The sequence below is a fragment of the Rhodococcus ruitaii genome, from assembly GCF_055230935.1.
The window spans coordinates 230,687-286,510 of the sequence record NZ_JBUYWC010000004.1; the positions used below are offsets into that span (position 1 = coordinate 230,687).

58 protein-coding genes and 4 pseudogenes (2 of these 62 only partly in view) are annotated in these 55,824 nt (G+C 65.5%); 38 read left to right on the forward strand and 24 right to left on the reverse strand.

Annotation, left to right across the window (positions count from 1 at the left end; genetic code table 11):
* Both dnaB and ACZI8W_RS06880 read left to right on the forward strand, forming a co-directional pair.
* On the forward strand, window positions 1-2,209 hold the 3' portion of the coding sequence (dnaB, locus tag ACZI8W_RS06875) for a replicative DNA helicase (protein ID WP_463367742.1). Its footprint begins 989 nt before the window's first position; 2,209 of the gene's 3,198 nt are visible here — the last part of the coding sequence; its start codon lies off the left edge, out of view; the stop codon is at window positions 2,207-2,209.
* 124 nt (window positions 2,210-2,333) lie between these two features.
* Window positions 2,334-2,945 carry an AAA family ATPase gene (locus ACZI8W_RS06880; protein WP_463367743.1) on the forward strand — a complete coding sequence of 204 codons (612 nt, stop codon included), beginning with the start codon at window positions 2,334-2,336 and terminating at the stop codon, window positions 2,943-2,945.
* 38 nt (window positions 2,946-2,983) lie between these two features.
* Here the strand turns inward: ACZI8W_RS06880 and ACZI8W_RS06885 are convergent, their stop codons facing one another.
* Window positions 2,984-3,178, reverse strand: coding sequence for a ferredoxin (locus tag ACZI8W_RS06885; protein WP_463367744.1), 195 nt, complete (start codon window positions 3,176-3,178; stop codon window positions 2,984-2,986).
* A gap of 77 nt (window positions 3,179-3,255) precedes the next feature.
* Window positions 3,256-4,524 (reverse strand): cytochrome P450, encoded by a 1,269-nt coding sequence (locus tag ACZI8W_RS06890; protein ID WP_463367745.1) that lies wholly within the window; start codon window positions 4,522-4,524, stop codon window positions 3,256-3,258.
* A 252-nt stretch (window positions 4,525-4,776) separates the two neighbouring features.
* Between ACZI8W_RS06890 and ACZI8W_RS06895 the strand changes: the two genes are divergently transcribed.
* The 3 genes from ACZI8W_RS06895 to ACZI8W_RS06905 all read left to right on the forward strand — a co-directional run bounded on the left by ACZI8W_RS06895 (window position 4,777) and on the right by ACZI8W_RS06905 (window position 8,172).
* Window positions 4,777-5,469 (forward strand): TetR/AcrR family transcriptional regulator C-terminal domain-containing protein, encoded by a 693-nt coding sequence (locus ACZI8W_RS06895; RefSeq protein WP_463367746.1) that lies wholly within the window; start codon window positions 4,777-4,779, stop codon window positions 5,467-5,469.
* A gap of 4 nt (window positions 5,470-5,473) precedes the next feature.
* On the forward strand, window positions 5,474-6,112 hold the full coding sequence (locus ACZI8W_RS06900; RefSeq protein ID WP_463367747.1) for a hypothetical protein: 639 nt from the start codon (window positions 5,474-5,476) through the stop codon (window positions 6,110-6,112).
* Window positions 6,113-6,996: 884 nt separating this feature from the next.
* On the forward strand, window positions 6,997-8,172 hold the full coding sequence (locus ACZI8W_RS06905) for a macrolide family glycosyltransferase (protein WP_463367748.1): 1,176 nt from the start codon (window positions 6,997-6,999) through the stop codon (window positions 8,170-8,172).
* A 13-nt stretch (window positions 8,173-8,185) separates the two neighbouring features.
* Here ACZI8W_RS06905 and ACZI8W_RS06910 read toward each other — a convergent pair whose 3' ends face one another.
* Window positions 8,186-8,596 carry an SRPBCC family protein gene (locus tag ACZI8W_RS06910; protein WP_463367749.1) on the reverse strand — a complete coding sequence of 137 codons (411 nt, stop codon included), beginning with the start codon at window positions 8,594-8,596 and terminating at the stop codon, window positions 8,186-8,188.
* Between the two features lie 325 nt (window positions 8,597-8,921).
* Between ACZI8W_RS06910 and ACZI8W_RS06915 the strand changes: the two are divergent.
* The 4 genes and pseudogenes from ACZI8W_RS06915 to ACZI8W_RS06930 form a co-directional block, all read left to right on the forward strand.
* A pseudogene (locus ACZI8W_RS06915) lies at window positions 8,922-9,361 on the forward strand (transposase); the annotation flags it as partial.
* A 237-nt stretch (window positions 9,362-9,598) separates the two neighbouring features.
* Complete coding sequence (locus ACZI8W_RS06920; protein WP_463367750.1) at window positions 9,599-9,814, forward strand: hypothetical protein; 216 nt, start codon at window positions 9,599-9,601, stop codon at window positions 9,812-9,814.
* A 76-nt stretch (window positions 9,815-9,890) separates the two neighbouring features.
* Window positions 9,891-10,220, forward strand: coding sequence for a ribbon-helix-helix domain-containing protein (locus tag ACZI8W_RS06925; protein ID WP_463367751.1), 330 nt, complete (start codon window positions 9,891-9,893; stop codon window positions 10,218-10,220).
* Between the two features lie 48 nt (window positions 10,221-10,268).
* Window positions 10,269-10,532, forward strand: coding sequence for a hypothetical protein (locus tag ACZI8W_RS06930; RefSeq protein WP_463367752.1), 264 nt, complete (start codon window positions 10,269-10,271; stop codon window positions 10,530-10,532).
* Window positions 10,533-10,583: 51 nt separating this feature from the next.
* Here ACZI8W_RS06930 and ACZI8W_RS06935 read toward each other — a convergent pair whose 3' ends face one another.
* The 4 genes from ACZI8W_RS06935 to ACZI8W_RS06950 form a co-directional block, all read right to left on the reverse strand.
* The gene (locus ACZI8W_RS06935) at window positions 10,584-11,024 is read right to left on the reverse strand and encodes a GNAT family N-acetyltransferase (RefSeq protein WP_463367753.1); all 441 of its coding nucleotides are present in this window, start codon (window positions 11,022-11,024) and stop codon (window positions 10,584-10,586) included.
* A 351-nt stretch (window positions 11,025-11,375) separates the two neighbouring features.
* Complete coding sequence (locus ACZI8W_RS06940) at window positions 11,376-12,698, reverse strand: DUF7373 family lipoprotein (RefSeq protein WP_463367754.1); 1,323 nt, start codon at window positions 12,696-12,698, stop codon at window positions 11,376-11,378.
* A gap of 368 nt (window positions 12,699-13,066) precedes the next feature.
* Window positions 13,067-14,356: a DUF7373 family lipoprotein gene (locus ACZI8W_RS06945; protein WP_463367755.1), complete on the reverse strand. Its 1,290-nt coding sequence runs from the start codon at window positions 14,354-14,356 to the stop codon at window positions 13,067-13,069.
* 184 nt (window positions 14,357-14,540) lie between these two features.
* Window positions 14,541-14,723 carry a hypothetical protein gene (locus tag ACZI8W_RS06950; RefSeq protein WP_463367756.1) on the reverse strand — a complete coding sequence of 61 codons (183 nt, stop codon included), beginning with the start codon at window positions 14,721-14,723 and terminating at the stop codon, window positions 14,541-14,543.
* Window positions 14,724-14,844: 121 nt separating this feature from the next.
* On the opposite strand from ACZI8W_RS06950, the pseudogene ACZI8W_RS06955 reads away from it, so the two are divergent.
* Both ACZI8W_RS06955 and ACZI8W_RS06960 read left to right on the forward strand, forming a co-directional pair.
* Window positions 14,845-15,189 (forward strand): annotated as a pseudogene (locus ACZI8W_RS06955) (MucR family transcriptional regulator); the annotation flags it as partial.
* 29 nt (window positions 15,190-15,218) lie between these two features.
* Window positions 15,219-15,602, forward strand: a complete 384-nt coding sequence (locus ACZI8W_RS06960) for a hypothetical protein (protein ID WP_463367947.1) — start codon at window positions 15,219-15,221, stop codon at window positions 15,600-15,602.
* 211 nt (window positions 15,603-15,813) lie between these two features.
* On the opposite strand, the gene ACZI8W_RS06965 is transcribed toward ACZI8W_RS06960, so the two are convergent.
* Entirely contained in the window at window positions 15,814-16,518 is a 705-nt protein-coding gene (locus tag ACZI8W_RS06965; RefSeq protein WP_463367757.1) for a DUF3800 domain-containing protein, read from the reverse strand.
* An 867-nt stretch (window positions 16,519-17,385) separates the two neighbouring features.
* Here ACZI8W_RS06965 and ACZI8W_RS06970 point away from each other — a divergent pair.
* From ACZI8W_RS06970 to ACZI8W_RS06985, 4 genes are all read left to right on the forward strand, one after another.
* Window positions 17,386-18,318, forward strand: a complete 933-nt coding sequence (locus tag ACZI8W_RS06970) for a hypothetical protein (protein ID WP_463367758.1) — start codon at window positions 17,386-17,388, stop codon at window positions 18,316-18,318.
* 68 nt (window positions 18,319-18,386) lie between these two features.
* The gene (locus tag ACZI8W_RS06975; protein WP_463367759.1) at window positions 18,387-18,620 is read left to right on the forward strand and encodes a hypothetical protein; all 234 of its coding nucleotides are present in this window, start codon (window positions 18,387-18,389) and stop codon (window positions 18,618-18,620) included.
* Between the two features lie 271 nt (window positions 18,621-18,891).
* Window positions 18,892-19,230, forward strand: a complete 339-nt coding sequence (locus tag ACZI8W_RS06980) for a hypothetical protein (RefSeq protein ID WP_463367760.1) — start codon at window positions 18,892-18,894, stop codon at window positions 19,228-19,230.
* Window positions 19,231-19,736: 506 nt separating this feature from the next.
* Window positions 19,737-20,411: a ScbR family autoregulator-binding transcription factor gene (locus ACZI8W_RS06985; protein ID WP_463367761.1), complete on the forward strand. Its 675-nt coding sequence runs from the start codon at window positions 19,737-19,739 to the stop codon at window positions 20,409-20,411.
* A gap of 126 nt (window positions 20,412-20,537) precedes the next feature.
* Here ACZI8W_RS06985 and ACZI8W_RS06990 read toward each other — a convergent pair whose 3' ends face one another.
* Window positions 20,538-20,825, reverse strand: coding sequence for an LGFP repeat-containing protein (locus tag ACZI8W_RS06990; RefSeq protein ID WP_463367762.1), 288 nt, complete (start codon window positions 20,823-20,825; stop codon window positions 20,538-20,540).
* Window positions 20,826-21,090: 265 nt separating this feature from the next.
* Window positions 21,091-21,447 (reverse strand): hypothetical protein, encoded by a 357-nt coding sequence (locus tag ACZI8W_RS06995; RefSeq protein ID WP_463367763.1) that lies wholly within the window; start codon window positions 21,445-21,447, stop codon window positions 21,091-21,093.
* A gap of 103 nt (window positions 21,448-21,550) precedes the next feature.
* Between ACZI8W_RS06995 and ACZI8W_RS07000 the strand changes: the two genes are divergently transcribed.
* Complete coding sequence (locus ACZI8W_RS07000) at window positions 21,551-22,942, forward strand: LGFP repeat-containing protein (protein WP_463367764.1); 1,392 nt, start codon at window positions 21,551-21,553, stop codon at window positions 22,940-22,942.
* Between the two features lie 6 nt (window positions 22,943-22,948).
* Here the strand turns inward: ACZI8W_RS07000 and ACZI8W_RS07005 are convergent, their stop codons facing one another.
* Window positions 22,949-23,413, reverse strand: a complete 465-nt coding sequence (locus ACZI8W_RS07005) for a hypothetical protein (protein WP_463367765.1) — start codon at window positions 23,411-23,413, stop codon at window positions 22,949-22,951.
* 484 nt (window positions 23,414-23,897) lie between these two features.
* Window positions 23,898-24,488, reverse strand: coding sequence for a hypothetical protein (locus ACZI8W_RS07010; protein ID WP_463367766.1), 591 nt, complete (start codon window positions 24,486-24,488; stop codon window positions 23,898-23,900).
* A gap of 378 nt (window positions 24,489-24,866) precedes the next feature.
* Here ACZI8W_RS07010 and ACZI8W_RS07015 point away from each other — a divergent pair, with 378 nt between their 5' ends.
* The 3 genes from ACZI8W_RS07015 (at window position 24,867) to ACZI8W_RS07025 (ending at window position 25,860) form a co-directional block, all read left to right on the forward strand.
* Window positions 24,867-25,169, forward strand: a complete 303-nt coding sequence (locus tag ACZI8W_RS07015; protein WP_463367767.1) for a hypothetical protein — start codon at window positions 24,867-24,869, stop codon at window positions 25,167-25,169.
* A 61-nt stretch (window positions 25,170-25,230) separates the two neighbouring features.
* On the forward strand, window positions 25,231-25,506 hold the full coding sequence (locus ACZI8W_RS07020) for an SIP domain-containing protein (RefSeq protein ID WP_463367768.1): 276 nt from the start codon (window positions 25,231-25,233) through the stop codon (window positions 25,504-25,506).
* Window positions 25,507-25,572: 66 nt separating this feature from the next.
* A complete protein-coding gene (locus tag ACZI8W_RS07025; RefSeq protein WP_463367769.1) occupies window positions 25,573-25,860 on the forward strand; it encodes a hypothetical protein in 288 nt (95 codons plus the stop codon).
* Between the two features lie 41 nt (window positions 25,861-25,901).
* On the opposite strand, the pseudogene ACZI8W_RS07030 reads toward ACZI8W_RS07025, so the two are convergent.
* From ACZI8W_RS07030 to ACZI8W_RS07040, 3 genes and pseudogenes are all read right to left on the reverse strand, one after another.
* Window positions 25,902-25,988, reverse strand: a pseudogene (locus tag ACZI8W_RS07030) (MBL fold metallo-hydrolase); the annotation flags it as partial.
* Between the two features lie 30 nt (window positions 25,989-26,018).
* On the reverse strand, window positions 26,019-26,621 hold the full coding sequence (locus ACZI8W_RS07035; RefSeq protein ID WP_463367770.1) for a response regulator transcription factor: 603 nt from the start codon (window positions 26,619-26,621) through the stop codon (window positions 26,019-26,021).
* Entirely contained in the window at window positions 26,618-27,751 is a 1,134-nt protein-coding gene (locus ACZI8W_RS07040) for a sensor histidine kinase (RefSeq protein ID WP_463367771.1), read from the reverse strand. The genes ACZI8W_RS07035 and ACZI8W_RS07040 overlap by 4 nt, the downstream gene beginning before the upstream one ends.
* A gap of 184 nt (window positions 27,752-27,935) precedes the next feature.
* Between ACZI8W_RS07040 and ACZI8W_RS07045 the strand changes: the two genes are divergently transcribed.
* Entirely contained in the window at window positions 27,936-28,829 is an 894-nt protein-coding gene (locus ACZI8W_RS07045; protein WP_463367772.1) for an ABC transporter ATP-binding protein, read from the forward strand.
* Between the two features lie 40 nt (window positions 28,830-28,869).
* Window positions 28,870-29,592 carry an ABC transporter permease gene (locus ACZI8W_RS07050; protein WP_463367773.1) on the forward strand — a complete coding sequence of 241 codons (723 nt, stop codon included), beginning with the start codon at window positions 28,870-28,872 and terminating at the stop codon, window positions 29,590-29,592.
* 38 nt (window positions 29,593-29,630) lie between these two features.
* Here the strand turns inward: ACZI8W_RS07050 and ACZI8W_RS07055 are convergent, their stop codons facing one another.
* The 3 genes from ACZI8W_RS07055 to ACZI8W_RS07065 form a co-directional block, all read right to left on the reverse strand.
* Window positions 29,631-30,059: a hypothetical protein gene (locus tag ACZI8W_RS07055; RefSeq protein ID WP_463367774.1), complete on the reverse strand. Its 429-nt coding sequence runs from the start codon at window positions 30,057-30,059 to the stop codon at window positions 29,631-29,633.
* 9 nt (window positions 30,060-30,068) lie between these two features.
* Complete coding sequence (locus ACZI8W_RS07060) at window positions 30,069-30,680, reverse strand: PRC-barrel domain-containing protein (RefSeq protein ID WP_463367775.1); 612 nt, start codon at window positions 30,678-30,680, stop codon at window positions 30,069-30,071.
* Between the two features lie 354 nt (window positions 30,681-31,034).
* Window positions 31,035-31,673, reverse strand: coding sequence for a copper chaperone PCu(A)C domain-containing protein (locus ACZI8W_RS07065; protein WP_463367776.1), 639 nt, complete (start codon window positions 31,671-31,673; stop codon window positions 31,035-31,037).
* A gap of 330 nt (window positions 31,674-32,003) precedes the next feature.
* Here ACZI8W_RS07065 and ACZI8W_RS07070 point away from each other — a divergent pair, with 330 nt between their 5' ends.
* The 3 genes from ACZI8W_RS07070 (at window position 32,004) to ACZI8W_RS07080 (ending at window position 33,431) form a co-directional block, all read left to right on the forward strand.
* Window positions 32,004-32,276, forward strand: a complete 273-nt coding sequence (locus ACZI8W_RS07070; protein WP_463367777.1) for a PASTA domain-containing protein — start codon at window positions 32,004-32,006, stop codon at window positions 32,274-32,276.
* Between the two features lie 200 nt (window positions 32,277-32,476).
* A complete protein-coding gene (locus ACZI8W_RS07075; protein ID WP_463367778.1) occupies window positions 32,477-32,851 on the forward strand; it encodes a DUF1049 domain-containing protein in 375 nt (124 codons plus the stop codon).
* A gap of 220 nt (window positions 32,852-33,071) precedes the next feature.
* On the forward strand, window positions 33,072-33,431 hold the full coding sequence (locus ACZI8W_RS07080) for an SDR family NAD(P)-dependent oxidoreductase (RefSeq protein WP_463367779.1): 360 nt from the start codon (window positions 33,072-33,074) through the stop codon (window positions 33,429-33,431).
* 97 nt (window positions 33,432-33,528) lie between these two features.
* Here ACZI8W_RS07080 and ACZI8W_RS07085 read toward each other — a convergent pair whose 3' ends face one another.
* The 3 genes from ACZI8W_RS07085 to ACZI8W_RS07095 are packed head-to-tail and all read right to left on the reverse strand — an operon-like array spanning window position 33,529 to window position 35,272.
* Window positions 33,529-33,678, reverse strand: coding sequence for a hypothetical protein (locus ACZI8W_RS07085; RefSeq protein WP_463367780.1), 150 nt, complete (start codon window positions 33,676-33,678; stop codon window positions 33,529-33,531).
* Complete coding sequence (locus ACZI8W_RS07090) at window positions 33,675-34,307, reverse strand: 5'/3'-nucleotidase SurE (RefSeq protein WP_463367781.1); 633 nt, start codon at window positions 34,305-34,307, stop codon at window positions 33,675-33,677. Before ACZI8W_RS07090 ends, ACZI8W_RS07085 begins: the two co-directional genes overlap by 4 nt.
* Window positions 34,304-35,272: a 1-phosphofructokinase family hexose kinase gene (locus tag ACZI8W_RS07095; protein ID WP_463367782.1), complete on the reverse strand. Its 969-nt coding sequence runs from the start codon at window positions 35,270-35,272 to the stop codon at window positions 34,304-34,306. Before ACZI8W_RS07095 ends, ACZI8W_RS07090 begins: the two co-directional genes overlap by 4 nt.
* A 516-nt stretch (window positions 35,273-35,788) precedes the next feature.
* On the opposite strand from ACZI8W_RS07095, the pseudogene ACZI8W_RS07100 reads away from it, so the two are divergent.
* From ACZI8W_RS07100 to crcB, 13 genes and pseudogenes are all read left to right on the forward strand, one after another.
* Window positions 35,789-37,103: pseudogene (locus ACZI8W_RS07100) on the forward strand (alpha-hydroxy-acid oxidizing protein).
* Window positions 37,104-37,118: 15 nt separating this feature from the next.
* Window positions 37,119-38,114: a 2-dehydropantoate 2-reductase gene (locus ACZI8W_RS07105; RefSeq protein WP_463367783.1), complete on the forward strand. Its 996-nt coding sequence runs from the start codon at window positions 37,119-37,121 to the stop codon at window positions 38,112-38,114.
* A 559-nt stretch (window positions 38,115-38,673) separates the two neighbouring features.
* Window positions 38,674-39,702 carry a hypothetical protein gene (locus ACZI8W_RS07110; RefSeq protein WP_463367784.1) on the forward strand — a complete coding sequence of 343 codons (1,029 nt, stop codon included), beginning with the start codon at window positions 38,674-38,676 and terminating at the stop codon, window positions 39,700-39,702.
* A complete protein-coding gene (locus tag ACZI8W_RS07115; RefSeq protein ID WP_463367785.1) occupies window positions 39,699-40,445 on the forward strand; it encodes a hypothetical protein in 747 nt (248 codons plus the stop codon). The genes ACZI8W_RS07110 and ACZI8W_RS07115 overlap by 4 nt, the downstream gene beginning before the upstream one ends.
* A gap of 10 nt (window positions 40,446-40,455) precedes the next feature.
* Window positions 40,456-40,953: a hypothetical protein gene (locus ACZI8W_RS07120; protein WP_463367786.1), complete on the forward strand. Its 498-nt coding sequence runs from the start codon at window positions 40,456-40,458 to the stop codon at window positions 40,951-40,953.
* A 46-nt stretch (window positions 40,954-40,999) separates the two neighbouring features.
* Complete coding sequence (locus tag ACZI8W_RS07125; protein ID WP_463367787.1) at window positions 41,000-42,739, forward strand: asparagine synthetase B family protein; 1,740 nt, start codon at window positions 41,000-41,002, stop codon at window positions 42,737-42,739.
* Window positions 42,740-42,780: 41 nt separating this feature from the next.
* Complete coding sequence (locus tag ACZI8W_RS07130) at window positions 42,781-43,536, forward strand: hypothetical protein (protein ID WP_463367788.1); 756 nt, start codon at window positions 42,781-42,783, stop codon at window positions 43,534-43,536.
* Between the two features lie 52 nt (window positions 43,537-43,588).
* Window positions 43,589-46,846, forward strand: coding sequence for an arabinosyltransferase domain-containing protein (locus tag ACZI8W_RS07135; protein WP_463367789.1), 3,258 nt, complete (start codon window positions 43,589-43,591; stop codon window positions 46,844-46,846).
* Between the two features lie 57 nt (window positions 46,847-46,903).
* Complete coding sequence (locus ACZI8W_RS07140) at window positions 46,904-48,202, forward strand: glutaminase (RefSeq protein ID WP_463367790.1); 1,299 nt, start codon at window positions 46,904-46,906, stop codon at window positions 48,200-48,202.
* 358 nt (window positions 48,203-48,560) lie between these two features.
* Entirely contained in the window at window positions 48,561-49,418 is an 858-nt protein-coding gene (locus ACZI8W_RS07145; protein ID WP_463367791.1) for an alpha/beta fold hydrolase, read from the forward strand.
* Between the two features lie 200 nt (window positions 49,419-49,618).
* Complete coding sequence (locus tag ACZI8W_RS07150; RefSeq protein WP_463367792.1) at window positions 49,619-49,801, forward strand: hypothetical protein; 183 nt, start codon at window positions 49,619-49,621, stop codon at window positions 49,799-49,801.
* A gap of 41 nt (window positions 49,802-49,842) precedes the next feature.
* Window positions 49,843-50,280, forward strand: coding sequence for a fluoride efflux transporter FluC (locus tag ACZI8W_RS07155; protein WP_463367793.1), 438 nt, complete (start codon window positions 49,843-49,845; stop codon window positions 50,278-50,280).
* A complete protein-coding gene (gene crcB, locus ACZI8W_RS07160) occupies window positions 50,280-50,648 on the forward strand; it encodes a fluoride efflux transporter CrcB (protein WP_463367938.1) in 369 nt (122 codons plus the stop codon). Before ACZI8W_RS07155 ends, crcB begins: the two co-directional genes overlap by 1 nt.
* Before the next feature lie 381 nt (window positions 50,649-51,029).
* Here crcB and ACZI8W_RS07165 read toward each other — a convergent pair whose 3' ends face one another.
* Window positions 51,030-53,225 carry a sensor histidine kinase gene (locus ACZI8W_RS07165; protein WP_463367794.1) on the reverse strand — a complete coding sequence of 732 codons (2,196 nt, stop codon included), beginning with the start codon at window positions 53,223-53,225 and terminating at the stop codon, window positions 51,030-51,032.
* 261 nt (window positions 53,226-53,486) lie between these two features.
* Between ACZI8W_RS07165 and ACZI8W_RS07170 the strand changes: the two genes are divergently transcribed.
* Complete coding sequence (locus tag ACZI8W_RS07170) at window positions 53,487-54,440, forward strand: LysR family transcriptional regulator (protein WP_463367795.1); 954 nt, start codon at window positions 53,487-53,489, stop codon at window positions 54,438-54,440.
* A gap of 51 nt (window positions 54,441-54,491) precedes the next feature.
* On the opposite strand, the gene ACZI8W_RS07175 is transcribed toward ACZI8W_RS07170, so the two are convergent.
* Both ACZI8W_RS07175 and ACZI8W_RS07180 read right to left on the reverse strand, forming a co-directional pair.
* Complete coding sequence (locus ACZI8W_RS07175) at window positions 54,492-55,181, reverse strand: SRPBCC family protein (RefSeq protein ID WP_463367796.1); 690 nt, start codon at window positions 55,179-55,181, stop codon at window positions 54,492-54,494.
* Between the two features lie 33 nt (window positions 55,182-55,214).
* On the reverse strand, window positions 55,215-55,824 hold the 3' portion of the coding sequence (locus ACZI8W_RS07180; protein WP_463367797.1) for an FAD binding domain-containing protein. The gene runs 245 nt beyond the window's last position; only the last 610 of its 855 coding nucleotides appear in the window; its start codon lies off the right edge, out of view; the stop codon is at window positions 55,215-55,217.

A 55,824-nucleotide genomic window follows, 5' to 3' on the forward strand; every position in this document is an offset into this window, starting at 1 on the left:
CGTCAACACCGCTCCCCTTCGGACGCCCGCCGCCGACTTGCCCGTTCCGCCGTTCACCCTCGGTGCCTGGCTGGGCGGCCCGTCCGCCGATCCGCACGTCCACATGCGTGTCGAGGGCGAGGGTGGGTGCACCGAGGCACTGATCGCGTTCGGTGCGCACATCCCTGCTGCGTATCTGCGCGCATCGCAGGAGCAGCGCCGCGATCTACTGGCCGGGCTCCTCGACGCCGGCGGCACCATCGACAGCGACGGCACCATCCGATTCGCTTCGGACTGCGCACGCCTCGTCGGCGACGTCGCCGAGCTGATCGCCGGTCTGGGGCACACCTTCACCGTCGACGGGGGCGAGGTCGCGTTCGAGACCGACGACGACGTCTTCGTCCTTCCCAGCAAGGCCCTGCTGCACAAAGAACGCCGAGTACCGGTACCGGCCGAGCGACACGTCGTTGCCGTGCGGCCGGTGGCGTCGGTGCCGGTGCGTTGCGTCGAGGTCGACGGCGAACACATGTACCTTGCGGGTCGCGCGATGGTACCCACCCACAACTCGACGCTCAGCATGGACTTCATGCGTTCGTGCTCGATCAAGCACGGCATGGGCTCTGTCATCTTCTCCCTGGAGATGGGACGCACCGAGATCGTCATGCGACTGCTCTCTGCGGAAGCGAAGATCAAGCTCGGCGACATGCGGTCCGGTCGCATGACCGACGACGATTGGACCCGGCTCGCGCGTCGCATGAGCGAGATCAGCGAAGCACCGCTGTACATCGACGACTCATCCAACCTGACAATGATGGAGATTCGCGCAAAAGCGCGGCGCCTCAAGCAGAAACACGATATTCGGCTCATCGTCATCGACTACCTGCAGCTCATGACATCCGGTAAGAAGGTCGAGTCGCGTCAGCAGGAAGTCTCCGAGTTCTCGCGAAGCCTCAAGCTTCTCGCGAAGGAACTCGAAGTTCCCGTCATCGCGGTCTGTCAGCTCAACCGTGGTCCCGAGCAGCGAACCGACAAGAAGCCGCAGGTGGCCGATCTCCGTGAGTCGGGGTGCCTGCCTGCGTCCACCCGGATCCTGCGTGCGGATTCCGGCGCGGAGGTCACACTGGCCGAGCTGCTCGAGACCGGTGAGCAGCCGCTCGTGTGGTCGCTGGACGAGCGGATGCGGATGGTCGCGCGACCGATGACGAAGGTCTTCCCCAGCGGGCGTAAGGAAGTGTTCCGGCTGCGACTCGCATCCGGGCGCCAGGTGGACGCGACGGCGAACCATCCGTTCCTCACCGTCGACGGTTGGATGCCCCTGGGCGAGTTGATGGTCGGCGGCCGTGTCGCGGTGCCGCGTGCCCTGCCTGCACCGGTCGGCATGGTCACCTCGACCGACGATGAGCTGATCGAACTCGCCCTCAGGGCCGTCGCAGATGCCGCCGTGCCGTCGCGCGCGTTCGCATTTCCTAAGGATCAGGTCGCTGCGCTGCTCTGCCACGTGTGGGAAGACAGCGGCCTCCTCGCCTGGGACATGGACGCGCAACAGGCGATGATCCGGTACTCGACGGCCGACCGGCGCTTCGTCGACGATCTGGCCGTCCTGTTGCTGCGGATCGGTGTGTTCGCGCAGATCACCGAAACCGCATCGGGTTACGACCTGCGCGTGACCGACCCGGACGGGCAGGCGGTGTTCCTGCACGACGTCGGTGCCCACGGCACGGCGGCGCAGTGGGTGCTGACGCAGCTCGGGCCCACGCTCACGCGGCGCGGCGCCGACGGTGTGACCCCCGAACTCGAGGCGTCGCTCGGACGCCTCCTCGCGGTCGAGCGGTTCACGCCGAGCGAGCTCGTCGGCGCAGCGGCGCCACGCTCCAACCTGGGCAAGGTGGCCGGTGTGCTCGACGAAGCCGATATAGAGATGGTCGCCACGAACAACGTGTACTGGGACGAGATCGTCTCCATCACCAGCGTGGGTGAGCAGGACGTCTTCGACGGAACCGTCCCGGGTACACACAATTTCGTGGCAGACGGCGTTTCGGTGCACAACAGCCTCGAGCAGGACGCCGACATGGTGATCCTGCTGCACCGCCCCGACGCCTTCGAACGCGACGACCCGCGTGGCGGCGAGGCCGACTTGATCGTGGGTAAGCACCGTAACGGCCCCACCGCGACCATCACGGTCGCGCACCAGCTGCATCTGTCGCGATTCGTGGACATGGCGCGCGGCTGAACTTTCCTCCGCTTGTGCGGGTTTCCGTGGGTCGTGAGGCAACGGGAACCCGTGGTACCGGAGGAAAGTTCACACGTGATTCCAGAAGCAACGGCGCGGCCAGCGCGCCACTATGCTCGGCGAAATGCTCATCTGGATCAACGGGGCGTTCGGTGCAGGAAAGACGCAGACCGCGTTCGAACTGAATCGACGCGCCCCGAATTCGCACATCGCTGATCCCGAACTCATCGGATTCGCGGTCCACAAAATGCTTCCCGCGTCTGCGCGAGGCGATTTCCAGGACCGCCCCCAGTGGCGATCGGCTGTCATCGCAACGCTCGCCGACGCGGTCGCTGCCCACGACGGTCCGGTCATCGTGCCCATGACGTTGGTCGAACCGGACTATTTCGACGAGATCATGGCGGGCCTGGCTGTCGAGAGGGTCGACGTCCGGCATTTCTCCCTCGTCGCATCACCCGAGACCCTCCGCCGCCGACTACAGGCCCGCACCGGTTACTGGCTGGGTCGTGCCGTCGGACGGGAGGAGACCTGGGCGATGCAGCAGATCCCGCGTTGCGTCACTGCGCTTGCCACGGAACAATTCGCTGAACAGGTCGACACCGACGGCCGCGCGATCGACGAGGTCGTAGAAGACATCGCGACGCGCGCGGGCCTGGATCTCACCCACAACCGACTGCCGTCCGTCCGCTATCAGTTGCGGCGAGCGGCAGTCGGCATCCGGCACATCAGGATGTGAGCACCGCGCGAGGCACCGAGGTCGACAGGGATTCGGCCTCAGTCCTCCGTGATCTGGATGGCGATCCGTGGGCAACTCCCCGCCGCCCTGCGCACAGCGTCCTGAAGTTCTGGTGCGGGGTTGTCATCGAGGATCGTCACGATGTCCTCGTCGCCGAGCTGGAACAACTCGGGTGCGCTCGCTTCGCACAAGCCGTGTGCTTCGCAGAGATCCGTATCCAGTGTGACCTTCATTCGTACTCCAAAGGCTGGTCTCGAACCCGGCGCAGATCCCGAGGGTGCGTGCTCCGGGTATTCCTGTGTGTCGGTGGTCAGCCGATCGGGTCGTACTGGAGGTGCAGGTTGTTCAACCCGCGCAGCAGATAGGTGGGCTCCCAGGTGAACTTCCTGTCCGACTCGGGGCCGTGCTCCGTGTCGTCGAGCTTGATGTCGCCCATGCGATCGAGGAACCGCTCGATGCTGACCTTCGCTTCGACACGGGCCAGCGGACCCCCTGGGCAGGAGTGCACGCCGCGCCCGAAAGCAATGTGCTCACGCAGGTTTTCGCGGTCGACGCGGAACTCCGCGGGGCATTCGAAACGGTCCGGATCGCGGTTGATCGCGCCGGGCAGAATGGCCACCGGCGTGCCCGCGGGGAGGTCGATGCCACGCAGGGTGGTGTTCTTCAGCACCAGCCGGAAGTCGGTCTTCACCGGGCTCTCCACGCGGAGGGTCTCCTCGATGAATGCGGGGATGAGGTCGCGGTCGTCGCGCAGCTGCTTCTGGATGTCGGGCCGTTCGGCGAGTACCTGGATCGACGAACTGAGTAGCCGGGCAGTGGTTTCCTGGCCGGCAGCGAACAGGAAGGTGGCCAAGCGCACCACGTCGATCACTTCGGGCAGGGTGCCGTCGGGATAGGTGGCGGTCGCGAGGTCGGTCAATACGTCGGCGCGGGGATTCTTGCGGCGGTCCTCGATGTAGCCGCTGAACTGGGCGTCGAGCCATTCGAGTGGGTTGACCTCGACTTCTTCGTTCTGGTCGAGCGTGCGGGCGGTCTGGGAGAGCAGCTTGTCGCGGAACTGGTCGTGGTCTTCTTCGGGAACACCGAGCAGGTCGGCGACCACGATCAACGCGAACGGTTTCGCGTAGTCGTTGAGTAGCTCCAACCGGCCACTTCCGAAGAAGGTGTCGATCTGCTTGTCGGCGAGCCGCCACATGAACTCTTCGTTCTCCTTGAGCCGCTTCGGTGTCAGCAGCCGCTTGAGCAGTGCCCGCTGTGCCGTGTGGTCCGGTGGGTCCATCGTGACCATGTGCTCGTTCAACGGCAGCTGGTCGCGGTGTGCGGCGAGCTGCTCGGTGATGTCGTCGCCTTCGGGCTCGAACGGCAGCGGTGGAAATGGACCCAGGAAGGCGTTGGCGGAGGAGTACACCTCGTGGTCGCGATACACCTCGAGGGCTTCCTCGTAGCCGGTCACGGCGACCACCCCGTGGTGCGGCATGTGGGTCACGGGGCACTTCGAACGAAGATGCTCGAAGTACGGGTACGGATCTTCCACCAGGGACGCGTCGGTGAAGAAATCGATCTCGTCGAAGCCGGTCAAGTCTGCCTCCTCTTCGGGGTGCGCAACGGCGTCGTTGCACACGGGATCTTCAAAGCACGGCCTGGAGCGAACGGCTGGGCTGTGCCGTGCGGGAACCGGATATCCGATTGAGAGAATACTGTATTAATTCCCGCATGGGAAGAATATTCATGCATATTCGGCAGGACGACGTACCTACAGCTCAGGGGTGTGGAGCGGTGTCGTGCAAGACGGGCAACCCTACGGCGAAACCGGAGGTCGTAGGCTTGCCGCGTGAGTAGCGAGGAGATGGTCCACGGCGCGAGCACGCGCCGCCGCCGCGGTCGGCCCAGCAAGATCAGCCGTGCTCAGATCGTCGCCGCGGCTCGATCCCTGCCTCCAGCGACACTCACCATGCAGGCCGTGGCCGACGAACTGGGCGTGGATCGGAAGGCCCTCAACTACTACGTCAGCGATCGGCAAGGGCTACATGAGCTGGTGGCGTTGGACGTCTTCGAATCCGCGATCCGCGATGTCGACACACCGGAAAGCCAGGACTGGCGCCAGATATTGCGGTCGTGTGCGCGCGCGATGAAGGAGGCGCTGACGGCAGCGGGCGTGCTCATCGCCTACATCCGATTCGACGGAATGACCGACCTCGGCGCCCTCACGACAGTGGAGCGGATCATGGAACGCCTGGTACGCGCAGGGTTCGACGCCGAGGAGGCGGGGCGCGTGGTCACCCTCCTCGCGGTGATCGCGCACGCGGCGGCACGTGAAGAGATCACGGCCGCGTCGGGTGCGGCCGACCCGCAGGTCGACGACGTCGTGCGTACGGTGGAGTCGGGATCCACGGATTTGCAGCTCCTGCACAGATTTGCGTTGAGCCGTGAAACGAGCTCGCGTGCAGTCGAGCAGTTCGAGTTCGAGCTCGATCTGATCGTCGACGGGTTGGAGCGGCGCCTCGAGCAGCGGCGCGCCAGGTAACCGCGTGCCGGTGAACGCTGAGATACTCGGCGCCATGGCCATGATCAAGACGTATCGGCGCGACGACGCCGGAGTCCTGCACTACCGCGAGGCGTGGAGTGAGCAGTCGGGGGTGCGAACGCACACGGGCGTTGTCGGTACGAAAGGCCGCACCCGTTTCCATTCGGCACGGAGCCGGACGTGGCCCGACCGCCCGACAGCGAAGGAATTCCTCGCCACGTTCACCGAGGAGGCCGCAGCCGACGGCTTCTTCCCGATCCCCGACGACGATCACGGCTGGGTCGTGCTGCAGTGCTGGACCTTCACCACCGACCTCTCGCACCCCGACGATCAGCGGCTCTTCGATCACGGCCAGAGCGCCCTGGACGACTATCTCGGCTGGCGCGGGGTCGGGCATTACGACGGCAACGACATCGGTGGGCGGCCGCCCGCCAGTTACGGCCTCGATGGCACCGTGATGAACCTGTTCTGCACGGTTGTGGACACAGGCCTCGGAGTGAAGGTGGTGCGGCGCTTCGCTCGGGAGTTCCGGCTCACGCCGTACCACGTCATCGCCACACGTGAACCCGGCGACGACAGCGACTACACGCTGGCATGGTCGCCCCGTAAGCGAGACAAGGACTTCGACCTCTTCCGACTCTGACACCCGCGTCGCCCTGTGCGGTATCGGGCGGTGACGAGAAGGACGCCCTGCGGGCGACTGCGCCCAACCGAGCGGAGACCCTACGGGTCCCTGAGCTTGCTGGCCCCTTCCCCACCGCTGCCCGGTCGCCATGCCCCGATAGACCGTCTCGGCCAGCACGTCATGCCGCACGTCGCAGAGGACGTGCGGCTCGTACTGGACCCGGTCGGTCGTGTCGACCCGCACGATCGGGTGCTCCACCACCAGCTGCGGAGACGAAGGATACTGGTGCCCAGTCGGTTTCGAACACGGGGAATGACGCCCCGGTTCGCGGCGCCCACGCGCCGACGTCGGACCTCGGGAGACGAGCGACGGAGACTCCGACGTGTCGCGGCTACCGGAACGGCCCGCGCACACGTCGCAGCACACACTTCGAGCCCCTCGACCAGATCGGTCGAGGGGCTCGGAAGGTCATGACGTCAGAAGAGGCCCCGGCGGGGAGGGGATGAGGTCGGCGTCGAAGGCCGAACCGTGAGAAGCGCCCCTTGAGGGCGTGTGGATAGACTCCACCGTACGGTGCATGACAGTCTCTTTCTGTCGTGTGCCCAGACCCCGGATCCGGTGTTGGCGCACCGCCCGGGGTCGACCTGCGTTCAGGCCAGTGCAGGCATGATCCCACGACGGTGGGGTGGCGTCAATGGTGGTACACGTCGATATGTTCGAGAATCTACGTCTCGACGTCATTGCCCGCGGTGACGGCAGGTTCGCCGAAAAATCGGATGCGCCGGGGAGCATCGAGGGTTACGGTCGCGGGCATGGAATTACTTCAGATCTACAGCTGACGCCGACGTACGCGTCGCCCGCTCGATGTCCATCCGCCGTAGACCCGAAATGAGTGGTATTCCATGTCCGTTCGCCGCGCACATATCGCAATGGTCGGCGTTCCCGCCGTCAGTCATGTTCTTCCGAGCCTCGAGATCATCCGTGAACTGGCTGCTCGCGGCCATCGGGTGACCTACGCCAACGACTCGGCGGTGGCAGGGCTCGTCGAGGGTGTGGGTGCCGAACTCGTCCCCTGCGCATCTGAACTGCCAGTGGCCGAAAATGATTGGCCCGACGACCCGATCGCTGCGATGAGCTTGTTCCTCGACGATGCGATCCAGGCACTCCCGCAGTTGCATGCTGCCTACGACCACGATCCGGCAGATCTGTACCTGTACGACATCGGTGCCTATGCTGCACGCGCTCTCGCGGAGTCGCAGGGCAAGCCCCTGATGCAGCTGTCGCCGACATTCGTTTCCTGGAAGGGATACGACCAGGAGGTCGCCGCGCAGTTGTGGGAACTCCCGGGCGCCGACGCCTACCGGACGAAGTTCGCACGATGGCTCGTGGAATGCGGGGCCACCACCACCGACATCGACGTCTTCCCGAACCGTCCCGCGCACGCTCTCGCGTTGATCACGCGGGCAATGCAACCGCAGGCCGATCGCGTCGACACCGACACTGTGACGTTCGTCGGCCCCTGCTTCGACCTGCGCGCCGATCAGGACACCTGGACCCGTCCCTCCGACGCAGAGAACGTGCTGCTGATCTCCCTCGGCTCCGCCTACACGCGGCAACCGGAGTTCTACCGGCAGTGCCTTGCAGCATTCGGCAACCTGCCGGGCTGGCACGTCGTGCTGCAGATCGGCAAGTACACCGATCCGAACGAACTCGGCGACATCCCGCCCAACGTCGAAGTGCACTCCTGGGTTCCGCAGCGGGCGATCCTAGAGCAGGCCGATGCCTTCGTCACTCACGCCGGCATGGGTGGCTGCGGTGAAGGGCTGCTGGCGGGCGTCCCCATGATCGCCGTGCCGCAGGCCGCCGAGCAGTTCATGAACGCCGACCGGCTCGTAGAGCTGGGAGTGGCCCGCCGGATCGACACGGACGACGCCACGGCAACGAATTTGCGTACCGCCCTGACCGAGCTTGTCGACGACGTAGCGGTCCGCAACCGTTCTGCGCAGCTGCGCGCCGACGCGGTGGCCGAAGGAGGCACTTCGCGTGCCGCCGACCTCATCGAGGAGATGCTTCCCTGAATCGTCGGTGCTCCTACGGCTCGAGCAGCGCCCGTAGACGTTCGAGGTCTTCCGCGACCTTCCCGGTGTCCCGATCGAACTCGGCGTCCGACAGCTCGATCTGACGGACGGTGAACAGCACCTCGGAGCCGTTCGGGTGCGCGAGTACGCGCACCGGGTTGTTCACCGTCGTGCCCGACGGCAAGGTGACGTCGTGGTCGAGCACACCCAGGTCGTTGTGCGCCGCGAACCGGACGGTGACCCGACCCATAGGAGAATCCACCACGAGGGTGTCGCCGTCGCGTTCGACGTGACTGTGCGCCAAGCCGGCTGCCCACCTGGGCAGGTTGTCGGGATCTGCCGCGAATTCGTACACCTGCGCGGGCGGACGTGCGATGACCTGGCTGACATGACGGCTGCGGATGACGCTCGGATCGTTGCTCATGAACGACACGCTATTGCGCAGACCGACGGTTGTCTTCCAGAAATCAGACCGGAGTCAGCGATGTGAGGGCGCGAAACTCGTCGTTGAGGTGGGATTGGCTCGCGTACCCGGCGCTCACCGTCTCGGACGCAATATCGGACTGTTCGTTCGCGGCATCGAGGAAGCGATGGAGCCGGGCGAGAACGGATCATCTTCCCGCTCGCTCCTTCGAGCGCAGTACGCCGAACCGTCGTCCTGCCGACCGCACCCGCTGGTGCTGCGAACCCTGCGGCGCGTCGACCACCCAGTCACGTCCGGACATCACCCCCAAAGCCCAGTTAGCCGTATTCCGGGCAGCGGCTACGAACGCATCGCCACATCCGGCTGCTCCGACCGCACCATCCGCAGACGGCTCGCGAGTGGGCCGAACGCGGGATCGGACTCGAGGTCCTGAGCGCTGCCCTGACCGCGTACGACCGGATGCTCGGGTCGGACCTCGATGATCTGTCGGTCGACGGATCGATCACGAAATCCCCGTGTGGTGGCGAGGTGTCGGGTCGTTCCCCGGTCGATCGTGGCAAGCAGGGCACGAAATCCTCGGTGGGTGTGCGACGGTCGCGGGATCCTGCTGGCGATGGTGTCGGCGGGCGCGAACCGGCACGATTCGCCGCTGCTCGAACCGACCCTCCCCTCTGGTTCCGGACATGATCGGTCCTCTGCCGCAGTACGTGTGTGCACCTCGATCGTGGCTACGACTCGGCCAAGACACGGGACCTGCTCAAGGAGCCGCCTCGACGTCCTCGCGGCCGGCCCACGGTCCGTCGAGGGGGACCGGTAGCGGTACTGCAGCCGGACCGCAAGAAACGTGCGGTGCCGGAACCAACAGAGACTGACCACCGACCAAGGAGGAACCGTTGCCAGGTCTAGACCACCCGCCCTACGCCGCGTGGTCGGCCACGAAGGCGGTCCGAAGGCCGCTATTTTGTACTACACAAATAGCCAATTGTGGACTACAGTATTGCGATGGCGATCAAGTGGACCGACAGTGCGCTCAAGCACGGCATCGACATCGAGGACGCGAAACATGCCATCGCGCACGCGCACTACATGGAACAGGACTTCGACGAACCCCGCCCGCCGTCGACCATCCGGCCCACCCTGTTCCTCGGTCCGGGGCGTCGACTCGGAGCACCACTGCTCGAGGTCATGGTCGAGATCGGCCGACGTGACGTGACGTGACGATCTTCCACGTCATGGAGGCCCGGAAGAAGCACCTCGACCGGATGAACGACTGAGCGCAGCAGGAGGAAAGACCATGAGCACCAAGAAGAACAAGGTTTACGACGCCGCAGCCCGATGGGCCGAGGAAGACATGGTTCTTCCCCGCGACTCGACCACCGCCCGTCACGGGGAGGACGCCGCCGCGGCAGGCCGGGCTCTGCTCGCCCGCGCACACGCCGGCAGACCCAGCCTCGATCCGCAGGCCGAGCCCGGCACCGAGTCACCGAAGCGGCAGGTCCGCCTGCCGCAGGCGGTCAGCGAGCAGGTCGACACCATCGCCGCCGCCCAGGGCCGACGCGCCGCCGAGGTCATGCGCGAAGCCATCACGCTCTACGTGCAGGAACATCAGACCGCACAAAGGTGAGATGCCCAGCCCACGCATCGACACGCGACCCAAGAGCTGCCCGTATACATGCTTCCCGACGGGACGATCTGGGGCAGACGGCTCCACCCGCGCACCTACTGGCTGATCGCGGCGATGTGGGCGGCGCTCGCGGTGTGGTCTCTGACCAGCGGATGGGCCTGGTCCGGTGTGGGATACGCCGTGGTCGCCGCAGTATGGGCGATCCTCGCTGCGGCCCGGTACTGCACCGGGCCGCAGACAACGAGCGGTACCCGGAACCAACAGGGCACGGCACCTCCGGCCGGTGGAGGTACCCCTGAGCCACGTGCCTGACCCTGGCGCGCACAGGCGGACAACTCCTCGAATGTGGGGTACCAGAGGCAACTACGAGCGATTCGGGGTGTACCGAAGAACGTTGGAGTCCCGCTCCTCGAAGCCGAGCCCGCGGTAGAGGCGGTTCGCCGCCTCCCGCGACGCACGCGAGGTCAGATCGACCGTCCGGGCACCGAGTTCAGCTGCCCGATCGATCGCGGCGCGGGTCAACGCGGCGCCGGCCTGCTGCCCCCGCGCTTCGGTATCCACTACCACGTCCTCGATCCACGCCCGGACTCCGGTCGGGATGGGGAAGACCACCAAGGTCAAGGTGCCGACGACGCGGCCGTCCAACCGGGCGACGAAGAGCGTGTTCGCCGGGCACTCCACGACACTGCGGAGCGTCTCGACCGTCACCGGTGCGGCGGAGCGGGACAGTTGGGGCACCAGACGCGCGAAGGCGGCGACGATCTCCTCGGTGACGTCACTGACCTGCTGGATTTCCACAGCCATGGGTTCTCCTGGGTGACATGCGGATGACACCGCGTCGGATTGGGATTGTGGGAGCAGCCCAGTAGACCAGTTCGCCGATGACACACCGGGGCCCGGGCCTGGAACAGACGCCGGCACCGCACCGCGCGGAGGGGCCTCGATTCGCCGGCGGGACCCACGCGGCAGCACGATGGCCACGTAACCTGCGCCCGGTAGATCGTTCTGCGACGGGAGACCCTCCCACTGTTTCCTGTCGCTTGGCTGGAAAGATCCGCACTGCACGACATGCCGATCGTTGGGAGCGTCGCGAAGAACAGCGACAACAACCCGAAACCCGTCTCCTGGCACATTCCGCCCCCGAAGGGGGTGGGGTCAGTTCTCGCCCAGGCCCAGTTCTTCGGCACGAACGAACTTGGTGTACTGCGCGGCCACTCGCTGAGGAAAGGTGCCCAGCGTATCGGGGGAGACGGTGTCGAGTCGCCGTTGCCCATACAGTTCGGCCATGTATCGGCCGTGCACCATCAGGCACACCGACATCCGGCCGGTCGCAACGTCACCGGTCCAGCAGGTGGTGCCGGGCACGTGCTGCGGAACCGAGGCGTCTTCGATCAAGTCCGGATAGTTCTCGAGCGTCATCTCGGCGAACTCGTCTCGCAGGGTCAGTGCACCCTCGTCACTACCGGTGCGGTAGACGGTCGAATTGAGTTTGGCGACTCGATCGGTGCCGGTGGCCTCGAATACCGCGCGGGTGCGGGCCGAATGGGTGTCGAAGTGCAGCCACCCTGCCGGTCCGTAGACCGCGATATCGTTGAAATTCCCCGACGTTTCGCCGTCGAGGTACCCGACAGCGCGGCCGAGAACGTTGTCGCTATCGATCGGTAGATCGGCGATCTGATCAGTGGCGGTGGCCGGGAACCGATCGAGCAGCGCTTGCTGCTGCTGCACGGCGCGCACGCTGACGTCGGTGGCCCATGCGGTGTCGGTGCCCTCGTTGTAGGCGTAGGTGTAGATCACGAACATCCCCCGTGCGGTGACGGTGTTCATGCCGTGGGAGTCGACCATTCCGGGTCGATCATCGGGGACATCCACCTGGTGCGTGCTGGCGAGAGTGCCCGGCACTTGTGCGAGTACGACCGGATCTGGGCCTGTCGATTCCACGCCGGAGTACTCGCTGAAGCTATCGTCATCGGCTTGGGGACGGAGCGAGGTGTCGTAGAAGACCTGCGCCGCGTTGCTGGCATCCTGCTCGGTGGGAAAACGCCAGACCTCGATGTTGAGTTTCCGGGACTGGTCGGGGGTGCGGCGGAAGCTCTGGAAACCACTGAAACGCCCGAACGGTTCGATCGCCTCCTGCACTTCGCGGCTCATGAAAGGATCGATGATCCCGACGGTGACCTCGACACGAATTGCTGTGGTCAGAGCGGGGTCGATGGTGTGGGGGTGGACGACGTACTCGGCCAGACGCTGGCCTTCCACCGCGGGACCGTATTTCCCGGCCAGTACGCCTTCGGCGGCGTAGTCCCGCGGTTCGGTCCCGTACTCGCCGGTGTCGAGTGACTCCGGATCGGCGGGTGTGACTGCGGATTTGTTCTCGGTGAGGGCGGTGCCGTCGATTCGGGTACTGCACCCGGCCACCGTCACGATGACAGCGGCCGCGACAGCCAGAACCACACGGGTACTGCAGGTGGTGCGCACAGGCGGACAACTCCTCGAATGTGGGGTATCAGAGGCAACTACGAGCGATTCGGGGTCGGTACGTCGAAAGTCCCTGCTTCGGTGGTGGGTTCGGAAGACTCTGCGGTGGGGCAGAGTTCACCCAGCCGGTCCCGGGCCGCACACCCCCATGTTTGTTTCTGTTCGTCGCTTTCCGTTCCCCTATTCGGATTCGGGTATCGCGGTGTGCGTGCCATGTCCCCCTCATTGTCAGCGGCAATCGTTCCCCTCCTGTCACGTGACCGGAAAGATCCGCACCTCACACCATGCCGACCTTTGGCAGCGTCCCGAAGAACAACGACAACAACCCGAAGCCCGTTTCCCGGGACATTCCGCCACCGGGGACGGGATCAGTTCTCGCCCAGGCCCCACTCTTCGGCGCGAACGAATTTGGTGTACTGCACGGCCACCCGCTGGGAGAGAGTGCGCAGAGTATCGTCGGCGGGATCGGAGGAGTGGAGGGGGCTGTGCCCGGGTAGTTCGGCCAGGTACCGGCCGTACACCATCAGGCACACCGACATCCGCCCGGTCGCAACGTCACCGGTCCAGCAGGTGGTGTCGGGCACGTGCTGCGGAGCATGGAGGTCTTGTTTCAGGTCGGGGTAGTTTTCGCGGGTCATCACGGCGAACTCGTCGCGCAGGGCCCTCGCGTCGTCGTTGCTTGCGGTGCGGTAGACGGTCGTATTGGCCATGGCGACTCGATCGGTTCCGGTGGCCTCGAACACTGTGCTGGTCCGGGCCGGATGGGTGTCGAAGTGCAGCCATCCGGCCGGTCCGTAGACGGCGATCGCGGAGTAGGAGACGGTTTCGTCTTCGAGGTACCCGACGGCGCGGCCGAGGACCTGGTCCACATCGATCGGCAGCGCGGCGATCTGCTCGGCGGGGGTGGCCGGGAACCGGTCGAGCAATTCCTGTTGCTGCTGTATGGCCCGCACGGTGGTGTCGGTGGTCCATCCGGTGTCCGTGCTCATGTCGCTGGCATGGGTGTGGATCACGAACATCCCCCGTGCGGTGAAGGTGTCGACGTGGTTGTGGATGTTGGAGTCGAAGTCTTCCCAGCGGTAGCTGCTGGCGAGCACATCGGACAGCTGCGGCAGCGTGACCGGGATGGGCCGTTCGTCAGAAGCCCAGTCCGCCGCCGGATCGATGCGGTTGTCCTGGATTGCTTGCGCGGCTCCTGCGGCGTCCTGCTCGGTGGGAAACCGCCACACCGAGATTCCGAGTATGCGGGATCCGTCGGCGGTGTCGCGGGTGCTGTAGAAACCACTGATGAACCCGAACTGGTCGGCTATCTGCTGTACGGGTTCGTTCATCCAAAGATTGACACCGTCGACGGTGACCCCGACATTCGTTGCTCTGGTCAAGGTGGGGTCGACATCGTAGGGGTGTGCGACGAACTCGGCGAGACGCTGAGCTTCCACGACCGGACCGAAGTCCTCGGCCAGCTGGCCCTCGGTGGCGTAGTCCCGCGGCTCGGTGTTGTATTCACCGGTGTCGAGTGACTCCAGGTCGACCTGTTCGGACGCCGCGGCCTCGGCGGCGACAGTGGTGCTGTCGGGGGCCGCACCGCACCCGGCCAAGGTCACGGTGGTGGTGGCCGCAACCGCCAGGACAGCACAGGTGGTGCGCGATGCACGCATCAGCAGACAACTCCTCGCATGGGGTAGTCACCAGCCCCGGCCGGTACGGTCGGGAGACATGTCGGATATGCCTCTGACCGACGAGACCGGCAGAACCTCGCACACCCCGACACGAGCCGGGGGCGTGGGATAAAGGTGTGCGGCGACGGTGTCGATCCCGGTCCGTTGCCGGCAGGTCGTGCGGTCATCGGAGCGAGACCGGGTGGATCCGCACCGCATAGCGGAGCGCGTCGGCGGCGGTGAACCCGGCCATCGCCGCGCTCTGCTGCGCCTCCCACAGGTCTTCACCGAGGTCGACGAGGCCGGGCCACGGCGAACTGTTCGGCGGCGTTGCGGGACGGCAGCACACAGTCGCCGAACCAACCACCCGACCGCAGATGCTCGAAAATCGAGGTGGTGCGGGCCGGCCGTACCGCGGACACCCCCACGTCCCTGCCCGGTCATCGTCCCCCTCTGACGAACACGAAAAAGGGGGGAACGTGCAGGTGATGCACCAAGGTCCACGCCCCCCACCTGTGGACCGCTCCGACCGTACCGGTCCGACCGACACGGCAAGGGTCCGGGGTCACCCGAAGACCCGAAGACACCTCCGCGGGACACCGATCACCGAGACCCGCCCGGCGACGGGAGCGCCGTCCGGGTACGACCGGTACGGCATCCTCGACGACGACGGCCACACCGTGCTGTGCCACGAGTGCGGGCAGCGGTACACCTCCGTCGTCGCGCATCTGAAAAAGGGACACGACCTGACCGCCCGCGACTACAAGATCCGCCACGGCCTGCCGTTGGGCCGGGGACTGGCGGCGCAGCGACTGTCCGACACCCGATCCGCCCGGGCACGGGAGCAGATCGGTAGCCGCGGATGGGACCGCTTCGAGCAGGCCGCAACCCGGCCGCGGCGTCCGCGTCCCGCGACGAGACGAGCTTCGCTGTGGCTGCCCGCGCGGACGGGAAAGCCGACACCGCCCGCCGCAACGGTGCCCGCGGCCGGCGGGTGCAGGTGGTGCACTGCGTGATGTGCGGCGCCGCGTGGTGTCCGCTGCCCGGCGGGTACACCCTCGAGACGTGTTCGCGGGAATGCTGGGACGCCTGGAAGCGGGTGAACCCGGCGAACGCGCCGGTGCGGAACACGGCCCGGGACGCGCGGATCCGGGCATGGTCTCGTGCCGGTGTTTCGGTCGCCGAGCTCGCCGCCGAGCACGACCTCACCGGCACCCGGATCCGGCAGATCCTCGCCGGTGACTGACCCGGGAGACCGACGCCGGCGGCGCCGACCGTCGGGTAGGGGGTGGCCCGGACGGGACGGCGGTGCACCGGGGGAAGGTGAATATCCCGAAGAGCCGCCAAGTATGGCAGTGATCTAGCTACTATCTCGGCAGGTGCGCGGTAGTGCTATCGTATGGGTGCAGACCCCCCCACACCCGTGGATCAGGGGGTCTCGCTGTTTCTGGAGGGTTCTACAGTTCCTGGGGTTCGCGCCGGGGATCGCGTTCGGACAGATAGTTGCTGTACCACTGCGTCGCGAACTCGTTTTTCGGATGCTGATCGATCATGGTGGTGGCCGACCACGCCACCAGATCGGCCATCTGCACCAGTTGCGAGCCGGCCGAGTCGATGTGGATGGCATCTTCGATCACCCGCCGCTGCGCCAAGGCGAGACCGCGATGGGTCGTGCGGTACGAGCTGTCGCTGCCGTCACCGTCCATGAAGATCAAGCCCAACGAGTCGCTGCGGGCCAGCTCGGACTCGACACGGGCAACGAGATCGGCGTACAGATCTCTTTTGGTTCGTGCCAGGTCGTTCGGCTTTCCTCGGCGGTACACCGATCCGACGATCAGCCCTTCGGTGCACCGCAGCGTTTCCAGGCAGTCGTGCGCGACCTCACGGCCGAAGTCCTTCCAGTACTCGTGGCCGTTGTGGATATGCCGCTGCGGGATGTTCTTCGAGATCCGGCCGCGGCCGTTGACGTACTCGGTGGTGTGCAGCTCCTTCGTGACCGGCACTCCGAACTCGCGCCACAGCGCCTTGCGGGTATCGAGCCAGGACCGCAGCACGGATCGCCACTGGTCCGGTCGGAATTCGATCCACCCGTAGACGGCGAGGCCGGATTGGGGGTGGCCGGAGTCGTCGACGTAGATCATGCGATCGAGGTGCGGTGGCATGGGTCGATCATGACCTACGCGCTGTCGTGCTCGTCCCGGGGAGGTGGACGCGCGCCGCATTGTCCGAAGGGGCCACCGTAGACAGGTGGTGAGGATCTCTCTGCGTCTTCTCGCGTGACCACGCGACCTCGTCAGGCGTCGGTGTGAACGCCTCTGCCAGCTCCTGCACGGAACACACCCGCTGAACCGCGGGTGGCGGTCCGATCGATCGACGCCAACCCGATAACACCGTGGTTGACACACTCACCGCCACAGCGCAACTCGCGGCCTGAAACATCAACCAGCCGAACGTGACCCAATGCCCCCGAACTTGACTCGAAAATCCGGCTACGCCGCTCCTAGCCTTCTAGGCCCACCTGGGACTTTGACTTCCAGACGACTCTGTCGAGAAACGGGTTTTCCGTCAATCGACATCGAGATCTCCTCGTGGTGCCGTCTGCGACGAACCGAACCTGGCACCACGATGACCCCGTGAGGTCGAACCCGTAGTCGACCCCGGTCACGTGTTCACGCGAACTTCGTTGTTCTGTGCGTCATTACTACCCGGACCCCGGGAAGGGTGGATCCCTAAGTAGGACGCTTTCGCTCCGAGGCGGACATGCACCACCGGCGTCTCACAGGTAGGTCCGGTCCACCGTAGATCCATCTCACTGACCGGTATTGTTGCTAGGCGCCGAACACCTCGTCGACCGTACGGTGGCCCTATCCGAGGTCCCCTCATCCCAGCATCCGCCTGCTGCCAAGGCGCGGAACGATGCCGTTCCGGAAACACCGCATAGGGTCACATCAGTCGATCCTGCACACCGCGCAGCCGATGCATGTCGGCGCACGAAGAAGCCGGGGGAACGAATGACACGGAGATACGACATGACCACGACCACCGTCCACACGGTGCGGGCAGTGGCGGCTCTGTTCGCCGCACTCACGCTGGTCGCGGGCTGCGCGAGCACATCGTCACCGCCGACGCCGCAGCAGGAACGGGCAACCGACGAGAGTGTCTTCTACTACGAAGACGACGGGACCCCGGCAGGGTCCGGCTACACCTACGCCGAGACCCACGGTGTGAACGCGAGCTCTGTCAAGCTCGACTGGGGTCGTGAGGCCGACTATGTGTACCGGTTCGACTCGCATGTCCAAACCTGGATCCCGGACCGTCTTTCCGACGAATGGCTCCATCGCAGCACCGTCAGCCGCCCGACGGAGTGGATTCTCGGTACACCGGAACAGATGACCGCACAGGGCATCGAGGAACAGTCGGCGGATGTCCGCGAGTTTCGCGCCCGATGCGGTGACGCGGGCGCAGAGACAGACCGGCGGGAACAATGCACCGCGCCACCCGACTGGCACCGGCCCTCCCGCCTGTTCCTCGCCGCTCTGCCCACCGATCCACGATCGTTGCACGGACGCCTCGTCGAGGACATCAGCTACGCCCCTGACCAGGCCAGTGAGATCCTCACGCAGGTGACGGAGGTGTTGAAGACCGGCATCGTGCCCGACGCGGTGCGCGCCAATCTGCTCGCTGCTCTGCAGGTCGATCCCGGGATCAGCATCACCGAGGGGGTCCCGAACTTCGATGGTGTCCTCGGCACGGCCTACACCGCGACCAACGCCTACGGGCGTGTCACCGATCTGATTGTCGACCCCGACAGCAACGTACTCATCGGAGGGCGGGTGACCATCACGACGGGGGTGCGGCGCCCCGTCGACGATGTGCTCTACACACTTCCGCCGGGCACCTTGCTCGGTCACACCGCTACCAGTTACGGCCGCGCCGATCACCTCGGGGACGTTCCTGCGTAGTCCAAGGGGCAACAGTGCCCTTCTGCCTGCCTCACGACCCGACCGTTCGACACACACAGGAGACCACCATGACCGACCACGCCGACGACACCACCCCCCGACGTTCGCTCCGAGAACGGCTCGAGCCATTCGGTGAGGATGCAGCGAGAGAGATCATCGCGCAGCACGTCCGCGCCGCCTGCGCAATGGCAGGCGACTTCGGAGGCGACGATCCCCGCGCAATCATCGACCGGCTCGGGGCCGGCCAGACCCGCGAGGACATTCTCAACGCCTACCGCCGCACAGAACGAGACGGAAAGTGACGGGGTTGCCGTAGTAATCGAGTCGGATTCGGCGGATTACCAGGTCAGGGCTTCGTCGGCTCTCGCTGAAAAGACTCACTCATGGGCACTTCGACCTGCAAATCCGCCCAAAATTTCGCCATTGCTACCGCTACCCCTACCCGCTGGACATTCGGCTCGAGAAGGACGCATCCGCCGCCGAAGACCGCGAGACGTGGTGGGTCCGGACGGGCAAGTACTCGGCCCCTCGGATGCCCGGAACGTGTCGGTGCCGGCGGGCACCCTGGCCACCATGAGGTCGCGACAGTACGATTTCCTGACGCAGTATCCGTTCGCCGAGCTACAGCTGCTGGGCTGGCACCTGACACGACTTGCGCCGCCGAAACGCCGCCCGGGCGCCGACGATTTCATCCGCAGTGCGATGTTCGCCGATCAGCACGAGCGGGTGATGGTCGTCGACGTCGACCGTCACGGGCAGATGCGTGATCACGCCACCTACACGTGCGATGACGAGTCGAGCTGGATCGCCGAGAATGCGCAGGCCGCGGTGCGGCTGGCCGCCAGCGACCCGGGCACTCCCGCGGGTGAGCTGGCCCGGATCAGTGATGTCAGGCAGGTCTTCTACTTCTGATCGGGATGTCCGTTGCTTGCCCGCGCCGCAGCCATCGGACTATTCGAGGTAGGCGCCGGTTGCCGGTGTCCCGATGATCGCGCGCCGGTGGCACTCTGCCGGTAGCCCGTCGACGCCGTACGGCTGCGCGGCCGAGGCCCGGGAAGCCCGATGTTGCGCCGACTCTGTCGAGCCTGATGTCCAGGTCCTTGATCTGGTCGCACACTTGGGAACGGCGACAGGCACTACCTGCGGCAATCCGCAGCCGGTGTGCGGGCGCGACCGTGTCCACGCCGCCGAGCCATGGCAGTGCAGACGATCGTGTTGCCGAGAAGGGCACCGAGACCGCACGGCCGAGAAACCGGTCGCTCCAGCAGCACCGTGGGACACCGGTTCACACCGCTTCGACCAGGTCGGATGCCGATCGACTGCTACGGTCTTTCTCGGCACGGACGGAGCGTCGGGACTCGTCATGGTGCCTCACGCCAGAGCGCCTCACGGCAGGGTTTCGAGAGAAGGACACGGGATTGGTCAAGCAGGCTCGGGCAGTGGCGACGCGGCACCAACTCGTGGCAGCGGCCGCGGCCACCTTCGACCGGCGCGGCTTCGATGGTGCCACCCTCGGGGACATCATCGAGGCGAGCACGGGCCTGAGCAAAGGCGCCTTGTACTTCCACTTCAAATCGAAGGACGAGCTCGCCGCGGCCGTCGTGGAACGGCAACACGAGATCTCCATCGCCGCAGTCGAAGCCATCGCCGAAACCGGTGTCTCGGCGCTCGAACAGATCGTGATGCTCTGCCACGAGATGGGCCGGCAGATCATCGACGACCCGATCGTGCGAGCCGGGATCCGGCTGACCCTCGAGTGCAGCGTCGGAGTAGGAGCGCAGGGCCCGACCGGCCCCTACCAGGACTGGATCCAGGCGTGCACGCAGCTCGCCGAGACCGCCATCGCCGAGGGGGATCTGCTCGATGAGGTCGAGGCACCGGAACTGGCCCGGTTCGTGATCTCGGCGTTCACCGGGGTGCAGATGGTCTCGAACGTGCTCGATCAACGGGCCGATCTCGAACAGCGGATCGATCAGATGTGGCGGTTCCTGCTTCCGGGCATCCTGGCTCCTGCTCGTCGCCGCAGCAGCGACAAGATCCGGCACGCTCGCTGGAACCGTGCGCAGGAGAATGTGCCTATTCCTGCGAGTTGAGGCGGCCTCGCCCCTCACAGGGTGAACCGACCGGCACCGCCGCGGATGAGCCGGGCCCGGATCGACGACGTCCCGCAGTGCGAGTTCTGATCGCTCCGGGCCAGCTCAGCCGTGCAGCCGCAGAGTCTATTCGATGTAGGCGCCGGTGCCCGGTGTCCAGATGATCGCCCCGCCGGTGAACGTCTGCCGTAGCCCGTCGGTCCCGTACGGCTGCGCCGCCGACGACGGGAACCCGAGCGGGCTCGCCGCCCCACCGAGGCTGTTGTACAGGTCCTTGATCTGATCGCACACCTGGAACGGCGACGGCCAATACGTCTGGCAGTCTGCCGCCGGTTGTACCGGCGCGGCCGCGGCCACAGCCCCGCCGGTCAGGCACAGCACCGCCAGTGCCGCTGCGGCCACACCGGTGGTCATCCGTCGCCGCATCCTCGACTTCGTTACGCCGTTACGCACCCGCATTACGTTCTCCTGCATATGAATTCGCGGGCATCCCTACGGGGGTGCCCCTCGTCTCCGGGTGGAGACGATCTTGTCTGTCTAGCATCGAATGTCGGGTTCAGTGCGCCGAAACGGAAACATACCGGATGAATGGTTTCTGTGACCAAAGTGTTATCTGTTGCGTTTGTGGTTTTTGGGAAACCGTTTAAGTTTCAGTGAAGCGATGGCGCCACCGCTGTACCTATCGGACTACGAGAAGTAGGTAACAGATGGATTCGCACACCACAGGTGGCTCCGTCATGTCCCGACACAGATGGTTGCGGCGGTCTCTGGTCGCGGGCACGACGGTGTTGATGGTTGCCGCCGGGGGATCGGCAGCCTTCGCCCAGCCGGTCGAGACGACACCGACCGCGCCGGTGGCCACGACAACCCCGGCCGCACCGGAGCTGGTGCCTCTCGAGGCGCCGGCCGAGACCGCTGTGGTGGATCCGTGCGCGGTGCCCACCACCACCACGCCACCGGCAACCACCACGACCACGACGCCCCCTCCGGCCACGACCACAACGACGCCCCTCGCGGTCCCGGTGGAGTGCGTCACCGACACAGCGGTGCCTGAACCCGTGGCACCGGAGCCGACACCGGCGTCCGACACGGTCCCGGCCCCCGCCGCACCCGAGGTGGCACCGGAGCAGGCGCCCCCGGTGGAGGAGGACCTCGCGCCGTTGCCGGCGGAGCTGCTGCCGGCCGCACCGGCCGCCGATCAACCGGTCGTCCCGGACGATCCGGAACTGTCGTCGAAGACTGCCGAGCCGGATCTGGATTGGGCGCCGACCCAGAACCCGAAATCCGAGATCGTGCCCGGTCAGATGCGCTCTGATCGGGAGGAGATCCCGGCGCCGTTCACCAAGGAAGATGCCGACAAGGCCGAGATGATGGAGGCGCAGGAACGCTCCGCACTCTCACGCATGTCGATTGCGGCGGTGACCTGCCAAACGTATTGGCCGTCGCCGTTCCAGGTGTGCGGGGCGATCCGCGACAAGTACAACTCCCTGGGCGGTCCGGCGAGTTTCTTGACGTTCCCGTCGAGCGGCAACATCGTCAACCCCGATGGGGTCGGCGAGCGGGTGACGTTTCTGAACGGTCCGATCTACTGGCACCCCAACGCCGGAGCGCATCCGGTCGTCAACCACTTCATGATGAAGTGGGGTGAACACAACTGGGAAGCAGGCTGGCTCGGCTACCCTACGACCGACGAGATCGTGTTGCTGAATGGCCGTCGCCAGGACTTTCAAGGCGGCTCCATCTACTGGAGCCCTCTGTCTCTCGGTGCCATCGGCGGTGCTATCCGTGATGAGTACAACGCCCTCGGCGCCGAAACCGGCTCACTCAGCTACCCCACGACTGACGAAATCTCCACCGCGCCCGACGAGGCAGATTATGGTCAGGTAAAGAACGAATTCCTTGGGGGTCCTCTGTACTACGACTCCATTACTCAGCGAGTTCGGTACGGCCGGTGGATCGATTCTCTTATCGGCGATGTTCCCGCCGACGACGCTATTCTTCCGGAATCCTTGAGTCCCTCGGATAACCATCCAGAGAGCCAGCCTCCAGTAGTAGTACCCTTCGCGCAAACCCCGTGTGACCCCGCAACAACAGGCCATACAGGAGCAAATGCTGATGCAGGATGGAACTGTGTTTATAGATTTCTCGACGGAGGCGGAACTGGCATCAATGTCCGAAAGGGAACCATAAGCACCTTCGGTCAAGCGCATTACAAACGGCATCATGTCGAAGACCGGTGGGTCGAACTTTTCCTACAGGGTCACACCCCAATCGACATAGATGTCACTCCAGGATCAAGGAGAGCGACATATGCAAAAGACTACTTTGTCGGCGACGAGTACGATTTCGAGGACCATAGGATGGGGTTCAAGATCGCAGTTCAGCTTGCTGCTGCCAATTCCCCCGACGGACATCAGGTCGGAGTCATCACCTCCTTCTGTTTCGTACCCGGTGGTCCGAAGATCCCCCATTGCCCGGAGCGCATGCCTCCTGGCCTCGGCTTTACCCGAACAGTACCTCTTGGGCAGTAACCAAGCCTAAGAGCCTCTCATCGCCTCGGGGGTGGTTGCCGTGCAACTGCCCCCGGGCATCAAGGTTATTCGCATGCATCGGTAGGAAAATCCTTCACCTGTTTTCTTGACGTATTCGTCGATTTCCGAAAATCGAGAGTACGCACCCTGCGGTACAAATCTTCGGCTATCTCCATATGTGATTACGGCTATTTCATCAATTTTCAAATGCAAATGTGGGGAGAATTCACTCTCACCGACGTAATTAGCATACCAATACGGCTCCCAAATAAAGTAACCGCGGACTTTTGGCCGCTCCGGTTTTCGAACTTCTGGATCACCAATGATGGCAGTCGATCCGCCCGAAAAGTTTGCGACGGAGACCCCTTTCCCGCCACCGCCGATAATTGTAGTGATATCAAAGTCGTCAATGTCTGAAATCACTTCGGGGTGCGGCGCACGTCTATTGCGGAGAACTGCGGGGATATCCACTATGTCGCCCACACCCAGTCGCCCCGATTCCAACGAGGAATATATATCTGACAGAACCCACATAACTCTCCTCGTTTCAATGTCTCGTCGAAGTCCTGCAGGAGCTGATACTTTCTCTCCATCTATCCGGTACAGCGGATGCGACCGACAGTCAAGATCCTCGCCGCCCTTGCGTCAACTCATTCCCTTGTCACGTATCAGCTTCCTGCATGGTTCTTCCTGTCATCTTTGGAGACGCTCGCCATCGTGGATCCGCGCGACTGCGGAGCCCGACTGACATTTATGTTCACCGAATGAGGTCGCGTTCGAAGCTAGCAAGCGAATCCTGCTGGCCGCACGTGACACGAGTCTTCCCACCCTCTGTTGAACGTCAGACCCGACGTGCCCGTTGCTGGGTTCCAATCTGTTGGATGATCACCGCTTAGCGGCCGCACTGGATCGAGAACCGAAGCAGGACGTGTGTTTCCACGGCTTCGAACTGCACTCAGGGCCGATCGTCCTCAGCAGCCCCCTCCGGTTTCATCGGCCACCAACGATCGTCGGCGTCGACCGTGCACTGTGATTCCTCCGCGTGAACCCGCAGGTCCGGAACCGATCCCTGTGGGACCGCCATCACGATCATGCGAGGCAGGTCGAGGCTGCTGATCCCCGGATACTTCTCGACGGCCTCCCGAATCTGGTCGGGAATCGGCATCTCGCGCCGGCGGTGGTAGTCCAGCAACGAGTCTCTCTCGAACTCGCTGATCAGCCCGGCATCGAACCGCGCCTGCGGTGACGCATAGTCGCCGAGGCCGACCCGGATGAGGACCTCATCGTTGATCTCGTGGGCCCGATCGGACATCGTGTACCACGAGTTCGGGTTCGTTCCCCGTTCGTTCCATGCGCTGCGCGCCAAGGTCGACCGCGATACGCCGAGCTTGGCGGCCGTCGACCGCATCGACATTCCCCACTCGTGCCGACACAGCTGCGCGGCAGTCCACAGGCGTAGGTCCCGCACCTGTGCCCACGCCGTTGCCTCCGCGGCGGCTACTTCGTACGCCGCGATGAACCGTTGCCTGTCCACATCGATGCTCATGTGGACCACAGTAGGACAGAACTCTGACATTGACGCATAGCGATCCAATTCTGTCTATATGGCTCATCATGCGCCAATTAATGCTGAGTGTCCCACTCCGGTCCGAATCGGGTGGCGATCCGGGTGTCCTGTAAGACGTTCGGCTGCCAGCACACCCGGCAACCGACCCGTCCCCGAATCCCGCTGCCGATCACAGTCTCGCAGGCTGTGCTGGTTAACCGTCCTGCATGTCGGTCCGGCATGGCTGGCCTATGACGGACAGGTCCCTACGCGCGGGGCTCGGTGTGCGGCCTGCTCCGTGGCAACCGCCTATCCTTGCGGAGAATCCCTACTCGTTCGGTCTTCACTACAACTCCGATATCATGCTGGCATCGGCCGGTGACGTCCTCCGCTTGTTCGGCATGCAACCGGCAGACGATCAACGCGGTCGAGGACGGTGACGCAAAAACCGTGTACTCGGGTGAGACCACCGGATTGGTCGACGGGGCGCTCGTGTTGCTGATGCCGTCTCCGCGCGCGTCCGCCACGACCCTTGAGTCGTCACCCTCATGGGACGGCAATCTGTCCGAACGTGTCGTCTGGCTCAGTGACGCGCAGAGCGAAGCAATCATTCCTCCGATTCCGGGTCCACGCTCCCCTCATCACGCGCATGCGGCCGCGCGGCCTCACGCCGGTCTTTGATATCTTCACCGCCAGAACCCGGGACGCACCTCTCACTCTCCCGACCTTCAATGAGCGGCGCTTGGCTCTCCCCACCTGGGAGAGCGACCCCAGCCGCCCCATTGCCCGCGCCTACACGGCGCTGGGGTTCGTCCCTGGCGCCGACCACATCGCCTTCGACGCCCTCGATCTCAGAGCGGACGACAGTTGGGTTCACCGTGCCCGCATCGGGGACACGGTCGGCGTCATTGGGTTCAAGCACGAGTTCCTCCTCGACGACGCCCTCGACAGCGTGCTCCTCGTCGGCGACCGCAGCGCCCGTCCCGGCACTGGACGAGATACTGCGGTCGTGCCCTGACCGGGCATGCACCACGGTTCTCCTACCGATGCGTCACTAGACGACGGCACCTCATGGGAGCCGCGGATGCAGTCTGCTCTCGTCGGTATGGGCGACCGCACGGCGGTATGGATCGCCGGGGAGGTCGGCGTCGTCGCCGAGGGGCGACGGATCGCGATCGCATCCGGTGTTTCCGGATCCAGAATCGTGTCGCTACCGTACTGGCATCGGGGCTTGAGCCGCGAGGATTTCGATCGCGTCCTCTACCGCCGTTACCAGCGTGCCGCCGGGGCAGGCCTGGCGATCTCCGATCCGGAGATCGCCGCGCAGATAGAGCTGGCACGGGCCGAGCCGAAGGAACTACAGGTAGGGTGACCGCGACGCTGACACGGTCAAGACGGCACGCGAGACACCACTCCGTCCGCGCCCGGAACCAGATAGCAGACACTGCCGACAGAGTGCCCAGGTGTCGGAATCACCTCCACTCCATTGTCATCGGTGTGGTAACACGGTAGCTGGGGTGCGCATACCCCTCACAGCCAGTCACGTTCACGTGCGTACCGGGCAGCCTCCCGGCGGTTGCGGGTCTGGGTCTTCTGCATGGCCTGTGAGAGGTAGTTCCGTATGGTGCCCTCGGCCAGGTAGAGGATGTCCGCGATCTCGGCGACGGAGTGCCCCGCGTAGGTCTCCCGCAGCACGTCGAGCTCTCGTTCGGTCAGCGGGCAGTCGTCCATCACTGCCCGGGCGGAGATTTCGGGGTCGATCCAGCGTCGACCCGCGGAGAGGCTGGTGATGATGTCTGCGATGTGCTCGGGCCTTGCCGACTTACTGGCGAAACCCCGGACTCCGAGCTTGAGCGCCCGGCGCAGGATGCCCGGCCGGGCGTGGCGGGTGAGCATCAGAACTGCCTGCTCCGGCCGCTCCCGCTGGATGGCAGCGACTGCCTCGAGTCCGTCGGTCCCGGGCATCTCTAGGTCGATCACGAGCACATCGGGCTCCAACTCCAGCACCTGGTCGATCGCTTCGGCGCCGTCCTGCGCCTCGCCGACGATGCTGATATTCGCCTTGCGGGGCAGAAGCGCCGCGAGAGCTGAGCGCAGCAACGCCTCGTCGTCGGCCAGCACGACCCGGATCATCGGATCGGCTCCTCTCGCGCACCGGTGTGAGATCTGGCCGGGAACCACGCGGCAGTGACGAACTGCCCGTCCTCCTGCCTCACGGTGAGCTCGCCACCACTGGTGACGAGCCGGTCGGCAAGCACGGCCAGCCCGCTCAGCTCCGGGGTCGAGGATCCCGCGGCGCCGTCGTTGGTGATCTCTATCGATGACTCGGACACGATGATCCGCACCTCCGTCGCTTGGGAATGCCGCAGGATGTTCGTGGTGGCCTCGCGCAGTACCTGCCCCAGGAGCTCACTGGTTCCGTCATCGACGTCGGCCGTGCGCTCGAGGCTCACCCGGATACCCGCCGCGTCGAAGAGGTTCCGCGCGTTCTCGAGTTCGGCCGAGAGATTGAGTCTGCGCTGCCCGTAGGCCAGCTCCTTGGAACGCGCGATGGTGTCCTCGACCTGGGTGTACACCTCGCGCAGCTCGGCGGCTGCCCGCTCGGGGTCGGACGTCAACAGCTCCTGAGCGAGCGCCACCTTGAGGTTCACCACGTGCAGGGTGTGGCCCTGGATGTCGTGAAGATCGCCGGCGAACCGTACCCGCTCGCGCATGATCGCAAGCTCCGCCTCTGCCGACTGCGCCCGCTCGAGATCCACCAGGATCATCCGGTGCCGCTCCAATGTCACGATCACTGCCGCGATGAAGACGGTCAGACCACCGGGCATGAGGACGTAGAGCGCGACGTCCGACCAGACGAAGGGGTGGTCCACGAAGTACAGGAGGCCGGTGACCGACGAGAGGGCGCCCAGACCGATCACGGCGGGGATCTGCCGTTCGGGGACGCGGGGCACCAGGATCCCTCCGAGCAGAGCCATTCCGAAGAAGCCCAGCGGGTTCAGTCCGCGGACAGCGCAGAACACCCACACCAGATAGGAGAACCCGAGGGCCAGGGTCACGTTGAGGACCGACGGGTGGCGGTCGTCCTTCCAGTCGTAGAAGACCAGGAACCCGACACTCAGGCCGGCACCGAGGAGCAAGCCATGCAGCCAACTTTCCGACGCCATGGCCACGATCACCAGAGTCAAGGGAGCGATTGCGATCACGGCCGTCAGCACGGTCGCGCGATGCATCCGCCGCCTTGCTTCGATTGTGGAAGACACCTGACCTCGTCACTCCTCGAGCGTTGGCCTGCCGCCTGTGCTCTGCCGTCTACGCCCCGGCCGACCCCAGGCGTCGACGTCAACACTGACAGTCGGCGACGATCGGCACCAGTGACCAAATGTCATACCGGGTCATGACTCCTTCGCACTACCGCGCGCCGGCGCGGTGGCATGGGATGGAGTCATGGCATACACGAGCACATCGAACACCGTCATCGACGTCGACGGCCTCACCGTCCGCTACGGGGATTTCCACGCCGTCAAAGACCTTTCCTTCCAGGTCAGGCGTGGTGAGCTCTACGCGCTCCTGGGCACCAACGGCGCGGGCAAGACCTCCACCCTGGAGGTCATCGAGGGGCATCGGCAGTCCACCTCCGGCAGCGTCCGGGTCTTCGGTCAGAGCCCACTCGACCGCGGTATCCGGCCCAAGCTGGGGATCATGCTCCAGGAGAGCGGGTTCACCCCCGACCTGACCGCGTTGGAGACCGTCGCCCTCATCGGCGGCCTGACCAAACGGCGGGACGATCCGGACGCGGTGCTCGACCTCGTCGGCTTGAGTGCCAAAGCCGACACCCGGGTCAGCCAGCTCTCCGGCGGCGAGAAGCGTCGACTGGACTTCGCCACCGCCGTCTACGGGGAACCCGAGCTGATCTTCCTGGACGAGCCGACCACCGGCCTCGATATCCAGTCACGGGACGCCCTCTGGGATTCGGTGGACAGGCTCCGTGAGAACGGCACCACGGTGGTGCTGACCACGCACTACCTGGAGGAGGCCCAGCAGCGGGCCGACCGTGTCGGCCTCATGCACGAGGGCACCTTCCACATGGAGGGCACCGTTGCCGAGCTCACCCGGACACTGCCCGGCACCATTCGCTTCACTCTCCCCGGCGGCACACCACCGTTACCGATGCAAGCCACGAGCACTGCCGACGGCGGCTACCTCATCGAGACCCACGAGATGCAGCGGGACCTCTACGCACTGCTGGCCTGGGCCGGCGAACAACGAATCACGTTGGGCAGCCTCGAATCGGGACCCACCCGCCTCGACACCATCTTCCGCTCGATCACCCGGAACTAGAGCGCACCCGTTCTCCACGAAACCCAAGGGAAATCACGTCATGCTCTCCATCGCCCGCAGCGAATTCCTCCAGATCTACCGCAATCGAATGGTGTTCTTCAGCGCCACCGTCATTCCCCTCGGCCTCAGCCTGTTGCTCATCGCGCAGCGGGAGACCTTCGCACAGGCCCCGACCGGGATCGGGCTCCTGGCCGGCTTCTTCATGGTGATCCTCATCAGCATGGGCCTCTACTCCACCGCCGTGACGACCCTGGCCACCCGCCGTCAAACGCTGTTCCTCAAACGCCTGCGTTCCACGGCGGTCAGCGACCCGGGCGCACTCGCGGGCATCGTCGGCCCGCCGGCCATCATCGGAGTCTTGCAGGTTACCGCGGTCCTCGGGGTGCTCGCCTACGTCGATGCGGCGCCGGCGAACATCCCACTGTTGATCGTCTCCGGACTCACACTGGTGTTGATGATGGTCGGGCTTGCGTTGGCCACCGCCGGAATCACCAACTCTCCCGAACACGCCCAGGTCACAACGCTTCCCATCACGATGGGCACCTCCGCTGTCGCGTTCTGGGTGGGCATCACCGGCACCGAGAGTCTTGGTTGGCTCAAGCGACTGCTCCCAGGCGGTGCGGCCACCGAGCTCAACATCAACGCGTGGAACGGAACTGGCGAACTCGTCGAGAATCTCTTGCTCTTGCTCCCGACGCTGGGCTGGGTGGCAGTCGCCTTCCTGCTGGCCCGCGCACTCTTCCGTTGGGAGCCGCGACGCTGAGTCGGCGGGACCGTCAGTGGGGCTTCAGGTCTCACTCGTCACGAACTGGCCGGTGTGTGCCCGAAGGGGTGACGCCAAGAGCGTCGGCCCGCAGGATGTGTCCTGTGCGCACCCGGTGCGGAAATATCGTCGGACTCGACTCTTGCGGGTGCATCCCGGTCCACCAGAGCGTGGCGGTGCGCTGCCGCTCCGGCATCGCCCTCGCCCGACCGATCGAGCTCACGGCGTGCTGTGCGGCCGCGACGAGCGGTGCGCCGGGCCGCGGCCAGTAGCAGACTGAGCCCTGCCACACCGACAGCTCCGATCACGATCCCGGCGAGAAACAGTGTGCCGGTTGATCCGGTGACGTGGTACCCGAAGACGGCGAACTCGTCGGTCAGCGGATGGGCGGCACCACTGTTGCCGATGACCCCCGCGACCCCGATGACGATGGCGGCGATCAGAACGATCAACCCTAGAATGATCATGACTGCTCCTCACTCCGATCTCGGTTCCCCACGGCCCGACCCGTCCGGATAGTCGGGCCCGGACTCGTCGTCCTCGCTGTCGTCCACGAAGTATTCTTCGCGTTGGACGGGGATGCCGATTGTCTGGATTTCGGTCACCACCCGTTTACGCAGGCGAGGTTCCGCTGAAGCGCGGTGGTGCGACGCCGGTCCCTGCGCCGCCGCCGAGTCTCCGTGCGCCCACGCCGCGTCGTTCGTTGTGGACGCCGCGGACTCTTGCGCTGGTTGCTCCTGCCTCCGTGCAGGGTCTTTCCCGGAGTCGGGAAGATCGTTGTCCCGCCGATAGTATCGATACAGTTCGGCTTCGGCGGCGGGAGTCAATTGCTCGTCGGATTCGATCGTGGGCGCTCCCTTGATCGTGTCCGTGTCGAACGACAAGACGAGACCCGCCTCGTCCATACGGGCGTCGGCGAGGGGGACGAAGTGGTATCGAGTACCGAACCAGCCGGTACGGATGGTGACCCAGGCGGGTTCGCCGGTGTGGTTGTCGAGGTAGAGGTCGCCGACCTTCCCGAGCTTGCTGCCGTCACGGTCGTAGGCGGTTGCGTCGGCGAGTGCATCGATATCGGCATTGTTGATCATGGTGTCCCCATGGATGGCTGTGATGTGCTCCTCTGTAGTGATTACCCGCCAGAGCCGGGCGCAAAACGTCACTGCGGCAGCGGCGGAGCCCGCCTACTGGCCGTCCTGAAAGGTGACCAGCGAGTGGTCGGAGACAGAGCATTCTCGCAGTGACCCGCCGCCCCAGATCCGGACGATCTGGTTCGGCTCGGTTCACTCCGCCAGCCGAGATCGAGTCCGTACGGCGACAACTCGGCCTCCACGTTGCCCTGCTTGATCAAGAGCGCGACCGTTCTCGGGAGCCGGTCTGCTCGTCCGCTCACTGATCGTCGAGGTGACCGAGGTCCCCCGAACCAGGTGGCCAGCCGCCTGCTCTCACGGTGCCGGAACCGAGGTCACCGTGCCTTCAGGCCCTTTCCAGGGCAGAGCCGGTGACGGCGGCAACGGCCGCTCCTCGGGGAGCGGTTCGTTCGGGGTCCAGATGTCGTACGGCACATCGAAAGTGACCGCGCCGGCTCGTTCGAAGGTGAAGGCCACCTGGTACGTCAGCCCGGGACGGATCACGCCATCGGGAAACACTCCCTGCACCGTCACAGGTTGATCCGGTGCGACAGCCGGGTCGAGCTGCTCGATCGGTTGCCCGGATGACAGGGCGGTGCCCGGGCGGATCTCGAGGGTTTGCTCGGGAGCGTCGAGGGTCATCGACGTCGCTGCCGGCGACTCGACGGCGACGAGCCGGTCGGGGGTGTTCGAAGTGTTGATCACGGTGAACGCCAGTCGTACATGTCCGTACCTGGCAGGTCCAGTGTCGTCGGGTTCGGCATGGAAATAGACGTTGCGGAACTCGAGCCCGTCGTGCTGGGCGTCGGTGCCGTTGACCGAAGCCACCTGGGTGCCGGTCTGGGTGATCTGTCCGGCGCCGCACCCGGCGAGCGCACCGGCAACTACGACCGATGCGGCTATAAGCAGGGCGCGGGAACGCCGGGATGTGCCTGCCTTGTCAGACAATGGCACGATATCCTCCTCGATCTCAGCAGCTGGCTGTATGCGCGGGGAACATCGGGTCGGCTCCGATCATCACCACGGCGATAAGGAGAGCCCGCCCGGTGATTGCACGATCGTGTCGACATCCCGAGGCCACCTGTGTGACCCAGTCAACGCCGCATCGCCTCGTGCTGTCAACGATGAACGGGCAGGTACCCCCCGGGGCCTCCCGTGATCCCGACGCCACCGAACACGGCTGGCCCCTGCGGCGAGTGGCAGTTCCGTGCCATCCTGGGAGTACTCAGCTCGTGCTCGGACACCACCGCAACCTTGCTCGCAACGAGGCACGAAGGAGAACGCATGAACCCGCACGACGCGACACTCGACATCCCCGACGTTGTCGGTTTGAACGCCGACGATGCCTGCGTGATCGTGGAGAGAACGGGATTTGTGCCGGTCGGCCCCGACGGGACCGCTGCGCCGTCGAGTGGGGTGATCATCGCTCAGGCGCCGACCGGCGAGATGGCGGCCAGGAGTGGCACCGAGGTGATCCTGTGGAACCAGGACAGCGGGGGCCGCCACGGTGTGACGGTGCCACACCAGGACGAGTCCGCGGCGCTCGACCCGGCCTGAGCGCGGTCGAGGCCGAGGGCACGATCGGGTCGTGTCACCTGGTCGATCGGAGCACCCGAGGTGGCCGTTCCGCTGCCCGGAACGCAAACGTCGGGGTTTGAGTACCCCGACGCTCGGGTATTTGATCCGTGTCGGGATCATTCCGGACCTGATGGACCTCGTCGTCCACATGCTCGAAGCCTACGACCGGGAGGTGAGCCATGGACACGACGCCTTCCTCCGCGTCCTCCTCGGGGTGGGACCACTCCGCGGGCTCGCGCCGATGGTCCGGGCGATGGTCGCCGCGACGTCATGTGCGGCACACCAAGATCGGGCGGATCTGGGTCGGGATCATCACCGGTGCGATCGTCTTGATCGTGCTGCTGGTTTTCGTCCTGCAGAACCTGACCGGGGCGCAGATCGCGTTCCTCGGATGGGATTTCAGCCTGCCGATCGGGGTGGCGATGCTTTTCGCTGCGCTCGCCGGGATGGGGATCATGGCCGCGGCCGCGGGGGCACGCATCGCGCAGTTGCGTCACGCTTACAGACGGGATCATCCACCCACCGAGGAGTCCGGTTCGACATCTGCTTCATAGCCCGACGGGGCGCAGCGGTGTGTGGGCAACACTGTGGTGTGTATCCGGTATATGACTGAACTCGTTGACGATGTCTCGGCATGGCGAACGCCCGCCACGAGGCACCCGGCCGTACCGTGAGCGACGGCCAACGAAAGTAGGATGCGGTGACGGACGACGATCGGCGACGGGCGCTGTGGCAAGGAGTCATGACCGCCGAGGGCGTACCGGGCGAGGGTGTATGGGGCACGTCGGTGTGCAACAACTGTGTGGAGGTGCTGACGGGGATCGACGCGGCCGCGGTGGCGTTGCCATCGCTTACCTCGAAGAGAGCGACGACGCAGCTCACACGGTGGAGTTGGTCGGCGAGCATGGGCGCCGCTGCTGTGCCTTCGCAGGCGATCTGGCTTCGTCGGACCACTACCGAGACGTGGTCGCCCGCACAATCTCGGGTCTGGGCGGACTCGACATCGTTGTGACCAACGTGGCTATCAAGAGCCGGTCGACGATTTCCTCGATCTGTCGGGTACTACCGGCAGCAGCCGGGCTGTCTTCCCCCCGGGGGGGCGTCCGGTCAGGTGCCATCGGTTCAGCAGCGTAGCCGGCGGCACCGCTGGTGCGATACGGAGCTCGGCGCACCTACTCCGGAGCCAACCCGATATCGAGTGCGAGCTATCCAGGGGCAAGGTTCGTGTAGGTCAGGGCGATGCCACGTATGTCAGTGCGCCGAGATCGCCCTGCGACACTTCGAACGGCATCGACAACATCGTCGCGGTGGCCCAGCCGTGCGCCAGCAGTACCGCATCGCTGTCGTGGGTATCCTCGATCATCACGCTACGGAAGGTCACCGCGACACTCCGACTCCGAGTGCCGTTCTCCTCGACGGCACCGATCTCCGCTTGCACCGCCCCGAACTCGGCGAGCGGAGCAGTGCGCAGACCACGCAACTCGGCCAGGGGTATGTCCGGAATGTTGACGTTGAGTACCGCCCTGGGGGGCCGTGTTCGATCGCCCACCGCACCGCACGCGCAGCGACCGAAGCCGCCGTCCCCCAGCGAGACGGCGACGTCCCATCCAAGGACAGTGCGACAGCGCGCGCTCCGTGGCTGGCCGCGGTCAGCGCGGCCCCGACAGTACCCGAGTGCAGGATCGCATGGCCGGTGTTGGGGCCGAGGTTGACGCCGGAGAGCACGATGTCCGGAATCGGGCCGAAGGCACCGTCCGATGCGAGAAAGACGATCAGCGCGGGCGACGCCTCGACGGCGAACACCTCGAGCTCCGGGAGTTCGGGCAGTATCCGCAGCGACATCGACAGCGTGCCGTCCTCCTCGAGTGCGGACAACGACGCACTCGCACCGCTGCGCTCGACGTGCGGCGCCGCCACGCACACGTCGAGCCCGACCTCGACCGCGACCCGTGCAAGCACTCCCAGCCCGGGACTGTCGATCCCGTCGTCGTTGACGATGAGCGCCCTCAATGTTCGTCCCGCCGCCGCACGTGCACCTTCTCCGCCATACGCGCGATTGCCCCGGTGTCTCCGGTGGCCAGACCGCGCCGGGTCACATTGATCGCGCCTGCGGCGGCCCCCAGCCGCACCGCGTCGATGCTGGGCCGTCCTGCTGCTAACGCCGCCGCGATTCCCGCAGTCATGGAATCCCCCGCGCCGCGATAGTCGACGATCTGCACCGGTGGCGCCTCGACCTCCCACACCTGACTGTCGCACAGCGCGAGCGCCGGGTCCCCCGCGCGGGAGACGACCACCATCTGCGCGCCTTTGTCGTGGAGCAGGTGCATTGCCGCCACGAGATCGTCGTCGGTGTCCGACACCGCTCGACCATCTTCGAGGAGGTCCTCGTGACTGACCTTGAGGACCGTGACGCCGCCGTCCAGCGCTGCGGTGAGCACCGGGCCGGACAGATCCGCGACCACCGCAATTCCGAGCGCGGACAGGTCCGCACACAGCCTCCGATAGACCTCGATCGGCACCGCCCCCTCTCGGTGCGGCCCTCCGAGAATGGCGATGTCCGCGGCCATCGCTGTCGCAAGGGACATGCTGAACAGGTTGTCCGTCTCGTGCCTGGTGAGCGCTGGGGGCGGTACCTCCACCACTACGGTGCGTTCCCCGCCGCGGCGGTCGTGGATGTACGAGCCGTTCTCGTGCGACGTGGCCACGGGATGTACGGTCAGGCCCTCGCGGGTGATGAGGTCGACGAGAACGTTCCCCGCTTCGCCGCCGAACGGCCCACATAGATGGACGTCCATACCCAGAATCGCTGCCATCCGCCCGATCCAGAATCCTTGTCCGCCCGCATGGACGTGCACCTCGTCGCCGCCGGCGGGTGCGGCCTCGATCGTCACCGTCAGAAGCGGGGACGGAGCGAACACAAAGGCGCACACAGATGCTCTGTCGGTGCCGACCGTATTGTCGGCGACAGAATTCATGGTGTCTGGGGTACCCACGCCGGTGCGGTACTACACCTGACTTTCGTGTCCGAGCCGCCCTTCGTGCTCGCCGGGACAGGCCGGTCATATAGGCGGCCGACGACACCGCAATCCGGCCCGCTGCGTCGTGGACACGGTGGCCAGCCGGGGGATCCATGTGTGCAGGTTCTCGGAGGCCAGCGATCGCCGTACGAACGGCACCGATATCGATGTTCAGCAGCTGCCCTGCCTGCCACCCGTACCGCCGGTGCACTGCGAGGTACGTCAACCGAGCCTCCTGCAGTCCAAGTCAGTTCACCGCCTGACACACTCGCTCGATACCGCTACGGTCGAGGAACCCCTCCGGGCTGATCGCCTCCCCCAGCAAGGTCGGTGCTTTGACGGCGTGAATCGGCAACGGCGGTGCCCCTGGAGTTGCCTCCACGATCTGCAGTTACGCCGAGAGGGCTGTCCGCCTGTGATTCTCCGTCGTTGTCGGGAAGGATCGGGCTACCACCGCGACAGAGAGGGAACCCCGTGACCGACACCGCTGCTCCCGCTACCGCCGGCCCCGGCCGCGAGCGCCAGGGCGTCGTCTACCGCGACGGCGCGCTGGGGCGCAGGCCCACCGTGCCGACCTCGTTCAGCGACCTCGAACACGCTGCACGTCGTGCCAGTTCGACACGGGCCTGGGCGTACGTCGCCGGCGGCGCAGGTGAGGGACGCACGATGCGCAACAACCGGCGCGCATTCGACCGATGGGCGATCGTGCCGCGCATGGCGCATGGCGCACGGCGTCACCGACCGTGACCTGACCACCACCGTCGCGAACACGCCCCTGACATCGCCGGTGCTGCTCGCGCCGGTGGGTGCGGGTGCGTTGATGGCGCCCGACAGTGATCTGGCCATTGCGCGCGCGGCCGCCGCGACAGGTGTGCCGTACATCGTCTCGAATCAGGGCTGCAATCCGATGGAGGACTGCGCCGAGGCGATGGGTACGTCGCCGCGCTGGTTCCAGCTGTACTGGAGTTCCGACGAAGAACTCGTCGACAGCCTGCTGCATCGAGCCGAGGCCTCCGGTGCCGACGCTGTCGTCGTCACCCTCGACACGACGATGCTGGGGTGGCGACCCCAGGATCTGAACCTCGGATCGTTGCCGTTCGCGCGGGGTGAGGGTATCGCCCAGTACACCTCCGATCCACGTTTCCGCGATATCGTGCGGCAGCGGATCGACGCGGCGCGAGGCATGGTCGCGGATCCGCCGGACGTCACACTCGGTGCGATTCGCACATTGATGGCGATGACCCGCAACTATCCGGGCAGGTTCCTCGACAACCTGCGATCTCCGGTGCCGCGCGCCGCGGCGGAGACGTTTCTCGACATCTACTCGAATCCTGGTCTCAGCTGGGAGCACCTGGCGACACTCCGAGATCGCACGAGGTTGCCGATCGTGCTCAAGGGCATCCTGCATCCTGACGACGCGCGCCGTGCAGTCGATCTCGGTGTCGACGCGGTCGTCGTGTCGAACCACGGGGGTCGGCAGATCGACGGTTCGATCGCGTCGCTCGATGCGCTCCTCGACATCCGATCGGCGATCGGCCGTGAACCGACACTTCTGCTGGACAGCGGAATACGCAGTGGTGCTGACGTGTTCGTTGCACTCGCGCTCGGCGCGGATGCCGTACTGCTGGGTCGTCCCTACATGTACGGGCTGGCGGTTGCGGGGCAGCGCGGCGTCGAGGAGGTCATCCGTAACGTGATCGCGGAGTTGGACCTCACCATGGCGCTCACCGGTGCGCGATCGATTGCCGATATAGACGAGCGGTTCGTCCGGGTCAATCCTTCCTTTTGAGAAAGGTTTCTACGAATGCGGATCGTCGTAGTCGGCGCCGGTAGTGTCGGATGCTACATCGGGGGCCGGTTGGTCGGTGCGGGTGCCGACGTCGTGTTCGTGGGCCGACGGCGGATTGCCGAGGAGGTGCATGAGCACGGGCTGCACCTGACCGACCTGAATGGTGCCGACGTGCGGTTGGATTCGGTGGACTATCGCACCGAGCCGGATGTCATTGCGGAGGCGGATCTTGTACTGGTGACAGTGAAGTCTTCTGCTACAGCGGAAGTCGCCTGTACAATTGCGACACTGCTGCGGGATGACGCCGCGGTGGTCAGCCTGCAGAACGGATTGTCCAACGCAGGCGCGCTGCGCGAGCAGATCGACAGTCCGGTACTGACCGCGATGGTGCCGTTCAATGTGGTGGCGCAGGGCGAGGGCAGGTTCCATCAGGGTTCCGAAGGTGGAATCGAGGTCGAGAACAGCGAGCACATCGAGCCGTTCCTTCAACTGTTCGTCGCTGCCGGACTCCCAATGACCCGACGGCCCGACATGGATGCGGTGTTGTGGGCGAAACTCCTGCTCAATCTCAACAATCCGATCAACGCCTTGTCCGGGCTCCCGCTGAAAACGGAGCTGTCGCAACGTTGCTACCGCCGCTGTGTCGCTGCCGCCCAACGCGAAGCGCTCACCGTGGGAAAGAAAGCCGGACGGGTCGCGGCACGGCTCACTCCTCTGCCGCCGTCGTGGATTCCCCGTCTGCTGACGGTGCCGGACATCGTGTTCCGCAACGTCGCGTCGTCGATGCTGGCTATCGATCCGCTTGCGCGGTCGTCGATGTGGGAAGATCTGGAGGCGGGTCGTGTCACGGAGATCGACTGGATCAATGGTGAAATCGTGCGGCTCGGCCGTGAGTTCGGCGTTGCGACACCTGTCAACGAGAAGCTGATCGAGCTGATTCGAGACGCCGAGCGCGGTGGCCGGCGCGACTGGGACGGGACGGAACTGCTGGCGGTGCTCGCGGGTACCTGATCTGTGGATCACGACCGCTCTGCGATCAGCCCCGCTTCCTGGCTCTGTTCCTGCACCATGCTGAGGGCGATGCGGTGGACGGGACCACCGGTGAGCAGCGCCCATCGTAGGTGACGGGGATGTTGTGCAGTGTCGCCCAGCCGTCGGTCCAGGATATTTGTGGCACCTGCGGTACCACCAGGTCGGGGTCGCGACGCTGCACGGCGCTGGTGTCGAGGATCGTAAGACCTCCGAAGTTGTTCGACTGGTCTCGATGACGGACGCTACGTCGACTGGCTCGATCTACTCGCCGCAAGCGGCCAGTGGGACGTTCACCCAGTCAAGACACGGTATCGGTCCGGATGTACGGCGACGTCGGCGCGGAGCAGGTCGCTGTGGCCGATGGTGGCGTCGATCGAAGTCACGTTCTGCCCCCTGAAGTAGTCAGGGGCTACATGGAACCTCGCTCAGCGGATGAACGTGTTGCGGGATGCGCACAGCCCGCGGACATGGTTAGTATCCGAAATGATCTTCGGATCCGGCCCGGATCCCCCCACGAGCGCAGGAAGAAGGACAGGCCATGATCTGCCCCCACTGCCGTGAGAACCTGCTGCGCAAGGAACGATCCGACCGACGCTGCTCGAAGTGCACACGGCCCTTCGCTCTCGAGCCCAAAGAGAGCCCGTTGACGTTGCACGACCTGCGCCTCCACGCGCTGTCCGAGAAACTCTCCGCCGGACGTGACCTGTACGCGACGGTGACGCAATTGCGATATGCGGCTGCCCGCCGCCGTCTTCCCAATCTCCGATCCGGTGTCATGGGCCTACTGGGGACCTGGTGCGTGGTGGTTCTGTTCGGGACGTGGGTTCTGTTCATCGTGAACTTCCCGTCCTGGCGGGTACCCGCGTACGGACTTGTCCTCCTGCTCGGCGGTGTTCTCGTGATCTGTGCGTCCTGGCCGTTCCTGAGGCGGCGTGCACATGTGCGGATGCCGGTGACCGAGGAAGCGTTCCGGGACGACGTGCTCGAGCCGTGGACGGCGGTGTACGGCGGGCTGCCGAAGGGAGTCGTATACGAGTCCTGGGTGGCGACCCCTGAGGTCGACAACCCTCGGATGGTGCTGGTGTGCGCAGATCCGAGCGTTCGGGCGTGCCTGGCCGCGAATCGAGCACCGGAAGGGCTGGGCATGCTCGTGGTCGAGAGCATCGACATGGTTCCGGACGGACTACCCGTACTGATGCTGCACGATGCGAGTGTCCCGGGATTCGAATCCGCGTGGCACACAGTCCTGTTGCTCGGCGATCGGGTACACCCGATCGGGTTGTGGCCGCGGTCCGTGATGGACGACGAATCGGCAATTCGGTTGAGGGAGTCGCCTCGGCCGAAGTCCGCGACGCAGTTCCTCCACAACCCGCCTTTGCCGAACGTATCACTGCGTCAGACTGAAGTGGAATGGCTCGCCGACGGCTGGTGGTCCCCGATCGCGGCCCAATCGCCGGCTCGGCTGCTCGCAGTCGTGTCCACCGCCGCCGGACGGATCGAGGAAGAATCCGATCCCGACCGGCGCTCTGCACGACAGCTGGGATTCCTTTCGTGGCCGGCTGCATGATCGACAAGGCACTCGACCGTTACCTTATCGGAGCGATCGAGCGCGCTGCGGCGCCGAACGGCGTGCAGTTCACCGAAAGGCAGCTCTACTTCGAACTGTGCCGCGGCGTAGTACCCGCACACCGGCTTCCGCGCCGGCCCGCGTTCACCGTCCCGGCAACCGTGCCGTACCGGGTGTTCCGCGCGGCGTTGGACCGGCACGGCGCAGTCCCCGGACTGCTCGAACCGGCGCGCCCGTTGCCCCGCGGCTTGGGCAGGAACACGCCGGAACCGGACTTGTTCGACTACGGACTGCCGCGTCTGCTGGTCTGCGAATCGATGCCGGTCGCGGCGATGCTGCGGGCGAACGGAATATCGATGGAATCCGCGTGTCCGGTGGTGAGTGCCGCGGATCTCCCACTCGATCCGAAGATTGCGGCGATGCTCGACCGCGCGGACGATGCCACCATATATGCACTGCACGACGCAAGTGTGGAAGGTATGGGCTTCCCGATGCGATTGCCGTCGCTGACCGACATCCCGAAAGGTGTGAGTGTCACCGCAATCGGGCTCAGCGCGTCGCAGGCAGCCCCCTTGCACCTGCCTCGAGTGCGCGGTCGGGCCAGCGAAGTGGAATCGGTGAACCCGGCCGTTCTGTTGCGTACCGTCCACCGGCTGGTTCGCGGAGTCCACCGAACCACCACACCACTCGTCGACGTGCGTGGGGTTCGGCGGGCGGGTTTCCTGACGTGGCCCACCTTCTGAAGGAGAGACAGTGCCCGCATCGAAAGACCCCGTTGGCCGCGAATTCCACTATGCCGACGAGTTGCTGACCGACGGCACGGTTTGCCGGCGATACACCGATGGACGCACGGAATGGCGGTCGCGTGGTGAGGGCGGTGCGGTCTTCTGGCGGGACGACCACGGTATGAGTGGCACCGACGAGCCTCTCGGTCGCAACCTCGTCAAGCGGACGTACCGCGACGGACGGGTCATCTACGGTCGCGAGGGCGGATACGGCCGAACGCTCTGGAGCGATGGCGTTCTCACCTCCAATAGATCCCAGTTCGGCGGTCGGCTCGGTGGTGTTCTCGCTGCCGTCGCGGGTGCGGCGTTTCTCGGATCGATCGCTCTTCCGCCAGATTTCCTGACGCCCGAGCAGGAGCAGGAACTGCAGGCGGGATCCGGGGACGAGTCGGTGGGCTCGGATGGTGGTGCGGACTACGGGGATTGGGGCGGGCCTGGAGACGACGGCGGCGGTGACTTCGGCTGATGTCAGGTACCTGCCCGCGCAAACCGGTGGAGAACCGAGGAGAGAAGTGAGTAGGTGGTGTGCCTTTCTGGGCGAGGGTGATCCGGACGTACACGTGCGTGCGGTCGGTGGCCGGCCCCTGCGATCTACCGGCCGTCCGGAACGGGGGTCGTGCGGATTGGGATTGCTCGACGGGCCAGGTGTGGCCTCCGGTCCGTACCGGGCAGGAACCCTGTCGGCGGTCGGCGAAGTCACGCTGTTCAATGCCGACCTGTTGCGTGCGCGGCTCGGAGCGGATGCGCCCGACACGCACTGCCACGACGCAGAGCTGCTGTTGCACTGCTATGCCCGATTCGGATCGACTGGGATCGCTTTGGCAGAGGGAATGTTCGCATTGGCGATCGCGGATGGCACCGACCTGGTTCTGGTGCGCGACCACGTCGGCGCGCGCACACTGTTCCACGCCCGCGCGGGTGGCACCTGGGCGGCGTCGACATCGCTGCGCGCGATGCGTGCATGGCCGGATCTCGGCGCCGGACTGAATCTGTCCGCGGTGCGATCATTTCTCACATTCGCGTACATTCCGGGCCGGGAGACCTTTCTGCGCGGTGTCCACGAGGTACTCCCCGGCCGATGTGTACGCCTGCATCGGGACGGGTCATTCGACGAGGAAATCTATTGGGAGCCCAGAGAAGTCGAAGACGACCGATCGGTACGTGACCACGTCGAGCGGTTGCGCGAACTACTCGAGGAAGCGACCGCGCGACGACTACCGGCCGGCGAGCATGTCGGAGTGCTGTTGTCCGGGGGTATCGACAGCAGTCTCGTTACTGCGCTCGCATCGACGCTGCACGACAATCCGGTCCTGTCGTATTCCATCGCATTCGACGGCACCACCCCGAACGAACTTGCCTATTCCGGACTTGTTGCTGCACATTGCCATACCAACCACCGTGTACTCACGGTCCCAGGTGCGGCGGTCGCCGACAGGTTGGCAGAGACCGTGTCTCTACTGGACTGTCCGGTCGGAGATCCTCTGACGGTGCCGAACCTCATGCTCGCCGAGGCTGCTGCGGCAGACGGCGTGCACACGATCCTCAACGGCGAGGGCGGCGACCCGGTGTTCGGCGGGCCGAAGAATCTGCCGATGCTGATCTTCGAGATGTTCCGCGACGACTCCGACCCGGCCGCCCGAGCACGCGCCTACCTCGACAGCTACCGCAAGTGTCACGACGATCTCCCGGTGCTGCTGACCGCGGACACTCTCGCCGAACTGGAGGGGGCACCGCCACTGACGGATGTGTTGATGCCGTATCTGCAACAGGGGCGGATGACGAGCCTGCTGAACCAGTTGCTGCACACGAACCTGCGCACGAAGGGTGCCCACCACATCTTGACCAAGGTGGAAAGACTCACGGCCGCAAGTGGTGTGGAGGGTCGTGCTCCGCTGTTCGATCGCGAGGTGATCGATCATGCCTTCCGGGTACCGCCGAACCTGAAGCTGGCCGGTACGTCGGAGAAGTGGATTCTCAAGGAGTCCGTCCGAGATCTGCTGCCCAGCACCATCGTGGACCGGCCGAAGAGCGGGATGCGAGTTCCGGTCCAGCAGTGGCTCACCGGCCCGCTCCGTGATCTCGGCCACGACCTGCTCCTCGGCCCGTCGACCCGCGCCCGAGGACTCTTCCGCGAGGACACCATCCGCAGCTGGATGCGCGGCGAAGGTACGCTGTTGCCACGCCAGGGCGGCAAACTGTGGCTCGTCCTGACTCTCGAGTTGTGGCTGCGGTCCTTCCAGGTCGGTGCGTGATCCATCGTGACCGACACGTTCGATTCAGGAGTTGTTCCAGTATGTCCGACCTGCACGCGACACCGGTCACGATCAAGCGCCGCGCCGACGACGACAACGAAGTGCACGATGTCGCCGAGTTTCGTGATGCAGGGCGCTGCGTCGTCACGCCGGTCGCCGAGTTCCCGGCCGACGTCGCGTTGGCCGTGGTCCGCGCGTTTGCCGGGATCGTCACCGCGGCCAAGGCCAGTCACGTGGCGACCACCGCGGACTCGGACGGCATCGTCCGTTCCCAGTCGTTCGAGGAGGGGGACGTGTACATGATCGAGTCCCCCTTCGACGGGTTCTTCGCCGACCGGTACATCATGGACTTCTACAACGTCGAAGAACGCGGGATATGTTCGCGGATGCATCTGCACACGGGCTTGCGGTTCGTGCGGATGATGACCGGACCGGACACCCGCATCCGGGTCGGCAGCCTGTCTCCGTTCGAGGTGACCCACGTTGCCGGTGTCACTCCGTTCCGGCCCGTTCTGTACGACGACGACCTACCCGGCATGCCGCACGGCTCGCAGCGCACCCGATACAACATGATCGTGCCGCCGTGTTCGTTCGTCGACATGCAGATCCCCCGCGGTGTCAGTCATCAATTCAATGCGGTCGGTGAGCACGCCGTGATCGACTCGGTGCATCCCGAGGAATCCATCGAAGTGCTCCGGGAGGAGATGTCGGGCTACAGAATGATGGCTCAGACGATCTTTCTCGCGGATGAACTACCGTCGTCCGAGACATGTGCGGAGACGGCTCCGGTGCTGTGACGCGACACGGTGAAATAGGGGTGGCGTTCCGTCTCGGATAGCATCGCGTGGCGTGAGTGGAGCCAGCACGACCGAAGACCCTGCCCGGCCATCGGCGGTCGAGCCGTCGGCGACCCGACCCGATGTGAGGAAGGCGCGGGTGCTGGCCCTGGTCGGTGCGCTGGTCGGGATCGTCGCCGCGCTGGCCATTCCGTTCCTGCCGGTGACGCAGACACAGGGGACGCTGAGCTGGCCGCAGGACGGCACCAGCGCGAGTGTCACAGCGCCGTTGGTGTCGTACGCACCCGTCGACCTGGACATCACCATTCCGTGTGCCGTCGCCGGGACCGCTGAGGGCACGACCATCGTCTCGACATCTCCGCAGGGCGCGCCCAACGCCGAGCGGTACGGACTCGTCGCCCGCGTCACAGCTGCGTCCGAAGACCGCGCCGCCACCCTCGAGGTGATCGCGCGCAACACGATGCTGGTGTCGGCACCGATCGACGAGCTGACTCCCGGATGCACGGTCACGGTGAGTTCGGATCCCACCCGCACCGTGGCGTCGATCACCGGTGCGGGCGCGGCCGACACCGAGCAGGTGTTCGAGCGTGACCTCCGGCCGCAGATGGTCGGTGTGTTCACCGGCCTGACGGGCGACCTCCCCGACGGACTGACGGTGGACGCGACCCTCGACACCCGCTTCACGTCGACACCCACCTGGATCAAGCTGCTCGCGATGGCCGTCGCGGTGCTCGCCACCGCGCTGTCGTTGTGGTCGCTGCACCGCCTCGACACCACCGACGGTCGACGCTCTCGCCGCATCCTGCCCGGCTCGTGGTGGTCGTTCCGCCGCACCGACGGCCTCGTCGTCGGGACACTGCTGCTCTGGCACATCATCGGCGCGAACACCGCGGACGACGGTTATCAGCTGGGTATGGCCCGCGCTGCGGGTGAAGCCGGGTACATGTCGAACTACTTCCGGTGGTTCGGTGTACCGGAGTCGCCGTTCGGTACGCCGTTCTACGACGTGCTCGCGCTCATGACCCATGTATCCACGGCAAGTGTGTGGATGCGGTTGCCCGCCCTGATCGCAGGCGTGCTTGCGTGGTGGGTGATCAGCCGCGAGGTGGCACCGCGGATCGGTGCAGCCGTACGCCGGAACTCGATCCCGCTGTGGACGGGCGCATTCGTTTTCCTCGCCTTCTGGTTGCCGTTCAACAACGGCCTCCGTCCGGAGCCGATCGTCGCTACCGGTGTGCTGCTGACCTGGTGTTCGGTGGAGCGCGCGATCGCGACCCGTCGCCTGTTCCCGGCGGCGGTAGCGGTCCTCGTCGGTGCCGTGACCGTCACCGCGGGGCCGTCCGGTCTCATCTGCTTCGCCGCCCTCATCGCCGGTGCGCGGCCGATCGCCCGCATCGTCCTCGCGCGCGGTCGCCAGTTCGGATTCTTCGTGGTGCTCGCACCGATCGTCGCGGCAGGCATGGTGATCCTTGCTGCGGTGTTCGCCGATCAGACGATGGCTGCCGTGCTCGAAATGCAGTCTGCGCATGTCGTCGGGCCGAGTGTGCCGTGGTTCCAGGAGTACCTGCGCTACCAGTACCTGTTGCAGATCACCGTCGACGGGTCGCTCGCGCGGCGCTTCGCGGTGTTCACGATGATCCTGTGCCTGATCACGTCGATCGTGGCACTGTTGCGGCGCGGCGGGAGGATCCCCGGCGCCGCCCCGGGTCCGTCCCGGCGCATCATCGGTATCACCCTCGGCGCGATGGTGCTGATGATGTTCGCGCCCACCAAGTGGACGCACCACTTCGGCATCTACGCCGGTCTTGCAGCTTGCGTGGCGATCGTCGCCGCGGTCGCGGTGGGCCCCACAGTGCTGCGGTCACGCCGCAACCGCGCGCTGTTCGCGGCGGCGGTGCTGTTCACGCTCACGATGTCGTTCATCGGCCCCAACGGCTGGTGGTACGTATCGAGCTACGGCGTGCCGTGGTGGGACAAGCCGCCGTCGGTGGCGGGGTTCGGGTTCTCCACCGTGTTCTTCGGCCTCACCGTGCTGGCGTTGCTGCTCGCGGCATGGTGGCACATCCACCCCGTTGCCTCCAGGCGCACCGACACGCCGTCGCGGCTGTGGTCGATCCCGCCGCTCACGGTTGCGGCCGCCGCGATGGTGCTGTTCGAGGTGCTCTCCCTCGCGAAGGGCGCGGTGTCGCAGTACCCCGGATATTCGGTGGCCCGATCCAACATCGACGCGCTCACCGGAAACTCGTGCGGTCTCGCGAACGACGTCCTGCTCGAGATGGACCCCAACGCGGGAATGCTGGCGCCGCGCAGCGGTGATATCGCAAACGCACTTGTGGCCGAGGGTGGCGACGGATTCTCCCCGGACGGTGTCGCCGATGACCTGACTGCCGACGACGAGACCGCGGACGCCGGCACCGCGAACACCGTCGACTCCGACAACGACCAGACAGCCGGCGGCACGGCCGGCACCCAGGGCGGTACCGGCCGTACCGGTGCGAACGGCAGTACGGTCGCCCTTCCGTTCGGTCTCGAACCCGCCACAACGCCGGTCCTCGGCAGTTTCGGCGGTGGCACCGGCAACGTCACCACCGACTGGTACAGCCTGCCCGCCCCGGATGCGGCGGGCTCGCGCGGCGACATCGTTTCGATCGCGGCAGCGGGACGCATCTTCGCGGTCGACGCCGACGGCACCGAAACCTACGGGCAGCGACTCGAGCTCGAATACGGTGTCACCGAGGGTGATACCGTGCGGGCGCTGGGTACGGTCCTTCCGATCGACATCGGGCCGGCTCCCTCGTGGCGGAACCTGCGGGTGCCGCTCGACTCTCTTCCCGCGGAAGCCGACACGGTGCGGATCGTTGCACACGACCACGCTCTGGCACCGGAGCAGTGGCTCGCGTTCACCCCTCCCCGCGTACCGCAGACACAGACGGCGCAGGCCGTTCTCGGCACAGAGTCCCCGGTCCTGTTGGATTGGGCCGTCGGCCTGAACTTCCCGTGCCAGAATCAGATGCTGCACAGCAACGGCGTCGCCGAGATCCCCGAGTTCCGGGTGCTGCCGGACCGCGTCGGAGCCATCTCGACGAATCTGTGGCAGGACCACTACGGCGGCGGGCCGCTCGGCTGGACGGAGATGTTGCTCGGCGCCCGTACGATCTCCTCGTACCTCGACAACGACTGGCGCCGCGACTGGGGCTCGATCGAGCAGTACCGTCCGTTCGACTCGTCGGCCGAGCCTGCGCACGTGGACACCGAGACGGTGAACCGCAGCGGATGGTGGACCCCGGGACCGATCCAGACATCGTACTGAGTCGGCGAGAGTCGGCGAGAGTCGGCGTGAGGGGGCCGCGTGGGTCAGAATGAGGCCATGCGGTCCCCGATCCCCGACTACCTGACCGAAGTACTCGACACATGTGCAGCAGATTCGGGTGAGCTCGCCCGGTACATCCCGGAGCTGGCGGCGGTCGACCCCGATCGGTTCGCGCTCTCCCTGGTGACGGCGGAAGGCGACGCGTATTCCGTCGGCGACCACCAGGACGCGTTCACGATCCAGTCGATCTCCAAACCGTTCGTGTACGGTCTCGCACTCGAGACCTTCGGGCTCGAAGCCGTACTCGACCACGTCGGTGTGGAGCCGTCCGGTGAGGCGTTCAGTGAGATCTCGCTCGAGCGGAACACCGGTCGTCCGCTCAATCCGATGATCAATGCCGGTGCGCTCGCGACGCACGCCCTCGTGGCGTCTGTTCCACCGGCTGATTCCGGTGTCGAGCGGATCCTGAAGTTACTCTCGTCCTTGGCCGGTCGCGAACTCGACATCGACGAGAAGGTTGCCCGCTCGGAGCTGGACAACGGCTACCGAAACATCGCGCTGGCCAACCTGCTTCGCAGTTACGACGTCTTCACCGGTGATCCGGATGCGGTGGTCGAAGGGTACGTACGACAGTGCGCGGTGCGTGTGACGACGGCCGACCTCGGGATGATGGCTGCAACCCTCGCGAGCGGTGGAATCCAGCCGCGCACGGGCGAACAGATCTTCTCCAGACCTGTGGTGCGTCAGGTGTTGTCGGTGATGGCCACGTGCGGAATGTACGACGCGGCAGGAGATTGGCTGACGACCGTCGGGATTCCCGCGAAGAGCGGCGTGTCCGGCGGGATCATCGGAATTCTTCCGGGGCAGTTGGGAATTGCGGTCTTCTCGCCGCGCCTGGATCGGCACGGTACGAGCGCACGCGGAGTCGAGGTCTGTGAGCGTCTTTCGCACGACATGAATCTGCATCTGATGGATGCTCCGATGGTTGCGCATTCGGTGTTGCGTCGGCGCAGAGAGTTCGGAGACGGAGACACCGCCGTCACCTTGCTGCTGTTGCAAGGTGATCTGCAATTCACCAACGCGGAGGCCATCGTGCGCGAGGTGATCGACGATCCGGTCACCACCCCGCGCTTGGTGCTCGATCTGACACTCGTCCGGTCGGTGTTCCCGGCGGGCAGCCGGGTCTTGCTTGAGGTGATTCGCCGGCTGCACCTGGACGGGGTCGAGGTGATGCTCATCGATCCGGAAGGGCATTTTCCCGACCCCGACGTGGGCAGTGGCTACCGTCCGAGCGTGCTGCAGTCCATCGGCGAGTTGCCGATGGATGTGCAGTGGCGGCGAGGAACGTCCGGCTGACGTTTCGGTTCGGCCCATGCGTCAGCCGGGGCCGACGGAGCGGTCCTCACCCCGGCATCGGTCATCCGTGATGATCTTTCCCGGGATCTGCTGGAGGTCAAGACCGTACGGTGATGTGGCCGGGGCCACGTCGTGATCGGAACGATACTCGCGGATGGTGCTGATGGGGAGGTTGGTGCAGGTCATGCGTGCCATCAGGATCCCTGCTGGCGTGAGTGCCGACGTGTGAGCTACGGTGTCGTGCGGTGTGCCGGAAGTCTGGTCGGCGAGAGATGTGTCGTACGTACGAGAGAAGATCCAAAACATGCCGTTCACCTGTGAAGATGCCGTAGTTGTCCGGATCGGTCGGTGATTGGGAATGCTCACCAAATCCCCATACCGCTGCCCCGGTGATGACAGCGTCATCCACCACGCGTGTGCAGGAATGCTGTCGCACTGGCCGAGGCCGGTCGATGAGCTGGTTGCGCGCACCTCGCTCGGTGAGACCCACGTGCTCAGCGTCGGGCCCGCGACAGGGCATCCGATCGTCGTCCTCGCGGGAGGCGACCTCCCCGCTGCAGGCCTGCGTGATCTGGCCGACGCGTTCGATCCTTCCCGGCGGGTAGTTCTCATCGATCTGCCCGGCCTGCCGGGAGCGAGCGCGTGTACCCGCCCCGAGGGCAACATCCACGCCGCATACGGTCGGTGGCTCACGGAGATCCTCGATGTCCTGGAGATCGGTGTCGTGCCGATCCTGGGGCTCGGATGGGCCGCGTCGGTTGCTGCTGCGATCACCGATGTCGAGCGGATCGAGAAACTCGTCCTCGCCGCGCCGCTCGGTCTGGTGCCACGCGCGCGTTGGCACCGCGCGTTGATTCCGGGTCTTCAGTGGCGCAATGAGCCGAACCTCGAGAACACCGAGCGTTATCTCCGCGCACTCGCGGGCTCGGGATTCGAGCCGGACGATGCCACGCTTCGGTGGTCCTGTCGCGTGGGTGCGTACTGCACCTCGTTGGCGGGGATGCCGCGTATCGGTCGGTCGCTGTGGCAGCGGTGGAACGGCCGCGCTGTCGAGCTCGTGGTGGGCGATCAGGATCCGCTCGTGCATGTCGCCCCGCTCAGGAAGATTGCGGACGAGATCGGCGCGGGGGTCGAGGTCGTGCAGGGTGCGGGACGCCTGCTCCCGGTCGAGGCGCCGGCGCTTCTCGCCGAGGAGGTATTCGCGCCTATCCGGTGAGCTGGGTTACGCGGTTGCTCACCAGCCGGATCCGTCTTCGGACGTGGTGTGACTCAGCTCGCATTCACATCCAAGTTACTGGGTGGTAGACCCGTAACAGACAACCTGTGTGTTCGGAGCGGTCAACTGATCGTTCTCGATCCGGGCGCACAGCCGTGGCGCCGGTACCCCACCTGGCACACCCGCACGAAAGGTTCAGCATGCTCTTCAGCGCGATGTTTCCCCTGGCCGGCCGCAGCAAGCATCGCCCCGCGCCGGTAGCGGCGGCCGCAAACCCGTCGGCAGAGTCGCTGCGTGTGACCGCTTCGGCCTTGCGGGCGTGGGGTGCGGAGGTCGACGCTGACGAACTCGACGTCCGGGCTTCGCGAGTGGCCGCTTCGTAGTGTGAGCGGTAGGTTCCTGTTCCTCACGGAAGGAACCGTCTGTGGTCGACGACCGAGGTGCGTTCGCGCATCGCCGACCGTCCGCGCTTGTCGCGGTCGCCATCGGCGGCGCGATCGGCACTCTCGGTCGCTATTGCGTCGGCCTGTTGCTTCCTGTGGCGTCCGGCGGTTGGCCCGTGGGCACGTTCGCGGTCAATCTGATCGGGGCCTTCGCTCTCGGCCTCTTGCTCGAGACGCTGCTTCGGACGGGCCCCGATACCGGGCGTCGCCACCTGTTTCGTCTTGCCGCGGGAACGGGCCTGCTCGGCGCATTCACGACGTACAGCACCTTCGCCGTCGACATCGCCTTGCTCGGACGTGATGGCAGTGTGGCGCTCGCTGCGTCGTACGCGGTCGTGTCGGTGCTTCTCGGCGTGTGTGCCGCGGGTGCGGGCATCGTGGTGGGTGCGCGCGTCGTCAGGCGGCGTACATGTCCGTGATGTCCCTGTGGGTCGCCCTTGCCGGAAGTCTGGGTGCCCTGGCGCGGTTCGTGGTGGACGGTGAGATTCGCAGTCGTCGACGCCTCCATTTCCCGTGGACGACGCTTCTGGTGAATGTGTCGGGAGCGTTGTTGCTGGGGCTCTTGGTGGGTCTTGTCCTGTTTCACGAAGCGGATCAGCGACTCGAGATCGTCCTCGGTGTCGGGTTCTGCGGCGGGTACACCACGTTCAGCACGGTCAGCGTCGAAACCGTTCGGCTGCTCCAGGAGGGCAGGTACCGCGCCGCCTTGTTCGGGGCGCTGGGAACCGTGATCCTCACGGTTGCGGCGGCGGCCACCGGTCTCGCGGTCGTCTGGTCCGCATCGTGACGGCGAACGCCTGGACGGGGGCGCGACGCCGGGCTACCCCCGACGGGTGCAATCTCAGCCCGGCGCCGCTGGTCGGTCTCCCGTGACGGGATAGCTACGACCGTAGGCGAAGATAACGGAAAGGTCACGCCACGGCTGCGACCGATTCGGGCGACCAGGGCGGAGCGTGCCGGCATTATCGCTGGTAGATCTCGAAATTGAGCAGGTAGAGGCCCGAGCGGATTTTTCCTGCCGGTAGGACTGCCGCCACGTTGACCGGTACAGATTGCGAAAACATCACGATCATTGTGCGGGCGCTGCGCCGAGCTGGAGGGGAACCGGCACGTACGGCTGACGAGGGTGTCGTCAGCCGTACGTGGTGGTAGTCGGAGGAAACCGTACTCAGTCTTCGCGTCTGCCCGGCCGCTGCTCGGGCAGACGACCACGCTGGACGGTCGGGCTCGGGCCGGGGTTCGGTGGTCGGGGTCCGCGATCCTGCTGCCGGTCGCCGAAGCCTTCGCGACCCTGATCGCTCCCGTACGGCCGACCGTAGAGCAGGTTCGGGTCGTACGGGGCGCTCGGGTCGTACAAGGCCGTGTCTTCGGAGAACGAAGTTCTCGGTGGCTGTTGTCCCGCAGGTCGTTCGGAAATCTCCTGTGCGAGCGGGTACGGATTGATAGCGTGCTCGGTCTCCGCTGCCGATCGCTCCAGCCGGCGCGGACGGTCGATCTGGTACGTGTCCGTGACAGAGTTGCCCACTCCTTTGAGAAGCCGGATGGGCAGGTAGACGCTCGCGGTGATACCGGCGTTGGTCGTGGAATCGAAGGTGGGGCGCAGACGCACCGTGATCCCATTGCGTGCCGCGAGGCGCGCGACCACGAACAAACCCATCCGTCGGGCAGCGCCCCAGCTGCTCTCGTCGTCGTTCGAGAGCCGTTCGTTGATGTCGACCAGTTCTTCGTCCGGGATCCCGATACCGCGGTCGGCGATCTCGAGGAGCAACCCGCCGTCGACGGCGCGGGAGAACGCGAACGCGACGGTGCTGTCCGGCGGGGAAGCGCGGAGCGCATTGTCGAGTAGCTCGGCGACGAGGTGCACGATGTCTGCGACCGAGCTGCCGAGCAGGCTGCCTTCCGGTGCGTTGCCGAAATCGACGCGCTGGTAGTTCTCGACCTGGGAAACCGCGGCGCGAAGCACGTCGCCCAACGGGGTGTCGGGCACGCGTCCCACGCGCTGACGGGTGCCGGCAAGGACGAGCAGCGAATCACCGGTGCGCCGCATACGCGCGGCGAGGTGGTCGAGCGCGAACAGGCTCTGGAGCCGCGCGGGGTCGCGTTCTTCGTGCTCGAGCGAGTCGATGAGTGTGAGCTGCTGCTCGACGAGGGTCTTGTTCCGTCGCGCGAGGGTTTCGAGCATCTCGTTAACCTGACGGCGAAGTGCGGCCTGCTCACCTGCGAGACGGAGTGCTCCGACGCTCATGCTGTCGACGGCGCGGGCGACCTCACCGATCTCCTCCCGCGTGGTGATCCGAACGGGTTCGAGATTGACCGTCTCGATGTCGGCCCCGTTCTTGATGTCGGCGATCGCTTCCGGCAGGCTGATCTCGGCAGCCCGGAGCGCATCGTTGCGCAGGCGCCGCAATGGCCGGATCAGAGAAGCCGCAACGAGCAGTGCAAGGCCGAGAGCTGTTGCGAGGATGATGGCTACGCCGATCACCGTGCCCCAGGCCTCCCTCTCGGCTCTGGAGGCGAGACCATCGAGTGTTGCGACGATGCTGTTGCCGGTGGTTTCGACCACCTCCTGGTAGACGATCAGGGTCGCGAAGATGGAATTACGCAGTGCCGAGACGTCGGTGGACGCGTCGTCGATGCCCGCAATGAGGGCGCGTCGCTGCTCCATCTGCGAGTTGAGAGTGCCCGCCAGTTCTGGATCGTTCACCGTCTCGAGGAACAATGCGAGCTTGCCTGCCTCGGCGGACTGCGCGCTGGTGAACATCAGACTCGCTGCCTCGGAGCCGTCCATGAGTGCGCCGAACGCGACGATCTGGTCGATGATCTCCCACTGCGTGTCCCAGGTGGAGAGCAGCAGAACGGAATCGGCGAGTACATCCGCGTCGGAGGTCGCGTCGACGACATCTCGGAGCACCAGGGTGAGTCGGGAGACGAATCCCTGGAGTTGTTCGTGGAGTGCCTCGCGCGGAGTTCCGCCCTGCACAGTGCTCTGGTAGAGGGCCTCGCCTTCCCGGACAGCGCGCGACACCGAACCCCTGAGCTCGGGTTCGAGCTTGTCGCCGGCAAGGAACTCGTCGAGCGTGGGTTGACTCTCGGTGATGATCGCTGCGGCATTGTCGGTGGGCAGGTGGATCATTGTTGCCATTGCAGCACCCGCAATGCCCATGCTCCACTGCGTGAGTGACGGGATGATCGTTACCTGCTGGGCTTGCTCGGTGTAGCGATTCGCCTCTTGGACGGTGTCGTAGGCGCGCAGGCCGCCGTAGAGCGATGCGGCGGTGAGAGGCACGACGACAACCGCCGTGACCTTCTGCCACAGGCGCCAGTTGTCCGGTGACGGTAGCCGTAGGTTGCGGAAGCGGCTCATGGGGGTGGGCCAGGCCTTTCTGGTCCGTGTCGTGCACGGGCCGGGCCGAAATCGGGATATGTCCTGGGAGAGGTTCGGCAATCTAACACTCAACCAGTGAGATCTGGGTCAGATTAGGGCCGTTTCATGTGCTGATACAAATTGCATGTCCGATTCGTATAGCAGGTACTCGCTGCACCGAATACCGGACGATCAGTATGTAACGGGCGGCTGGGATAGGATTCCGGAGGCCGGGCGATCCCCACAACGAGGAGGAATGCGGTGGAGCTGCGACGAGTCGATCTGAATCTGCTCGTTGTCCTCGATGTTCTGCTCACCGAATGCAATGTGACGAAGGCTGCACGGCGCCTGAACATGTCGCAACCTGCCACCAGTACAGCGCTGGCGCGACTGCGCAAGCAATTCGACGACCCGCTTCTCGTCAAGCGCGGCCGCACGCTCCGGCCGACACCTCGTGCGCTCGCCCTCGCCGAGCCACTGCGACGTGTGCTGTCCACCGTGGAGCGGTCGATCCTCACCGTTCCCGACTTCGATCCCGCCTCGGCCGAACGCGCGTTCGCGCTGCTGACCGGGGATTATTCGGAGGTGACGCTGCTGCGGAACCTCCTGCGCCGGAATCGCTATCGCTCGCACGGTATCCGATTCGACATGCAGCCGCTGTCGGCGGCCGGCATCGAAGCCTTCCACCGGCACGAGGTCGACATCGCAGTGGTGCCCGAGCAACTTCTCTCCTCATCCGAATTCGAACGATGTCACCGCCGGCTCGTTCTCACCGACCGATACGTAGGGGTCGTGTGGAGTGGCCACCCGTATGCGGGTGTCGAACTCACCTCGGATGTGCTGGTCGGCTATCCGCTGCTGTCCCATCTGCCGTACGGCGGCGACCAGAGCCTGGACCGCACCCTGGCTCGGGCCGGAATCGCCACGCGGGCATCGGCGACCACCACGAACATCGCGGTACTGCCGTATGTACTCGAGATGACCGATCTCGTGACGATCATCCCGGAACGCATGGCCCGGCGGATCGCCTGTGTCCCACAATTGCGGATTCTCGAACCGAACTTCTCGCTTCCTGCTGTGCAGGAGTGGGCGGTGTGGCACGAGGAGTTCGACGACGACCCCGGCCACCGCTGGCTCCGTACCGAATTGTCGGTGAGCGCCACCCCGGATCTGGCTGCCGAACTGCACACCACACGTCTCTCCGCGGTGACCTGAGCAGTGTCGGGGTCACCGCGGAGAGACGTGGTGATCAGTGCTGTGTGGTGATCAGTGCGACCGCTTGCGGAGGATCACCGCGACGATCACGACGAGAATCGCGACCACCCCCACGACCGGCGCGATGCGTTGCATCGCGGAGCCGCCCGCGTAGTGCATGAGATCGATCGGCTCGGCTTCGGGCTGTGCTCTCGGTGCTGGCGCGGGCGACTTCGGTGCGTGCTCAGGTGCCGGCGGGGTGGTTGCCGGTGTCGCAGCACTCGTGCCGTCGGCCGGTGTTTCCTCGGGCTCGGCCACAGCCGGGCCGAGCTTCTCGGACAAGCACGCCGCGAATTGCTCGAGGATTTTGCCGCCGACGTCCGAGATCATGCCGCGGCCGAACTGCGCCGGCTTGCCCGTGATCGTCATGTCGGTGGTCACGGTGCCGTCGGTGCGGTCGCCCTCGCCGGTGAGCACAATGGTGATGGTCGCGCTCACGGTTCCGTTGCCCCGCGCGTCCTTCGCGTTCGCTTCGATGACTGCCCGCTTGGCCGACTCGTCCTTCTCGACGTAGACGCCGGTGCCCTTGTAGGTGAGTGCAACCGGACCCAGCTTGACCTTCACCGTGCCGGTGAAGGTATCGCCGTCCACACCGGTCAGGGTCGCCCCGGGCATACACGGTGCAACCTTTTCCGGGTCGAGTAGCGCGGCCCACACCTCGTCGACGGGTGCCGGTACGGACAGCTGGTGTTCGAGTTGCATCGGTGTCTCCTACGTCGTTGCTGCGGGGGCGACTCAGAGCCCCACCGCGGTCGTCACGGCCCGCCGTGTGAGGACTTCCGCCAGGTGGCGTCGGTACTCGGCGTCGGCGTTGCCGTCGGTCATCGGGTCGGTCCCGTCGGCCGCGTGTGCGGCGGCCGACGTGATCGTGTCGGCGGTGGCCGCGTGCCCGACGAGTGCTTCTTCGACCGCGCGGGCCCGCACGGGCACCGCAGCCATGTTCGTCAGGGCGACCTTCGCGTGTCGGATCGTGCCATCATCGACGTCGATTGTCGCTGCGACACCCACGATCGACCATTGTTGCGCAACTCGATTGAACTTTTCGTAGCGTGCCACCCATCCGGTGTGCTTGGGGATCCGGATTTCCGTGAGGATTTCGCCGGGTCCCACCGCGGTGGTGAAGTAGTCCTGGAAGAAGTCGGCCGCCGCGAGGCTACGCCGCCCGGCAGCACCGACGACGACGAACTCCGCGTCGAGCGCCAGCACCGGAGCAGACAGATCTCCGGCCGGGTCGGCGTGCACGAGCGCACCCCCGAGTGTTCCGCGGTGGCGGATCTGTGGGTCGGCGACGGTGGCTGCGGCCTCGGTCAGCAACCTCGCGTGCTGCGCGACCAGCGGATCATGC

Bases quoted from the DNA above. Each gene is read 5' to 3' on its own strand.
- ACZI8W_RS07080 (WP_463367779.1), top strand. From the start codon at position 33,072: ATGGGGCACGTCGGTGTGCAACAACTGTGTGGAGGTGCTGACGGGGAT.
- ACZI8W_RS07130 (WP_463367788.1), top strand. From the start codon at position 42,781: ATGTCCGACCTGCACGCGACACCGGTCACGATCAAGCGCCGCGCCGAC.
- ACZI8W_RS06980 (WP_463367760.1), top strand. From the start codon at position 18,892: ATGAGGTCGCGACAGTACGATTTCCTGACGCAGTATCCGTTCGCCGAG.
- ACZI8W_RS06960 (WP_463367947.1), top strand. From the start codon at position 15,219: ATGGGACCGCTTCGAGCAGGCCGCAACCCGGCCGCGGCGTCCGCGTCC.
- ACZI8W_RS07110 (WP_463367784.1), top strand. From the start codon at position 38,674: ATGATCTGCCCCCACTGCCGTGAGAACCTGCTGCGCAAGGAACGATCC.
- ACZI8W_RS07055 (WP_463367774.1), bottom strand. From the start codon at position 30,059: ATGATCATTCTAGGGTTGATCGTTCTGATCGCCGCCATCGTCATCGGG.
- ACZI8W_RS07070 (WP_463367777.1), top strand. From the start codon at position 32,004: ATGAACCCGCACGACGCGACACTCGACATCCCCGACGTTGTCGGTTTG.
- ACZI8W_RS07175 (WP_463367796.1), bottom strand. From the start codon at position 55,181: ATGCAACTCGAACACCAGCTGTCCGTACCGGCACCCGTCGACGAGGTG.
- ACZI8W_RS06880 (WP_463367743.1), top strand. From the start codon at position 2,334: ATGCTCATCTGGATCAACGGGGCGTTCGGTGCAGGAAAGACGCAGACC.
- ACZI8W_RS07150 (WP_463367792.1), top strand. From the start codon at position 49,619: ATGCTCTTCAGCGCGATGTTTCCCCTGGCCGGCCGCAGCAAGCATCGC.
- ACZI8W_RS06920 (WP_463367750.1), top strand. From the start codon at position 9,599: ATGGCGATCAAGTGGACCGACAGTGCGCTCAAGCACGGCATCGACATC.
- ACZI8W_RS06965 (WP_463367757.1), bottom strand. From the start codon at position 16,518: ATGCCACCGCACCTCGATCGCATGATCTACGTCGACGACTCCGGCCAC.
- ACZI8W_RS07115 (WP_463367785.1), top strand. From the start codon at position 39,699: ATGATCGACAAGGCACTCGACCGTTACCTTATCGGAGCGATCGAGCGC.
- ACZI8W_RS07035 (WP_463367770.1), bottom strand. From the start codon at position 26,621: ATGATCCGGGTCGTGCTGGCCGACGACGAGGCGTTGCTGCGCTCAGCT.
- crcB (WP_463367938.1), top strand. From the start codon at position 50,280: ATGTCCCTGTGGGTCGCCCTTGCCGGAAGTCTGGGTGCCCTGGCGCGG.
- ACZI8W_RS06910 (WP_463367749.1), bottom strand. From the start codon at position 8,596: ATGAGCAACGATCCGAGCGTCATCCGCAGCCGTCATGTCAGCCAGGTC.
- ACZI8W_RS06990 (WP_463367762.1), bottom strand. From the start codon at position 20,825: ATGACCACCGGTGTGGCCGCAGCGGCACTGGCGGTGCTGTGCCTGACC.
- ACZI8W_RS06925 (WP_463367751.1), top strand. From the start codon at position 9,891: ATGAGCACCAAGAAGAACAAGGTTTACGACGCCGCAGCCCGATGGGCC.
- ACZI8W_RS07045 (WP_463367772.1), top strand. From the start codon at position 27,936: ATGGCATACACGAGCACATCGAACACCGTCATCGACGTCGACGGCCTC.
- ACZI8W_RS07075 (WP_463367778.1), top strand. From the start codon at position 32,477: ATGGACACGACGCCTTCCTCCGCGTCCTCCTCGGGGTGGGACCACTCC.
- ACZI8W_RS06975 (WP_463367759.1), top strand. From the start codon at position 18,387: ATGACCGACCACGCCGACGACACCACCCCCCGACGTTCGCTCCGAGAA.
- ACZI8W_RS07145 (WP_463367791.1), top strand. From the start codon at position 48,561: ATGCTCACCAAATCCCCATACCGCTGCCCCGGTGATGACAGCGTCATC.
- ACZI8W_RS06905 (WP_463367748.1), top strand. From the start codon at position 6,997: ATGTCCGTTCGCCGCGCACATATCGCAATGGTCGGCGTTCCCGCCGTC.
- ACZI8W_RS06930 (WP_463367752.1), top strand. From the start codon at position 10,269: ATGCTTCCCGACGGGACGATCTGGGGCAGACGGCTCCACCCGCGCACC.
- ACZI8W_RS07050 (WP_463367773.1), top strand. From the start codon at position 28,870: ATGCTCTCCATCGCCCGCAGCGAATTCCTCCAGATCTACCGCAATCGA.
- ACZI8W_RS07060 (WP_463367775.1), bottom strand. From the start codon at position 30,680: ATGATCAACAATGCCGATATCGATGCACTCGCCGACGCAACCGCCTAC.
- ACZI8W_RS06970 (WP_463367758.1), top strand. From the start codon at position 17,386: ATGACCACGACCACCGTCCACACGGTGCGGGCAGTGGCGGCTCTGTTC.
- ACZI8W_RS07165 (WP_463367794.1), bottom strand. From the start codon at position 53,225: ATGAGCCGCTTCCGCAACCTACGGCTACCGTCACCGGACAACTGGCGC.
- ACZI8W_RS07095 (WP_463367782.1), bottom strand. From the start codon at position 35,272: ATGAATTCTGTCGCCGACAATACGGTCGGCACCGACAGAGCATCTGTG.
- ACZI8W_RS07010 (WP_463367766.1), bottom strand. From the start codon at position 24,488: ATGAGCATCGATGTGGACAGGCAACGGTTCATCGCGGCGTACGAAGTA.
- ACZI8W_RS06885 (WP_463367744.1), bottom strand. From the start codon at position 3,178: ATGAAGGTCACACTGGATACGGATCTCTGCGAAGCACACGGCTTGTGC.
- ACZI8W_RS07105 (WP_463367783.1), top strand. From the start codon at position 37,119: ATGCGGATCGTCGTAGTCGGCGCCGGTAGTGTCGGATGCTACATCGGG.
- ACZI8W_RS06945 (WP_463367755.1), bottom strand. From the start codon at position 14,356: ATGCGTGCATCGCGCACCACCTGTGCTGTCCTGGCGGTTGCGGCCACC.
- ACZI8W_RS07025 (WP_463367769.1), top strand. From the start codon at position 25,573: ATGCAGTCTGCTCTCGTCGGTATGGGCGACCGCACGGCGGTATGGATC.
- ACZI8W_RS06935 (WP_463367753.1), bottom strand. From the start codon at position 11,024: ATGGCTGTGGAAATCCAGCAGGTCAGTGACGTCACCGAGGAGATCGTC.
- ACZI8W_RS07140 (WP_463367790.1), top strand. From the start codon at position 46,904: ATGCGGTCCCCGATCCCCGACTACCTGACCGAAGTACTCGACACATGT.